Consider the following 57,266-nt stretch of genomic DNA (forward strand, 5'->3'; position numbering starts at 1 on the left):
TCTCAGGGCGAGGCCGCGTAGCCAGCCAGGCTGGACGGTGTCGGCCAATGTGGATCGCCACGCGACCGCGCGATCAGAGCGGCCGAACGATGATCTGCGCCAAAATCCAGTTGACTGAGACGGCCCCGTTACCGAAGTCCTGAGCCTAGGCAAGCATCTTAGCCCTGGCGGATCGATGTATCGAGAACTATCGCCAGCTCGCGATTCATGAGCCCCGCTCGCGGCCGCGCACCGTAAGCGTGGTCTGCGGACCGCGCTGCGTCAGGCGGCGATCTGCTTGGTTTCCGCCGTCCATTGCCACGGCATGAGCTCGCCGATGCGGCTATTGGGCCAGCCTTCAGCGATCTTGCGGGTGACGTCTGCGATGTAGGCGAAGGGCTCGACGCCGTTCATCTTGCAGGTCTCGATGATCGAGTAGATGGCGGCGGCCCGCTCGCCCCCGGCTTTTGATCCGGCGAAGAGCCAGTTGCGGCGCCCGATTGCGACGCCTCGCAGCGCGCGTTCGGCGATCAGGTTGTCGATCTCCAGATGGCCATGGTCGAGATAGCGGGTGAGCGCCGGCCATCGTCTGAGAGCGTAGGTGATCGCCACGGCAAGCGCGCTTTTCGCCGAGAGCTTGGCGCGGATCGCTTCCATGCGCGCCTTCAGCTCCTCGAGTTGAGGCCGCGACTGCCCCTGGCGCGCTGCATGTCGGATATCGGGCGGCTGGCCGCGTACAGTCTTTTCGACCATGAAGAGGCCGCCGATCCGCTCCAGGAGTTCGGTTGTGGCGGGCGTCGCCTGGGTCTGGTGCAGATCGAAGATCTTGCGGCGGGCATGCCCCCAGCATGCGACCTCGACGGCGCGGCCGCTGCGATAGAGCTCGTCGTAGCCGGCATAGGCGTCCGCCTGGAGATGGCCCCGGAAGTCCTTCAACAGGGTCTGTGGATGTTCGGCGCGCCGATCCGTCGTGAACGCGAACCAGACGGCGGGCATGGTCGGCCCGCCATGCGGACGATCGTCGATCGCATGAACCCAGAGCCGTGCCGTCTTCGTCTTGCCGCTGCCGGGATCGAGCATCGGCACCGGCGTGTCGTCGGTGTGGAGTTTTGTCGCGGCCAGAACCGTTTCCCTGATGCGCGCCACGATCGGATCGAGCAGGGCTGCGCCTTGGCCCGTCCAGCCGGCCAAGGTCGAGCGATCGATGTCGATGCCCTGCGCCGCCATGATCTCGGCCTGGCGATACAAGGGAAGATGGTGGTCGAACTTCGAGACGAGAACGTGCGCGATCATGCGGAAGCTTGCCTTGCCGCGTGCGATGGCCTTCTCCGGAGCCGGCGCCTGCACGATCGCCTCGCAGGCGCGGCAGGAGAACTTCGGCCGGACATGGCGCACCACCCTGAAGGCGACCGGCTCAATGTCGAGCACCTCGTCGGCATCCTGGCCGAGACGGCGCAGCGCCCCGCCGCAGGCCGGGCAGACGCAGTCACCGCTGCCGGGCAGGTGCACGATCTCCTCGCGCGGCAGATGCGACGGCAAGGCTCGATCCGGCGCCTTTCGCGCGGGCGCGATGGACGGGCTGCGCCGCGGCAGTTCCGCCTCCGCCGTCTCCAGTTCCTCCAGCGCCAGTTCGAGCTGGGCGATCTCGGTTGCCAGCTTTTCCGAGGACCGGCCAAAATGCATCCGCTTGAGCCGGGCGATCTGAACCTTGAGCTTCTCGATCAGCAGATCGCGGCCGAGCAGCGCGCTTTCCACGACGGCTCGGGCGACCCGCTCGCGGTCGAGTTCCTCACGCTGCGCGACGACGAGGCGGCGCAGGGATTCGACGTCATCAGGAAGCGATGCGGTGCTGCTCGACACCAGGGATGGATAGCACAAAACGCCTCTGAACGACAGTAAAAACGTTCTGATTCAATGCGTTACCTATCCAGCCAATCCTGGCCGCCAGCTCCTGATCGGAGCGCGCCAGTCAATGCCCTCCATTAGCATCGCCAACTGCGCCGCTGTCAGCGACACCGTCCCCGTCGCCGCAGCCGGCCACACGAAGCGTCCCTTCTCAAGCCGCTTTGCGAACAGGCAAAGGCCCTGACCATCCCACCACAAAAGCTTGACCAGGTCGCCGCGCTTTCCCCTGAAGGCGAACAGCGCGCCCGAATGAGGATCCTGCGCCAGCACCTCCTGGATCATCACCGCCAGGCCGTCGAAGCCGCGACGCATGTCCGTCGCGCCGCAGGCGAGATAGACCCGGCCGTTGACGGAGAGCGGGATCATCGCGCGCCGAGCGCGGCGAGCACTCGCTTCAACGCCTTCCCGTCGACGCCGCCATCAACCCGAACCCTGACGCCGGAGGGAAGCTCGATCTCGATCAGTGTCGGCGTTGGCTTCGACGCCGGCAACGACATCTCGCATCGTCCAGGCTCCCGACGCGCCACCGCCGATCCCTGTGGCGGAGCGTCGGTAATCTCGACCCGAGCAAACGTCGGCGCGGCTGGCCTTGGCGCGCCCAGGGAACCGTCCAGAGCCAAGCGGCGCCACGTGTAAATCTGGCCCGTGCCGATCGCGTGATGATCAGCCGTCCGCGACACCGATCCGCCCGCGCCGAACGCCTCCTCGAGGATCGCCAGCTTCTCGTCCGTCGACCACGACCGCCGGCTCGACATCCGCGCGATCACCTGCACGCGGCCGCTGTGACCACTCCTACGATCGGTCGTAGGACCCCTCGCATCTCCGTCGATCTCGTCGGCCATGCCCGTCTCCGTTCAGGAGACATCGAAACAGCGCGATCAGGACTCTTCGCGCAAGGCGGCCGTCAGACCGCGCTTACCGCGCACCCGCTCTCGCGCGGGATCGCTCGATCCAGCGAGATGCGCGCACGCGCCCGCCGCGTCACGTTTCATCGACTGCTCGCGAAATCCTCCTCCGTGTCGAGGCGCGCGAACCCATTGACGATCAGATCGTATTTCACCACTGAAACTGCCAGGTTCCGTGCCCAATCGACCACGTCATTCCAGGGATCGACCACCCTTCCCGTCGCAGAAAGAAAGGTAATGACCGTCGCGATCTCCGTCTGACCGCGGACGACAAGCACGCCACCCAAGCCCAATATTAGAATTCCGCCTACGCTATAACTCAGATTCATCAGAAAATTCATTGAGAACTTCAAAGCGAATATTCCCATACTAATATCAAATACGATATTTAAATCGTCGTCATTCTGATTATCTCTGCCATATTTGCTGACAGTCAAAATATCAGATCCAATTTTTCGCAATAAAACTATTCTACCAGCAACTCTTGGATTGATTGCCCTCTGAATCAATGGAACAATAACGATTTGCGGCGCGAGAATTGCTGCACTCACCAGCGCCATTCGCGGCTCCAGTATCAAAAGGTAGCTGAAGACGCTGATCAAGAACCCAATCTCCACGATCGGGATACTGATGCTGGACCCGACGAAAGCGCCAACATCGTCACTTTCCGCCATAATCATTGACAGACCGACGGCATCGTTACCGTCTTGTCGTGACTTGGCCGAGCGCGTTGCAAGGCGAGTGTCGATCGCAACGCGCAGGGCCCGGGTCGCACTTTCCCCAATCCAAGCTCGATAGAGATTCATGAGGAGCTTGAGCAGCCCAAAACTGAGTATGATCACGGCTTGTGCGGTCACAAGCAGGAGAATGTCCCTGACCGCCCCTCCTTTGACCGCCGTATCGATCACCCTTCTTTGAATTTCGATTGGCGCGGCATTCAAGAGGAATACAGCGACAGAAATGACGGAAACCCATAATTGATGCCATCCGCTGATGCGAAAGACAAAATGAAAGAGAGACTTCGGCAGCGGTTCCGAGCCAGACAAATTTAGAGAAGTAGATGAAGGCTGGCTGAACATATGATTATTATTCGAACGAGACTGTTCGTTTGCGCCCAACCGCGACCACGCTCCGGCATCGTGGCATAAACAGCAAACTCTTTGGTATTCGGAGTGAGAATGCCCCGACGTTCGGCTGGAGAGCCCGTCGTGCGCGACCGGTTGAGCCCAAGTCGATGAGATGGGCGCCCCAATGGGCACGCTGCCGCCTGCTGGGAGAAGTGGCCAATGGAATTGGGGTCACGGCAAGTGATCCAGCCTCCTTACCGGGCCAAGCCTTCATCCCGTAGGCCGATCGTCGCATGGATGGGCGAATGGTTGGACCCAGATCGTTCATCAGGATACGCTCCACGCCAGGCTGATCATCATCGTTAGCTCAGCAGCCGACAGTTCCGTTGACCTGGATCAACTCCGCAGCGCCGGTCTGATCCTAAGGGCTGCGGCCCCCTGCGTCTGACATTGCGCTGAAACGAGGGCGGACTCAGCGCGATCTGAGGCTCAGGAGATAGGAGATGATGTCGTCGATTTCGGAGCGGCTGAATTGGTAGCGCGGCATTTGACCGTGAGGCGTCTGGAGAAACACCCGGAGCGAGAGCTCGGTCTGCTGGCTCGTATCGGCTATCGCCCCGAAATCTGGAGGCGTGCGGGCCCGATCTCGGTCCTCCCCGGTGATGCGATGGCATGCAGCGCACCATGTCGAGGCCAGATTGCGGCCAGCGGCAGCATCGCCGATACTCTGCGCAGCCGTCACATCGATCCCGATCATGGTCACCACCAGACCGAGGAACGAGGCGATCCTGAGAGGCTTGTCCATTTCCATCCTCCTGCGCAGCAGCCTGGCTCGCACACGCCTGGCCTTACCGGAACTCTGGCCTCCACTTTCGCGAAATCCGCCGGATATAGGCGACAAGCCCGTCGGTTTCGCTTTCGGTGAGACGAAACTCCGGCATTCCCGGGTGACGCACCACGGTTCCGTCAATCAAGACGGGAGCGGGATTGCCGCCGGGGTAACGTTCGGCGATGAGCGGAAAGCGTGGCGACCTGGGGTTGGGACTTTGACCTGTGCGCCCGACAGCATGACATCCACTGCAGATACGCTGAGCGACTTTCTTGCCCAAGTCCGCACTCTGGGCATTCTCAGGGCGTTGCGCATCCGCCGGCATCGCGTTCACGGCACTCGCCATAATACCAAGGCATGCGCCAAAGAGGAGCAAAATCGCAGAATGAGAGGGCTGTCGCTTCATGGTTTCAGCCTATCGGCCCTATCGCAGCTCGCATTGACACAGATCACGCTCTCTATCCGGCTCTCGCGATCCCCGGGCCGGCCTTCGCCCAGGGCCCGGAACTAAAGCCAGACACGGTGAAAATCACCTCCGGCGGAGGGCAATCAGCCGTTCACCTCAAAAGATGGCGCTCGATCTCGCCGACAGGCAGATTCGTCAGGTCCTTGACGATTTCCGCCACGACAAGAGCCTGCACGGCCGGAAGCAGCTGGCGACGCAGTTCACCCAGCACCTTGGGCGGCGCAATCAGGATGATGCGCTTGACACGGTCGACGCCGCTCCGTCGAGACAGAAAGAGTGCAACCTCGCCAACAAACGAGACCTCGGCAGCTGCGTGGCGGCTATTTGCTTCAACCGCGCTGCGCCCCTCGCCGAGAGACTGATGGACCCGACCTGGACGATCCGTCCCAAGCTCGCGATCGGGGGCGGACGGCCGTTCCATCGTGTGAAGGACCTGCAGCCGCAATCGGTCGACATCGCCATCATTTCGCAGGATGAGCGCCTTGGCGCCGTCGCACACGACAAGCCAGCTATCGCGTTGAACAAGGGGGAGACTGCTGGACATGGCTTGCCTCCTCCAGGCGCGACTGAGGCGCTACTGAGTTTCTCGGCCACGAACGGACAGGGTCCTGCGCTCGACGCCAAGAATGCATCAGGAATCCTTTCGGCGCCACAGCCGTATGCTGTCTATGCCGCGAGCTTACCTGCCCGGCCCGCTTCTTCGACAGCCTCAGTTGCGGTCGCGGTGACGACGGCCATTTCCTTGCGCATGATCGTCGCCAGTTGGTCGAACTCGGTGGAGTAGTCGCTCGCGATGCCCTGGCTGAACTTCCGGTGCGCCTCGACCGCTTCGCCAATTTCCTGGCAGTGACTGAGGGCATTGCACAATTCGGCCTGCGCCTTCATGCGCCGCCCCATAAAGGAAAGCCATTCTGCCCCCACAGTCAGATTTGCCTCCAATATGGCCTGGGGTACGGAAAGGGCGGTCGCGAATTGCGCCTGCATCGTTTTGCCCATCCCCTCCGGGAAGCCAAACGACGGGAAACCCAGTTTGTCGGGGCTGCTGGCGCGGTTCGTTGAAGCTACCATGTCTCGCCTCCTCTGAAGGCAGCGCACCAAGCGCTGCCTGGGTATCGATCATCAAGAACAATCCGGCGAGGGTCGCCTTGATGCAGGTCAACCACCGAACGGATTGCGACTGATAGTTTGTGTTTCGCGCGTGCGCTGGTGACGGGAGTTCGAACATGAATGTCGAATCCACCCTCTTCACTGATCCGAACACCACTCCTCATTTGACCAATGCGCCGCCCCTCCCGCCGGAGGCTCCACCACAACAGGACAGGCTTGGTCCCGAAGAGCCGTTGGATCGTTTCCTGCACGCCGGCATCGGCCGGATGGCCGCAGGTTTCTCGCCTATGGGCCTCGCAGAGGCCTGGTTCGATTGGGCCGTTCACCTATCGGTTTCGCCCGCCCGAATGGCCGAGATCGCCATCACCGGACTGTCGGAGGCCAGTCGCTTGGCCGAGCTGAATGTCCAGATGTTGACCAAGGGGGGCGAATGCTCGCCTTGCGAGCATTCGTTGCCTCAGGACAAGCGGTTCCGTCACCCAAGCTGGCGACAATGGCCGTTCGCGCTCTTCGCGGAATCCCTGCTCGCCTGCGAGAGAACACTCGATGAGGCAAGCCGCCACATTCATGGTTCGACTGAGCACCACATGGCACTGTTGCGCTTCGTGGGCCGGCAGGCCCTCGATCTCGTTGCTCCCTCCAATTTTCCGATGACCAATCCAGAGGTCCTGGATGCGACGCTGAAGAGCGGCGGGAGCAATCTCGTACGCGGTGCAAGCTTCGCGCTCGAGGATCTGCAGCGGCTTCTCGCCAGACAGCCACCGGTTGGCGCAGAGGCCTTCGTTCCCGGTCACACGCTCGCGATCACTCCCGGGCGGGTCGTCCATCGGACGCCGCTGGCCGAGATCATCCAGTATGCCCCTGCGACCCCGGCGGTGCATGCGGAGCCCGTCGTGATCATCCCCGCCTGGATCATGAAGTACTACATTCTCGATCTGCGCCCACAGAATTCGCTCGTGAAACATCTCGTCGACGCGGGCTTCACGGTGTTCATGGTCTCATGGAAGAATCCGAGCGCGGCCGATCGCGACGTCGGCCTCGACGACTATCGGGTTCAGGGTGTGCTTCCTGCCTTCGCCACGGCGCTGGCCATCACTGGCGCCAGACGGGCCCATGCCGTCGGCTACTGTATCGGAGGCACATTGCTGGGTCTCGCGGCCGCCGCGATGGCGCGTGACTACGACGACCGAATTGAGACCCTGACATTCCTGGCTGCGCAGACCGATTTTCGCCAGGCTGGCGAGTTGAGCCTCTTCGTCGACGAGAGCCAGCTGGCGATCCTCGACGACATGATGTCGGAGCAAGGCATCCTCGAAGCCTCGCGCATGGCGAGTACATTTCATCTGCTGCGCTCCAACGACCTGATCTGGTCTCGGATGATCCGTCACTATCTTCTCGGCCAGCGAGAGCCCATGGGCGATGTCGCAGCCTGGTCCACCGATGCGACACGGATGCCGTCCCGCATGCACAGCGAGTATCTGCGCTCGCTTTACCTCAACAACGACCTGGCGGAAGGACGCCTCCTGGTTGACGGACACCCGGTGTCCTTACGCGATATCCGTCGCCCGATCTTCGCCGTCGGTACCGAATGGGACCATGTCGCGCCCTGGCGCTCTGTCTTCAAGCTGCACATGCTGACGGATGCTGAAGTGACCTTCGCCCTTACGAATGGCGGCCACAATCAGGGCATCGTGTCCCCGCCTAGCAGGGCAGATCGCCATGTCCGGATCGCGACGGCGAAGATGCATGAACGGCATCAGGGACCAGAGCATTGGCTTCAGGCGGCGGAATACCATGAGGGTTCTTGGTGGCCTCACTGGTTTGCTTGGCTCGCCCTCCACTCAAGCAGCCAGACGTCGCGACCGCAGAGCGTCGCCACGCCCGGGGACGAGGCACTGGGCCCCGCGCCGGGGCTCTATGTGCACGGTTAAGCCCGCTGATCGAACGCTTCCCGGCGCGTTCGTGGAAAGGACGCCACCTCGCGCAAGGGATCGAAATGCGGGCCACATAGGCGCAGCTCGCGAGAACCGAACGTGCAGGGCCGCATTCGCGATCAATGCACCGTCCCAGCTCCGGATCCGACTGACGGGAGATCGCCTCATGCCTTATGCAAGGCTCGAAGACCTTCCCGCTTCTGTTCGGGCGCATTTGCCTGCCCACGCTCAGGAAATCTACCGCGCCGCTTTCAACAGCGCCTGGGAAGGCTACGCAGACCGGAGCGCTGAGGAGCACGAGGAAATCGCTCACCGCATTGCCTGGGCGGCCGTGAAGCACAGCTACCGCAAGGAGGGCGAGCAATGGATCGTGCGCTGAGCCTCGCGAAAGAGGCGCCCACGCGGTCGGGACCAGCCAATGGAGTGCCCGCCTTCTGGTCGGGCGACAATGACGAGATCTTGCGAGTACTCGATGTGCGGCCGGAGGGGATGACCTCCGAGGAGGCGCGCGCGCGAATGGGCCGCTATGGCCCGAATCTGGCTGTCACTGGCGTGCGCCGCAGTCTCGTGGGCAAGCTAGGCAAGCGACTTTGTGAACCCCTTATCGCCATCCTGCTCATTGCAGCCACGATCTCGGGCGCCACGGGAGACTGGCAGAGCTTCCTCATTATCCTGATCATTGTCCTGTTTTCCATCGGGCTCGACATTGCCCAGGAACACAAGGCCGAGACCACCATTGAGGCGTTGAGGCGCTCGGTCGCGGTGACGGCGTCGGTACGTCGCGATGGCAGGCTTCAGGAACTCGCCGTCAAGGAAATCGTACCGGGCGACGTGCTCGAACTCCGTGCCGGCGAACTCGTGCCCGCGGATGGCGTCGTGCTTTCCGCGAATGGCGCACTCGCCAACGAAGCACTCCTGACCGGCGAACCCTATCCCGTGGAAAAGCATCCGGGACCTTCCTCAGGGGCTTCGCTCTCCGACGCCTTCAACGCCCTGTTCGGCGGAACCAGTATCGTCGGCGGGGAGGCAGTCATGCTCGTGGTCGCGACTGGCGGTGCCACCTGCTTCGGCGCGATATCCAGCTCCGTCCAGGCGAAGGAGCCCCCGACCGCGTTCGAGCGTGGCGTGCATGCGCTCGGCATGTTGATCCTGCGGCTCACCGGGTTCCTGGTCCTCTTCGTGCTCCTAACGCAGCTTGTTCATCACGGCCTGTCGCTCGAGAGCTTCCTGTTCGCCGTTGCACTTGCAGTAGGCCTCACCCCCGAACTGCTGCCGATGGTCATGACGGTCACCCTCGCGCGCGGAGCGGTGCGGATGGCCACGAGCCAGGTCGTGGTGAAACGGTTGTCCGCCATCCACGATCTCGGCGCAATGGACGTCCTGTGCACCGACAAGACCGGCACCTTGACCGAGGCGAAAATCGTGCACGTCGCCAGCTTTGGGGCAGACGGCATGGAAAGCACACGCGCGGCACAGTTGGTGCGCCTGAACAGCCGTTTTGCCAGCGGCATGCGCAGCAATCTCGATGACGCGATCCTGGCCGGAGCGCCGACAGGTTTCGATGGCGGCTGGGCGCATGTCGACGATCTGCCTTTCGATTTCGAGCGGCGGCGAGCATCGGTCCTCATTTCGCACGGCACCGCCTCTGAGTTGATCACCAAGGGCGCACCAGAAGCGATGCTCGCCCTGTGCACGCAGATCGAGGCATCCGACGGGATCGTGACGCCGCTTGATGAGACCGAGCGGGTCAAAATCGCGACGCTGCTGGACGAGAGGGGGCGACAGGGCTTCCGTCTGCTAGGGATCGCCAGACGCGACATGCCCGCCAGCTGCCATCATGCAGAACTCACCGATGAAGCCGGGCTCACCTTTGTCGGTTGCGCCGCCTTCCTCGATCCTCCCAAGGCATCCGCGACGGAGGCTGTAGCCCAGCTCATCAAGGCGGGCGTCCGCGTCAAGATCATCTCTGGCGATGCCGCACCGGTCGTCGAGCACCTCGTCGAGACACTGGGCCTGCCGACCCGCGGCCTCATGACGGGAGAGGAGATTTCCGGCCTGTCCGAGATTTCCCTGGCTTCCCGAGCCGAAGGAGCCGACCTCTTCGTTCGCGTCTCACCCGACCAGAAGAGTCGGATCGTGCGCGCCTTGCGTCGGCATGGTCATACCGTCGGCTTCATCGGTGACGGTATCAATGACGCGCCCGCCATCCATGCGGCCGATGTCGGTCTATCGGTTGAAGGCGGGACCGATGTCGCTCGCCAGGCAGCCGACATCATTCTGCTGGCGCCGGATCTCGGCGTGCTGGCCGGGGGACTGGCAGAGGGCCGGCGCACCTATGCCAACATCATGAAATATGTCCGTATGGGAACGAGTTCGAACTTCGGCAACATGCTGTCGATGGCGCTTGCGTCGCTGGTGCTGCCTTTCCTGCCGCTGGCACCGCTCCAGATCCTTCTGAACAACCTGATCTACGATCTATCCGAGATCGGAATCCCCTTCGACAGGGCCGACGAGGAAACACTCGCCGCGCCGCAGGTTTGGGACATGAAATCGGTCCTGCGTTTCACGCTCATCATGGGACCGCTCTCATCGCTGTTCGACATCGCAACATTTGCCATGCTGATTTGGGTCTTCGCTGCGGACATCGCGATGTTCAGGACAGCCTGGTTCGTTGAATCGATTGCGACGCAGATCCTGGTGATCTTCATCATCAGGACCTCACGACCACTCTGGCGAAGCAGTCCTCATCCTGTTCTCATAGCAACGTCGCTTGGCGCCCTCGCGATTGCGCTCGCCCTGTCTCTGAGCCCGCTTGGCAGCTATTTCGGATTTGTCGCGCTGCCTCTGCCCATCCTCGCCGCCGTTGCCGGGCTTACTCTCGTTTACCTTGCCGCAGCCGAAGGGCTGAAGTCCCTCGCCATGGAGAACCGCCGCGGCAAGCCTGGCCGGCGCCGGTCGCCCCTCTAATGCATTGCGTAGAATACCAGAAACCGACCTTTGCTTGAGCGATGCTCGCAGTTGAGAGGATCGACCGCGCCCTTCGTATCCGGACGTTCCAGCCCATGTGACAGGGTCAGGGAACCAGTACTGCGGCGCCCTGGAGCCGTCCCGCCCGAAGGTCGGCAAGAGCCACATTCGCCCCGTCGAGTGGATAGGCCGTTGTCGTCGTCCTCACATCGGCCTGCTGAGCGATGGCGAGAAACTCCGTCGCGTCCTGCCGCGTCAGATTGGCAACCGAAACCAGTTGCCGCTCTTCCCAAAGAATCTTGTAGGGAAACTGCGGAATGTCGCTCATGTGGATACCGGCGCAGACAACCCGGCCGCCCTTGCGCACCGATCGCAGCGCGCCCGGCACCAGATCGCCGATCGGAGCGAAGATGATCGCCGCATCCAGTTGCTCGGGTGGCGCCGAGCCGGAACTCCCTGCCCACCGCGCCCCCAGCGAAAGCGCAAGCGTCTGCGCCGCCTCGTCACCGTTGCGCGTGAAGGCATAGACGTCGCGCCCCTGCCAGCAGCATAGCTGCACCAGGATGTGGGCAGCAGCGCCGAAGCCATAGAAGCCGATCCTGCGTCCCTCCCCGGCAATCCGAAGCGAGCGCCAACCGATCAGCCCGGCGCACATCAGCGGTGCGGTGGCGACCGGATCGTCGAATCCATTGAGTGGAAAGGCGAATGCCGAATCCGCCACGACATGGGTCGCGAAGCCGCCATCGCGAGTGTGCCCGGTAAATGTCGGCGCGTCGCAGAGGTTTTCGCGCCCCGAAGCACAATAGGGACAATGGCCGCAGGTGTGCCCCAACCAGGGGATCCCGACCCGCGTTCCAACGGCTGGTGTTGTAACGCCCGCGCCGACCGTCTCCACGATACCGACGATCTCGTGCCCCGGAACGATCGGCAGCCTCTGAGGGGTGAGTTCGCCATCGACGATATGCAGGTCGGTACGGCAGACGGCGCAGGCTTCGATCCGCACCCCGATCTCGCCGGGACCTGGCAGCGGGTCTGGCCGCTCCTCGAGAAACAGGGGCTGGCCGATCCTATGCAGCACCATGGCTCTCATCCGCCCAGATCCCTGGCAGCTGTCACCGGGCTTTCGAGATCTCATTTGGCGAGATCTCCTCTGGCAGGACCACGACCCCTGACATCGGCTCGACCCAGGCGAGTTGATCTGACACCGATTTGACGCCGGCGACGTTTTCAGCAGCGACGTGCGCTGCGCGTCGCTCGCGTTCGTCGAAGATCGTCCCGGTCAGTTCGACAGCGCCCTTATCGACATGGACGCGGATGAGCCCGCCCCCACCCCAACTCTGCCCGGAAAGCTCCGCCTGGATGGCAGCTCGGATCTGCTCGTCGTCCGTCGCCTGCGTATCGCCTGGCGACAGCGCGCGGGCCATCGGGCGCAAGAGATCCGATCGAGCGACGATACCCACGATCTTGCCGTTGTCCACGACGGGAAGGCGCTTGATGCTGCGTCGACTCATCATCTCGACGACCTCGTCGAGCGTAGCCCCCTTGGATATGGTGACGGCTCCATTCGTCATGACCTCTTCGACCTTCCGGCCATGGGCATGGACGTATTCATCGGCCACCTTTCCGGGGCTGACGAGAAATTCGAGCCACCAGGATCGTTTGCGCTCGGTCCCGAGTTCACTCCGGCGCAGGAAATCGCCTTCGCTCACTATCCCGACCAGCGTCCCGTCGCCCTCGACGACGGGCAGGCCACTGATCCTGTGAGCCAACATGAGCCGGGCAGCCTCAGCGACCGATGTCGAGGGCCGGATGCTGATAACCGGCGTTGTCATCACCGCTTCGACGAACATGGGAATCTCCTGTCGAGCGCCGCTTCCAGGCTGTTGACCAGGCGCCCCGAGACCGTTGTCGCGCGCGACCGCGACCACGATCCAATCTATAAAATGATTGGCCATCGAAGTTCAGTATGAAACATGGCCTGCCGTCCCGCCTTGATCCGAATCAAGAGCCGTTCGGCGCAAAGCCCCCATGGCGCTGGGTGTGTTTCACCGCTGCGGGGAGAAAAGGCCCTTCGCCGTGTCCTTTCAAGGCGTCCCTGAGATCGACCGTCGCGGCATTTGGCGACACCTATTCTTCGCCTGCAAGTGCTCTTCGCAAACGCCGGATCATCACGCCGCGCGAACGCTCGTCTGCGGCCTTGTCCATAGCCTCGTCGATATCGAGCAGGAGGCGCGAGCGCTCGTTGTGCCAGTCAAGCCGACCAATTTGATCCGGAGAGATGCGCCGCGGGAGGCCGATCGCAACAGGTTCTGCGCCGTTAGCAGTCAGTTCGTAGGTATCATCGAGCAGGGGTGACAAAATCTGCTCGGGCCGGAGCGACCTGCTCAACCGCATCCGCATGGCAGCTATGGCCGGTTCCTCCCCATGAACCAGAAAAAGGTTCAGTCGGAGCGGCAAACGTTCGCGAACCCAGGCCTCCAGTTCCGAACCGTCGGCATGGCCGGAATACATGTCGAGCGAGCGGATGCGCGCCCGCACGTCGATATCCTCGCCCTGAATGCGAACGCGCCTCGCTCCATCCTGAAGGATCCGCCCGAGCGTGCCTTGTGCCTGAAACCCGACGAACAGGACGGTTGCGTCTTCGCGCCAGAGCCAGTTCTTCAGCCGGTGGCGAATCCGCCCAGCCTCGCACATGCCGCTGGCTGCAATGATGACATGAAACCCTTGCCGCAGGTCAAGAGCCTTGCTCTGCTCAACGGTCTCGGTGAACCGTACGTTGCCGCCCTGAAGTGCGGCAACAAGCTCGTCACCGTGCTCCAATTCGCTTGCGTGCTGTTGAAAGGCGCCGCTCGCCTTGGTGGCGAGAGGAGAGTCGACATAGATGGGAGTAGGCGGGATCTCGCCATCCTTCATCAGGCCGACCAGATCGACGAGAAGCTCCTGCGTCCGCTCGACCGCAAAGGACGGAACGAGAAGTACGCCATTGCGACGCGCGGCTGCTCTCACCTCATCTCGCAACAGCAGGCGTCGACCGCCCGAGTTCGTCTCGATGCGGTCGCGGTCGCCATAGGTTGACTCGCAGACGAGGTAATCGAAATCCCGCGGCGCCTCCGGATTGGGCTGCAACAGCTTGTTCTGGGGGCCGATGTCGCCTGAAAACAGGATGCGCATGCGGGTATCGCCCCCCAGCTCCTCGAGCTCGACCTCGACTGACGCGGAACCAAGCAGGTGGCCCGCATTCCAAAACCGCGCGCGCACTCCGGGCGCAACCAGCGCCCACTCGTGATACGTCACAGCCTTGAACTGTATGAGACTGCGCTCAGCATCCTCCGCGGTGTAAATGGGGTCTACCTCGCGATCACGGCCCCGACGCGCATTGCGCCGATTGAGCTGCCTGACCTCATTTTCCTGAATGTGACCGGAATCCCGCAGCATGATGGCGCAGAGGTCGATGCTCGCCGCGGTGGCAAGGATAGGCCCTGCGAAGCCACCCTTGACGAGCTTCGGGATGAGCCCGCTGTGGTCGATATGTGCATGAGTCAACAGAACAGCATCGATCGCTGACTCCCGGAATGGAAATGCGCGGTAGTTCAGTTCCTTTTCGGTCTTTGCCCCCTGGAACATACCGCAGTCGACCAGCACGCGCGCTCCCAGTGTCTCCAGCAGGAAACATGAGCCGGTCACGGACTGCGCAGCACCGAAGAAGCTGAGTCGTATGGGCATCGCTGCCGCTCCTGAACGAACCCCAAGTTGAAACACCTCGGTCGCGTGCTGCAATCTGCGGGCGCAGCCAGTCCAAGTGGCCCGCGGGACATCGCGACGCATCCCTGCGCCGGAGTTCCCGGCCTCAATGGGACATCATGCAACATGTCGGCGCGGCCTTGAGCAGATCGTTTGTCACACCGCCCAAAATCCATTCGCGCATGCGGCTATGCCCATATGCCCCGGAAACGATGAGATCGGCCCCTTCTTGCCGGGCGAGTTCGGTGATCTGGTCGACTGGATCGCCGAGACCGTCCTGCCGCAGCACGGGACGCGCCGAGACATGGTGCTCGGACAGGTAGTGGCAGACGTCCTCCACCCCCTGCTCGCCAGCGTCCGCGCCAACGGAAACGACTTTCACCGCCTCGGCCTGCCTGAGGAGCGGCAGGGCGTCCCAGATGGCGCGCCGGGCTTCCCTTGTGCCCTTCCAGGCGACCACAATCCGCTTGGCTGAAAGAAACTCGAACCGGGGTGGCACGAGAAGAACGGGGCGCCCAAGATCCATGATGAGTTCTTCAGGCCCAACCGCCATGCCGCTATCGCTCACGTCGCCGGGAGCACGTCGGCCCAGCACCACGAGGTCGGCGGCACGTGACTGCGCCAGGATGAAGCCACGAGGCTGGCAGACCGTCGAACGCCATTCGATCCTGCTCGTCGTCCCCGCGGCCCGGCGAAAAACCTTCTCGGCCTCGATAAGGTTCTCCGCTGCCGCCCTCTTGGCATTCTCGACCAGTATGGGGTCCATTGCGACCGCCCCGTCGCCATAGTACGGGAGGACAAAATCTTCAGCGGCGATGCCGATCAATCGGCTCGAAAACCGGTGGGCGAGCGATGCGGCGAGCCCAATGAGCCCTTCTGCGTCTGGGCCGGGATAAACCAGAGCCATGATGCTGACATAGCTAATGCTGCTGGGTTTCGCCCTTGCCGGTGACATGCGGCTATCTCCTGCAGATCGTATCTTGGCCTGGGGCAGGCTCCCGCGCCGATGAATTGGGGGGATCCATGCTAGCCAGCACTGCAGCGCAGTTGGAATGGATCGAGCCTACGAGGCGTCTCCTGGAATGCTCCAGCAGGCAAAGCCGGGGGCTGCCGCCTATCTCGCACTTGCTAGAAGTGAGACGATTGCGACCAAGGATGCGTCGGTTCCTTCGAAGCATATCCGTGCCTCTTGGATGCCATTGAGAGCGCAGTCTTGCAGATGCTGACGCCAGCCCAATTGATCTAACGCAAGAATATCCTGCGCCTGATGCGCAACCCGCATCAATTCTCGTCGGACAACCTCATTTCAGCGCTCGACCGACGTCGACGGCGCGGCCCGAACTCCCCGGAGAGGTCGCGGTCACTGCTCCTGAAAAACTCAGCTGGGCTAGAACGATCGAGCTCAGACCGCCACGTCGGCCTTGATCGCCGCGTGAGGCGCGTAGCTTTCGACGTCAAAATCGTCGATGCGGTACTCGTCTATCGTCGCCGCCCGTCGGGTGAGCCGCATCGTGGGAAATGGCCGGGGCTCACGCGAAACCTGCTCCCGGGCCTGCCCCAGGTGATTAAGGTAGAGATGGACGTCCCCACCCACCCAGATCAGTTCGCCAGGACGGAGGTCCGCCTGCTGGGCCAGCATGAGTTGCAGTGCAGCGGCGCCGACAAAGTTGAACGGAGCTCCGAGGAGCAGATCAACCGACCTCTGGAACAAGAGGCAATTCAGCCGCCCATCCGAGGTCACGTGGTACTGATACACCATGTGGCAAGGCGGAAGCGCCATCGCACCGAGTTCCGGCACGTTCCATCCATGGAAGAGCATTCGGCGGCTCGTTGGATTCGTCCGCAGCGCCTCGACCAGTGCCGCGATCTGATCATGCTCGCGGCCGTCGGCGCCCAGCCAGCGGCGCCATTGCTTGCCATAGACAGGGCCAAGTTCGCCCCAGCGAGCAGCAAAGGCGTCGTCCTCGACAACACGCTGCTCGAACGCGTCCTGCGAGATGGTCTCGCCTGTCTCACGGCGATAATGCGCAAGCGGCCAGTCGGTCCAGATTCGGACGTTCTCGCGAAGCAGAGGTTGGATATTGGTGCCCCCGGTCAAGAACCAGAGCATCTCCTTGACCGCGGTTTTCCAATAGACGCGTTTCGTCGTGAGGATAGGCGCACTGCCATCCGACAAATCGAATCGCACCATGGCGCCAAAAAGCGAGCGAGTGCCTACACCAGTACGGTCCAACCGCTCGTCTCCGCGCTCCAGGACGTCGGAAAGCAGGTCGAGATACTGGAATTCTGGATGCCTTCTGATCACTAGCCGCCTCCGCGAAGAGTCCGGGAGCTCTTGCCACTCCCAGGCTCGTTGGCCCTGAACATGTGTGTTAGCGGCACGATCCGTGCGTGCAACATATATACTGACAGGCTTCGAGGTCACCAGGCATCGGCAGGTTTGCCGCCGTGCAGCATACACAGGCAGCGGCCTCACTCGCCGGCCCCGTTCCAATGCACCGCCGCCTCCAAACGGTGGTGCGAACCTCCCCACTGGGCCTTCTCCGGCATCGCACATCCTGGAGACGGTATCGCATCGTCTGGAGCCATCGCATTGCAGTGCACACATGCGCTCACGGCAATGCGATAAGCCGCAAGGAAGCGCCTCAGACCAGCCGAAACAAAGCCATGATTGAGCCGCTCCCTGCCTCTGTTCAGGCTAGGGAGAACCAAAATGTCGATTCGCAGCGCAATGTGGCTCCTGCCGGTCGCCGTCCTGCTCTCCTTCCCTGCCGTGGCCGCCAACACCATGCCGTCCCCCGCTCCGAGCACCCGTGAAATCTCGATTACGGAAGCCCGCGAGATCGCTATCGATCACGGCATGGTCTGGATCGAGGATATCGAGCGCCATGGCGGTCGCTGGGAGCTCGGCGGGGTCGACAGTAACGGCGCCGAGATCGCGATCGATGTCAGCGTCAGTAACGGCAAGGTCCTCAGGATCATCCGGGATGAGCCAAATCTCGATATTCCGTCCCGGTGAGAGCCGGCGAAATTGCTTCGGATGGAGTGACGATGCTCTCTTTCCCCGCGCGCTCCGAGTCCCTATATTCGGTTTGCCACTCGCAAGAGCGGCTATGGCGATAAACGAACGTCGAAATAAGCCTTTCGGACCCGGGGGCGGTACCCGGCGCCTCCACCAGAGCCCGTGCGCGATTCGCGAGACGGGCTCCGGCGGGGGCGAAATAGGATCGACGAGGGTGTAAAGGTCGTTCTTTTGCTCGGCATGGTTCCGCCGTTATCGGGCCATTGCATAGTTGCCAACGACAACAATGCTCGGGTTGCTGTCGCCGCGTAAGCGGTGCTGGTTCCCAAACCAAAGCCCTTGCGCTTAGCCGCGTAAGGCGGGGCTCGGAGGCGCCTGGCAACAGAAGCCTCCACTTTTTTATGCGAGGGCCGGCGACTTTCTGCCTTGCTCGGAAGCGGACACGGATAGTCGATACGATGGTACAGGATATTCTTCGCTACGATCTCATGGTGCAGGACGCGCTGAAGGGTGTCGTACGGAAGATCCTGGCCGAGGCGAGCCGCGATGGCCTGCCGGGTGAGCACCATTTCTACATCACGTTCCGCACGACGGCCCCTGGCGTGCGCCTCTCGCAGCGACTGCGCGAAAAGCACCCGGACGAGATGACGGTCGTGCTCCAGCATCAGTTCTGGGACCTCAACGTCAGCGACCACGCCTTCGAGGTCGGTCTCTCGTTCTCCGGCGTGCCCGAAAGGCTGCTGGTGCCCTTCGATTCGATCACCACCTTCTTCGATCCCTCGGTCCAGTTCGGCCTGAAGTTCGAAACCCAGGAGGCTCCTGAAGAAGCCTCGGCGAGTGATCAGACCGCGGGAGCCGGAAAGGCACCACGCGGAGCCGGGTCCGAGCCCAGCGTAGCCGCCCCAACACCGCTTGCGCTCCCGGTAAAGCCACAATCCGCAAGTGCCACTGCGAAGAACAAGGCAGCCACCGACGACGAAGCGGACCCGGCGAAGGCCGACGCGGGCGCGGATGGTGACGAAGGCGGCGGCGCGCAGGTCGTCAGTCTCGATTCCTTCCGCAAGAAGACCTGATCAGAGCCTATGCCGGACACCCGCACAGAGACTGACTCCTTCGGCCCCATCGCCGTTCCTGCAGATCGCTACTGGGGTGCTCAGACCCAGCGCTCGCTCGAGAATTTCCGCATTGGCGGACCGAGCGAACGCATGCCGCTCCCGCTGATCCATGCTCTCGTGCTGGTCAAGAAGGCTGCCGCGCACGTCAATGCGCGGCTGGGGTTGATCGACCAGCGTGTCGCCGGCGCCATCGGCCAGGCGGCGGATGAAGCATTGGGCGGTCGCTTCGACGACCACTTCCCGCTTGTCGTCTGGCAGACCGGCTCCGGCACCCAGACCAACATGAACGTCAACGAGGTCCTCTCCAACCGCGCCAACGAGATCCTCGGCGCCGGCCTCGGCGCGAAGAGCCCGGTTCATCCCAACGATCAGGTCAACCGTGGCCAGTCGTCGAATGACAGCTTCCCGACCGCGATGCATATTGCCGCGGCGCTCGAGATTTCGCGCCTGCTGCTTCCGTCCCTGCGCAAGCTCGAACAGGCACTGCAGGACAAGGCACAGCGCTTCGCTTCGCTGATCAAGATCGGCCGGACGCATCTCCAGGACGCGACGCCCGTCACGCTCGGCCAGGAATTCTCGGGCTACGCCACGCAGATCCATCTTGGCATCGGGCGGATCGAGGCCTCGCTCGGCGGGCTGCATGCGCTGGCCCAAGGCGGCACGGCGGTCGGCACCGGCCTGAACACCCATCGCGACTTCGCCGCCTTCTTTGCCAAGGAAATGGCGGGGCTCACCGGCCTGCCCTTCCGCCCCGCCGCCAATGCGTTCGAGGCGTTGGCGAGCCATGGCGCGCTCACCGCCGCCCATGGCGCGCTCGCCGCGCTTGCCATGGATCTGTTCAAGATCGCCAATGACATCCGCCTGATGGGCTCGGGCCCACGCTCGGGTCTCGGCGAGATCAGCCTGCCCGAGAACGAGCCCGGTTCCTCGATCATGCCCGGCAAGGTCAATCCGACCCAGGCCGAAGCCTTGACCATGGTGGCCACACAGGTTCACGGCAACCAGGCGACAATCGGCTTCGCCGCGAGCCAGGGCCATTTCGAACTGAACGTCTTCAAGCCGGTGATCGCTGCCGCCTTCCTGCAATCGGTCAGGCTGCTCGCCGATGCCGCAGACAGCTTCCGCGTGCACTGCATTGAAGGGATCGTCGCCAATGAGGACCGGCTCGCCGAGTTGCTGTCCCGCTCGCTGATGCTGGTCACAGCACTTGCACCGGCCATCGGCTACGACAAGGCTGCCAACATCGCCAAGGCCGCCCATCACAATGGCACGACCCTGCGCGAGGAAGCCTTGAGGGCCGGTGTCGACGCCGAGTTGTTCGACAGCACGGTGCGGCCCGAGCGCATGCTCGGCCCGTCCTGAACAAGGCCGGGCGGAATGGCAGAGATCATCAATCTCCGGCGCGCCCGCAAACAGCGCCAGCGCGTAGCGGCCGAAGCCAAGGCCGACCAGAACCGTATCGACTTCGGACGGAGCAAAGCCGAGCGCAGCCTGACTGAAGCGCGGCGCGATAAGGCCATCCACGAACTCGACGGTCACAAGCTTGCGCTTTCACCCGATGACAAGGGCGAGACCCCGGGGTGAGCCGCGAGCGCAAACATTCTCTCGCCATTGCCGGGCACCGCACCAGCGTATCGCTCGAGGAGCCGTTCTGGGCGGCACTCAAGGAGATTGCCGGGCAGGAGCGCCGCACGCTTGCCGCACTCGTCGCCGATGTTGATTCCCGCCGCGGCGAGGCCAATCTCTCCTCCGCGCTGCGCCTGCACGTGCTGGCGCATTACCAGCGCCTGGCGGGACGCGGCTGACGGGCATCGCCTCGCCTGAGGAGCCAGATCCGCTCAGTTTCGAGGCTGATGGACACGCCGCTTCAAACCGGAAAATACTGGAATCACGGCGTGAAGCTCGTCGGTCAGTCCGGCTACGGAGTCCGCGAGAGCGGACGCGGCACGGGCTCTATCTGCAGGGGCGGTCCCAGCGATGGAGCCGGTGTCACCGGTCGCAAAATCTGCTCGGGAAAATTCTCGCGGGGTGCGCCAGGCAGGATCAGCGGGCCGCCAGGATGCTGAGGTTGAGCTGCACGCGTTGCCGCAGCGCGCGCCTCGATCTCCGCTCTGCGCCGCGCCTCGTCTGCTCGCCTGGCCTCTTCCACCCGGCGCTGCTCCTCGAGACGTTGCGCCTCCTGGGCGCGCCTGGCTTCTTCCAGGGCGCGCGCTTCCGCGGCACGGCGCTCGTCTTCGGCGCGCTTCTCCTCGGCAAGGCGGCGTTCTTCCTCCGCTTTCAGGAAGTCTGCAAGCTTGCGTTCGTTCTCACGCATCTCACGCTCGGCGCGCAGGCGGCGCGCATGCATTGCGCGCTCGCGTGCATCCGCCTCGAAGGCTTCGACCCGCTCCATCTCGCGGGCCAGCGCTCGCGCCGCCACGGCATTCGCGAAAGCTCCGACATCGGTCTCGCGCCGCAGTCCCGATAGCGGCCCGCGCCACGCCACGCCAAGTGCCGGCGCCGCCATCGGCCAGCCCTTGGGCAACGGGCCGAGTGGGCGCAGCCCCAGCCTCAGATCGGCGGTCAGCGCCCTGAGGTCGATCACTCCACTTGCCTCGGCCTGGAGATCCCCGCGCTCGATCGTCAACGGGGCGAGCCGCACGAGGCCACCGGCGAGCGTGAAGGGCAGCGTAATATCACCCAAAAGCCATGAGCCGCGGTCAAGAGCATCCGCCAGCCGGGTCTGCAAACGGCTGGTCTCGCTCTCGGATGCATCCTCTCCGGTCCCGGCAATGACGCGGGCATAGCCACCGGGATCGAACCGGGTGAGACTCGCGCCTGCGATGGTGAAACTACCGGCTCCCCCCAACCCCGCAACCAGCCGCGCGGGGCTCTCTCCGGAACCACCGCCCTCCACTTGACCTGACAGCTTCCCGGCAAGTGCGTTGCCGGTGAGCATCGCGAGATCGAGCTGCGCCAGCGCGATCCGGCCGGAAAGCTGCGCAAGCCCGCCTTCACGCCGTGCCGTAAGCCGCCCGGAGACCTTACCACCGGCATAGCTTCCCGAGAGCGCCTCGATCTGGATTTCGCCGGGGCTGGCATGCAGGGAGAAAGCCGCATCGTTCAGGGCGATATCATCACTGAAGAGCAGGGATTTGGCTTCGACCGACAGGCTGATCTCGCCAAGGCCCGAGGCCATGCCGAAACGGACCGCCGACCAGTTGCTGCCCGGAGATGCCGCCGCGGTTCCCAGGGACGAGCCGATCACGCTCCTCAGATCAACATATGGCAGCGCGAGCTTGCCGGAGATTGGCCCCTCTCTCGGCAAGGCCAGCGTCCCCCGTGCACTGCTTCCGCCAAGATTGGCGACAAGACCATCAAGCGCGATCTGGTCGCTGGCGAAGCGAACCATGCCATGCGCGTCCAGCACCGCATCGGGCAGGGCGCGCGCGAGCCCCTCCGGCAGGATCTGGCCGGGACGATCCGCTTGCACGGTCAGTCGCGGCACATCGGCGCCCGCCTCGCCGTCGACCACGATCGACAATCCAGGCCCCGCCAGCGAGCCACTGAGGCGCCCTTGCTGACGGTCGAGAACGAGCCTGCCAGGTCCACCCTGCATCGGTACCGGCAGGCCGAGAGCGGCGAAGAGCTGTCGACGATCGGCAAGATCAAAGCGCAGATTGGCTCCGGTCCATGTCCCGCTCCGGTCCAACCGCGCATTCAGGGCCAGCGTTCCGGCTTGCGCGCCGCCTTCCAGCAGCAGGGCCGTGTCGCCGGCCACCGTGCGCGTCAGGCGGTAGCTTGAATCCAGCCGTGAGAGCCCGTCCCCGGCGCGCCCGAGCGCTTGACGGAGCGCCTCCGGCAGAAGCGGCCCGGCAAGGGCTGCAAGCGCCTCGAAGCGTGGCGCACGAATGCGACCGGAGATTTCGCCCCCTTCCGGCAGCAGCGCACCGGCGCCGTTGACTGAAACTCCGCCGAACCCGTCGACGGCAAGCCGGCTGAGCCGCCAGTTGCTGCCCTCGCGTGCGAGAGCAAGCTGGGCGGAACCGGGCGGCGCATTGCGAAAACGGGCTCCGCTCAGCGACAGGTCGAGCGCCAGGTCGCGCGTCCCGATCAACCCGGCGAAACTCCCGCCCGCTGGCAGGGTATTGAGATCGAGCCCCTGCACCGCGAGCTTTGCCGCCAGCCGATCCGCGGCAATCTCTCCGGATCCGTCCAGCCTGACGCCGGAAGCCCCGGCGATGGTCAGGTGCTCGAAGCGCAGCTGTTCCGAGCTCCAATCGCCAACCGCTTCCGCATCGATCTGCCTCAGATCTGCAATCAGGTCGGAGAGGGCTGGATCGAGCCCGGCCCGCGCCAGCGCCAGCCCGACGCGGCGCGCGTCATCCGCCTTGAGGTTGAGCTTGCCACGAAATCCTGTGGCGTCGACTGCGCCCGTTGCACCGACCAGGGCGCCTGCGACGCGCAGCGAGGCCGATGCATTGGCCAACCCGACCTCGTTCAGCCGCCCACGCAGGGCGACAGCCGAAAAATCCTCGCCGCGCCACGCGAATTGATCGAGATCGAGGCTGAGATCGAGCGCGCCGGGAAGCCCGCGCAGGGCCCGCGCAAAGCCAACGCGTTCGCCAAGTGCCGTGGCCAGCGCGTCGCCATCCACGCGCCGCGCCCGCAAGGCAACCGAGCCTGTGCCTTGCATGGGCAGGAACTGCCCCTCGCCCTCCAGCCGGGCAACGCCGCCGGCAAGATCGACCGTAAGCCCGCTCAACTCGAACAGGTGACTGCCGCCGCTCACCCGCCCCGAAAGGCTGACGGCTCCACCCGGCGCAGCCGTGAACAGACCGTCCAGTCCTGGTGTGACGCCGCCCTTCTCGGTCGGCAACAGGAAGGCGCCGTCAAAGCTGAGCTGGCCCTCCTCCCCCGTCACGGTGGCCTTGGCGCGCAGGCGACCATCCGGCTCGATCGTTCCTGTCGCGAGGCGCAACGAGGAGCCGCCGACCTCGCCCTCCATGCGCCATGGGCCGGCAAGGCTGACCGCGGTGAGTTCCGCAGCGATCGGCGACACTGTGACGGGGTCCTTGCCCGCCTCCCGCCAGATTAGCGCCGAGCGGCGCACGCTGAAATGGTCGAGGCTGGTCTGCACAGGCAGGCCCGCACCAATCGGATGCGGCAGCAGCACCGCGCCTGCATCATTGGCAACAAGCGAGAGCGTCGCGCCTTCGACATCAGCGTCGGAGAAACGGAACTCACCACGCGCAAGCGCGGTCAATGCAAGCTCGACGGTGAGATGCTCGATCGTCGCGTGGCTCGCCTGTCCACCTTGATCGCCGATGCGGACATCGGCCAGGGTCAGCCGCGGCGACGGCAGCAATCTCAGGCCGATGCCGCCGGCAACGCGCGTCTCCGCGCCGAGCGTAGCGCTGAGGCGCTCCTCGATCTGCGGTCGATACAGTCGCCAATCGACAAAGCCCGGTCCGATCAACGCGGCCAGCAATGCCAGCACCAGGAGACCGGCCAGAACGGTCAGGGTCTCACGCACCTTTTAGCATCATCCCTCTTGTCGGCGGTTATGCGATCTTGCCGCCAACTCGCGGCGAGATCACGACATTCCAGTTCCCGATACCGCCGCGCAAGCTGTCTGGATGTCACAAGACCAGGATTTTGCCTGGATTGAGGATGTTCTGCGGGTCGAGCGAGCGCTTGAGCAGGCGCATCACATCCAGTGTCGCCGGGCCGTGCTCGATCTCGAGATACTTGATCTTCTTCTGACCAACGCCATGCTCGCCTGTGCAGGTGCCGCCCATGGCGAGGGCGCGCTTCACCAGCCGGTCGATGAAACCGCGGCAGCGCTCCATCTCGTCCTCATCGGCGAGGTCGACGAGTGGCTGGGTATGGAAATTGCCGTCTCCGACATGGCCGGCGATCGGGGCGATCAGACCGCTGGCCTCGATGTCACGCTTGGTTTCCTCGACGCATTCGGCAAGCTGGGAGATCGGCACGCAGACATCGGTCGCGACCGATTCAACGCCCGGCCGCAAGGCGCGAGCAGCCCAATAAGCGTCGTGGCGAGCCTGCCAAAGCTTCGACCGGTCCTCGGCCTTGGTCGCCCAGTCGAACGGTCCACCGCCGAAATCGGCGGCAATCTCGCCGAAGCGCTCCGCCTGCTCCTTCACGCCGGCCTCCGTGCCGTGGAACTCGACGAAGAGCATCGTCGTCTCCGGCAAGCCGAGCTTGGAATGCAGGTTCACGCCACGGATCATCACATCATCGAGCAGTTCGATGCGCGCGACCGGCAGACCGGACTGGATCGTCACGATGGTCGCGTCGCAGGCTGCCTTCACCGAAGGAAACGGGCAGACGCCGGCCGAAATCGCCTCCGGGATGCCGTGCAGCTTGAGCGTGACCTCGGTGATAATCCCGAGCGTGCCCTCCGAGCCGACGAGCAGGCGGGTCAGATCATAGCCGGCGGAGGTCTTCCGCGCGCGGCTGGACGTCTTCACGACCGAGCCGTCGGCCATCACCGCGGTCAGAGAAAGGACATTGTCCTTCATCGTGCCGTAGCGCACCGCATTCGTGCCCGAGGCGCGTGTCGCCGCCATGCCGCCGATGGACGCATCCGCGCCGGGGTCGATCGGGAAAAACAGCCCCTGGTCGCGCAGATGCTCGTTGAGTTCCTTGCGGGTCACGCCGGCTTCGACGACGCAATCGAGATCCTCGGCATGAACGGCAATGATGCGCTTCATCTGGCTGAGATCGACGCAGACGCCACCGAACGGCGCGTTGACATGGCCTTCGAGCGAGGTGCCCGTGCCGAATGCGATCACGGGGACGCCGTGGCTCGCACAGAGCTTGACGATCTCCGACACCTCTTCGGTGCTCTGCGGATAGACGACCGCATCCGGCGGCTGGTTCGGAATCCAGGTCAGCGTGTGGCCGTGCTGCTCCCGTACCGCCAGGCTCGTCACCAGCCTGTTGCCGAATCGGGCGGCGAGCGCCCGCGTCACCGCCTCGATCGCAGCCGGCGACGGCGGCAGGGTTGCGGCAGAGGCGGCATAAGAAGCAGTTGCAAAAAGGCTCATTGTCTTTTTCCGGGCTTGGCGCTTAACTTGGAACTGGTCGGCTTCGGAAGCGGTTGAATCTGACGAGGCAGACCGTAGCGATAGCAGGCGGGTTTGTCCTGCGTGTCGCCGTCGGCGGCAAGATCGCCGGGCGCATGGGAGGCGGTGCATCAGGCAGGGCATAGCTCGTCCGGCGGCGTCTTCAAGACGATGGTAGCGTGTCAGTGGAGTTCCGTTCCGCCGCACGCAACAACTCTGCGGGAGGCGGCCATGAAAGACGAGATCCGCGCTCCGGCGCTGTTCTTCTCCCCCTTCGTATCGTCCGCAATGCGGGTCGAAACGCCCTGGATCGACTATAACGGCCATCTCAACATGGCCTATTATCACGTGCTGTTCGATCGGGCCGTCGACGAGGTCTTCTCGCTCGTCGGCCTGAACCAGGACTATGTCGACACGCGCAACGCGTCCTATTTCGCGGCCGAATGCCATATCCTCTACAAGCGCGAATTGACCGAGGACGACCTCGTGCGGGTCACCGCACAACTGATCGCCTTCGACGAAAAGCGCCTGCACTACTATCTCGAAATGCGGCATGCGAGCGAAGGCTGGCTCGCGGCGACGAGTGAAAACCTCTCGCTGCATGTCGACATGGCGACCCGCAAGGTTTCGCCGTTTCCGCCCGATATCCTGGCCAATCTCGCCCTGATGAAAGCGGCGCATTGTCGCATGCCGCTGCCGGCCACGATCGGGCGCATCATCGGCATGCCGAAGAAGACGACGATCACGGTCGAGGATCAGCACGACGAGCGCGAGCTCGAAACGCGCCACTGAGAGCGGCAGAGCCGGCGCAGGCTGCCTGCCCCTGTCACTGGGCCCGACGCAGCCCCATCTTGGGCGATCAGCGACGGCCGAAAGGGGCGGAGATGGTCAAGGCAACCTGGAACGGCGCCGTTCTGGCAAAATCCGACAACACGGTCGTGGTCGAAGGCAACCACTACTTTCCACGCAGCGCGATCCGCTCTGAATTCTTCAAACCAAGCGAGACGACGTCGATCTGTCCGTGGAAGGGCACGGCCAACTACCATTCGATCGTCGTCGCAGGCGCTGAGAACAGGGACGCCGCCTGGTATTATGCCGAGCCCAAGGCCGCTGCCGCCGAGATCAAGGACCGCGTCGCCTTCTGGAAGGGTGTGGAGATTTCCTGATCAGTCGTTGTGATCGGGGATCTTCAGGACATGCCCGCAGGCCTTGCAATGCACGGCGTCCGGCTCGTGCCGCTGCAGTGCGCATTGCGGGCAGGGAAAGGTGACCTTGTTGGGCCGGAAGATCGCTTGCGCCAGACGCACGAACAGCGAGATCCCGACGATCATCACCACGATCGAGGTCAGCTTGCCGGCGGTGCCGGGCAAGGTGATGTCGCCGAAGCCCGTCGTCGTCACGGTCGCGACCGTGAAATAGAAAGCGTCGACATAACCCGCGAAGCCCGCCGTCTCGCGAAAGAAGAAGGTGTAGATGAAGCCCGTCACCACGAACAGGAAGGTCACGATATTGACCACCGCCCGTGCTGCGCTTTCCCACTCGGGGTAGCCCGCAGCGCGCAGCCGTTCCCAGATCAGCCCACGCTGTGACAGCGACCAGAGCCGCAGGATGCGCAGGAAGCCGAAATTCTCCAGCCATTGCGGCGCGAGCAGTGTTGCCAGGATGAAGAGATCGAGCAGCATGCTCGGCCGGCGCAGCAAGCGCGGAATCTTCGAGGAGGCCAGCATTCGCGCGCCGATCTCGATGACCATGATCACGGCGACGGAGTAATCGAGCCAATAGAAGAGCGGCCGTTCGCGGATCAGCGGTGTCGCGATGAAGAAGGCGATGATCAGCAGGTCGACGACCGCTGTCGCAAGCTGAAAGCGCATCGCCCCGGGAGAGCGGCCATGGTAGAGCTGGCGCAGGCCGTCCCGCAGTCTTTCGACCTGCCCTTCCCTGCGAACAGACGTCGTATCCTCGGCCATTCCATGGCGTTACAGGCCAAAGGATGGCGCGTCCAGCACCCGCTGCTCAGGCGGCCCGCCGCGTTGCCACGGCATGGATGGCGTAGCCGCGAAGGAGCCGGGTCGTGCGGCTCTCGACGCCCTCGATCCGCGACAATTCGGCGATTGCCTCGGGCAGATCATGCCTTGGCGTGACGTGAAACAATGTCAGCCAGCGATTCAGCATGGCCCTGAACGACGCAGGCAAGCCGGTCTGGTCGCCGAAATCGACGATATGCAGTGAACCGGTGGCCGTCAGCGTCCGCAGCGCCTGAGCGATCACGCCCCGCCAGGGGGGAATCATCGAGAGCGCATAGGAGATGACGATGCGATCAAATCCATCGCGCCCGAACAGGGCCGCCGCGTCGAAGCAGGTCGCGTCTGCCTGTGCCAGATGGATGCGCTCCGAGAGCCCCGATCGTGCCACGCTTCTCTCCGCCGTCGCGAGCATCTCGGCCGAGACGTCGAGACCGTAGCACTGCGTGCCCGGATAGGTCCGGGCGAGCTTGATCAGGTTGCGCCCTGTGCCGCAGCCGATTTCCAGGATCGCGCTGCCCGGCGCAGGATCGAGCTCGGCGATGAGCCGGTCCCGGCCAAGCAGATAGAATTTGCGGCTGGCGTCATAGATATGGCGCTGGTGGCGATACATCCGGTCCATCAGGCCGGCGGCCTCGGTCGTGGCGCGGCCAGCGCTCATGCCACCGCCCCCTGCAGCACATGGAGATGGAAGGCGCCATAGATCGACGAGCGATCGCGCGCTCCAAGCTCGCGGCTGCGTGCTTCCTCATAGCGCCATTGCGCGAGAATCGAGGCCGGCACCCGGCCCGGCAGCAGCCGCTCATCGGCAGCCGTCCGGAAGATTACGCGGGCGCCGGGTCGCGCCGTGCGCGTGATCTGCGTCCAGAGCGCCGTGAGATCCGCATCATTCATCCAGTCCTGAGCATCGAGCAGCACATAGGCATCGCAGCTCTTCGCAGGCTGGCTCTCGAGAAAGGCCGTGATCGCGCTCTGGTGATAGGCGACGTGGCCCGCCCGCTCTCGAACGGCCGCGAAATTCCGGCTTTCAAGATAGGGCGGCAAGGATGCGTTCTCGTCCGTCGCATAGCCCCGTCCAAAGGCCTGCCGGGCAAAATAGTTCGACTTCAGGTCGAAGCCGCAGGCCAGCCTTTCAAGCCGGCGCCGGAGCACGCCGCGTATCCCGGCGTCGCCGTCAGCCGCGAGGGCCTTGTACTGGGCCGGCGGGATGCCCAGCCCATAGAGCGAGGCCGGCTGGCGCACCAGCCAACGCACCAGGGGCTTGTCGAAGACGGGAGCGATATGCCTGTCGAACAGGGCGCGCTGCTCGGCCATGTCGCGAGCCTGCAGCATCACGCGCGGATCGCAGCCGAGCGTACGGCCAAGGAGATGTCCAGCCCCGATGAAACGGCCGAGCAGGCCGTACCGGTAGAAATTGCGGGCAAAGACCTGGATGCGCCGGCGCCCGCTCAGGCTGCGGCCTTCCCAGTAGCTGCGAGAGACGGCATCGAGGCGTGGCGCGATCTCGGCGTCATAGAGCGCGATATTCGCCTGCGATTGCGCCTCGCCGAAAAAGCGCAGGAACTGCTCATGGCCTGCCAGGCTGTCGAGTGCGGCGAGCTTGAGCTTGCCGAGCGCGATATGGGCGCCATTCAGATCGACAGCGCTGATCTTCGCCGGGTTGGCGGTGAGATAGGACAGGATGTTGCAGGAGCCGGACGCGATTGCCACGACATGATCATCGGGGCGCAGGTCCAGTGCCTCCATGTCGACGACCGGGTCTTCCCAGATCTGCGGATAGACGAGCCCGGAAAAGGCCAGGGTGAACAGGCGCTCCAACATCCCCGCCCGCGACAGCGGCTTGCTGCGATGCACCGCCGTGGTCAGGCCCATTGTGGTTTCCCGCCGAACCGTACGCGCCGTCTGCATTCTTCGTTCCTCGCGCGGTCCGTTGTGATGGCGAGCCGACTAGAGGAGTCGCGTGACGGTTGGGTGACGCGCCTTGCGGATCAGCTATCCGTGAGGGCGGGCTGACGTGGAGCGCAATCATCCCCATATTCCGCCCGAAACCTTTGAACGGGAGAATGACGATGGGACTGTCCGGACTGTTCGGCGGCAAGGTCAGGGAAGCCGGTGAGTTCGAATTCCAGTTGACCGACGAGGAGTGGCGCCGCCGCCTGACCCCGGAGCAGTACCACGTGCTGCGCGGGCATGGCACCGAGCGCGCCGGCTCCTGCGCCTTGAATTTCGAGAAGCGCGCCGGGCGGTTCACCTGCGCCGGTTGCGGCAACCCCTTGTTCCAGTCCGGCAAGAAATTCGAGAGCGGCACGGGCTGGCCGAGCTTCGACCAGCCACTGGAGGGTGCGGTCGGTATCAGCGAGGACAATAGCTACATGATGCAGCGCACCGAGGTGCATTGCGCCCGCTGCGGCGGCCATCTCGGCCATGTCTTCCCTGACGGCCCGCCACCGACCGGACTGCGCTACTGCATCAATGGCGTGGCGATGGATTTCGCTCCGGCCGAGGCCTGAGCCAGTCGGCCGGCCGCGCTCCCCTTCGGGAGGGCGGCCGCGCAAACGCGTGAGTGCTATTCCACCGCCGGGACGGCCCGATGCGCCAGCGCGGCAGCATCCACGGACGCCGGCAGATCGCCGAAATGGCCCGACCAGCGCCCCTCGAGCCGCGTCGCGATGAAGGCGTCTGCGACCATGTGAGGTGCGTGGCGCAGCAGCAACGAGGCCTGCAGCGCCAGCGCCAGCCGCTCGACCAGCCGCCGCGCCTGTCCTTCGCTTCGCACCAAAGTGGGTATCTCCGACTCCAGCGCGCTCAAATGCGCATCAAAGCGATTGTCGGCGCCGGCCGCGCGTCGCATCTCCTCGATCAGCGCCACGAGAGAGCCCGGCTCTCGCTCCAGCGAGCGCAGCACATCGAGACAAATGACGTTGCCCGAGCCCTCCCAGACGCTGTTGAGCGGCGCCTCCCGATAGAGCCGGGCCATGGGGTTTTCCTCGATAAAGCCGTTGCCGCCATGGCATTCCAGCGCCTCGACCACCACCGCCGGCGCGCGCTTCGAGACCCAGTATTTCGCAATCGGCGCGCCGATCCGCGCCAGCAACCGGTCGCTCTCGCTCGTTTCCTGACGGTCGAGCGCCGCAAACAGCCGAAAGGCGAGCCAGGCTGCAGCCTCGGCCTCGATCGCAAGATCGGCCAGCACGTTCTGCATGATCGGCTGATCGATCAGCCCGCGCTGGAAGGCGCGCCGATGGGCCGCGTGATGCGCCGCCAGCGAAACGGCGAGCCGCATCTGCCCGGCCGACGCCGCCGCAATGTCCAGCCGGGAGCCCTGGTTCATCGCCAGGCCGGTGCGCAGGCCCCGGCCTGGCTCGCCGATCATCTGGCCGATCGCACCGCGGAATTCGACCTCGGACGAGGCATTCGAGCGATTGCCGCATTTGTCCTTGAGCCGCTGGATCGCCACGCCGTTGCGCGAGCCGTCCGGCAGCCAGCCCGGCACGACGAAGCAGGAAATGCCCTCGGCGGTTCGGGCCAAGGTCAGGAACAGGTCGGAATGCGGCACCGAGAAGAACCACTTGTGCCCGGTCAGGGACCATGTCCCGTCGCCATTGTCCTCGGCGATGGTCTGGGTCTGGCGCAGGTCAGAGCCTCCCTGCTTCTCGGTCATTGCCGTGCCGACGGTCGCCCCTGTCTTGGCGGAGGCGGTCGTCTGGCGGCGGTCATAGCGGTTGGAGCTGACCAGGGCGCCCCACTTGCTCCAGAGGTCGGGTTCCTGCCTCAGGACCGGGATCGCGGCATAGGTCATGCTGATCGGGCAGCAGATGCCGCTTTCGCCCTGACTCCAGAGATAGGAGAGCGCAGCACGCGCCACCTGTGCGCCCGGGCCCGGCCTGTTCCATGCGAGCGAATGGGTCTCCTGCTCGATCGCAAGCCCCATCAATTCGTGCCAGGCCGGATGGAACTCGATCTGGTCGATGCGGTTGCCGAACCGGTCATGCGTCCTGAGTTCGGGCGGGAACCTGTTCGCCAGTCGCGCCAGGTCCTGCACCTGCGCCGAGCCGACAATGCGCCCTGCCGCGTGCAGGCGCTCCGAGGCCCAGCCTGCATCGAAGGCGGTGGCCGCCGCCTGCAACACGGGATCAGCCGCGAAGGCGTCGTAATCGCACAGTATGGGAACCTGGTTCGTCACTTCATGGGTGGAATGGCGGGAGGCGATATCCACATTCATCGCGGCGCGTCCTGACGATCGGGCGAGCATTCAACGCCCAACAGCCTTATCCAGCAATCTGCGGCGCGACAGCCTATATTGCCTCTGGAACGAATCACGATCAAAGCGACCTGAAGCCTTGTCCGATCACACCACGTCCGCCCCTCTGCCCCGCCCCGGCGGCCTCGCCGCCCGCGCCGCCGCACAGCCGGCGGCAGGCTATCTGGCAGGCCTCAACCCGGAGCAGCGGCAAGCGGTCGAGGCCACGGATGGCCCTGTTCTGGTCCTGGCAGGCGCCGGCACCGGCAAGACCCGTGTGCTGACCACGCGCATCGCCCATCTGATCGCCACCAACCGCGCCTATCCGTCCCAGATCCTCTCGGTGACCTTCACCAACAAGGCAGCGCGCGAGATGAAGGAGCGCATCGCAAGCCTCGTCGGCCCCGTGGCCGAAGGCATGCCCTGGCTCGGCACCTTCCACTCGATCTCGGCCAAGATCCTGCGCCGCCATGCCGAGCTCCTCGATCTGCGCTCGGACTTCACCATTCTCGATACCGACGACCAGATTCGCCTTATGAAGCAGGTCATCACGGCCGCCGGGATCGACGAGAAGCGCTGGCCCGGCCGCATGCTGGCGGGCTTCATCGACAGCTGGAAGAACCGCGGGCTTGCCCCCAAGGACGTGCCGCCGGGTGAAGCCGGCGTCTTCGCCGGAGGCAAGGGCGGCGCCCTTTATGCCGCCTATCAGGAGCGGCTGAAGACGCTGAACGCAGTCGATTTCGGCGATCTGCTGCTGCACTGCCTGACGCTGTTCCGGGAGCATGCCGATGTGCTCGCGACCTATCATGAGCGCTTCCGCTACATCCTGGTCGACGAATATCAGGACACCAACACCGCCCAGTATCTCTGGCTGCGCCTGCTGGCGCAGGGCCGGCGCAACATCGCCTGCGTCGGCGACGACGACCAGTCGATCTATGGCTGGCGCGGCGCCGAGGTCGACAACATCCTGCGCTTCGAGCACGATTTTCCCGGCGCGGTCGTGGTCAGGCTGGAACGGAACTACCGCTCGACCGGGCATATCCTCGCCACCGCCTCAAAACTGATTGCCCGCAACGAAGGCCGGCTCGGCAAGACATTGCGCACCGAGGACGAAGCCGGGGAGAAGGTCACGATCACCGGCGCCTGGGACAGCCAGGAGGAAGCCCGCCTGATCAGCGACGAGATCGAGGCGATGCAGAGCAAGGGCGAAAACCTTGCCGAGGTCGCCATCCTCGTCCGCATCTCCGCCCAGATGCGCGAGATCGAGGAGCGCTTCGTCCATGTCGGCGTGCCCTATCGCGTCATCGGCGGCCCACGCTTCTATGAGCGGGCCGAAATCCGCGACGCCATGGCCTATCTGCGCTGCGTGGTGAGCCAGACCGATGATCTCGCCTTCGAGCGCATCGTCAATGTGCCGAAGCGCGGGCTGGGCGACGCGACGGTCCAGCTTCTGCACAACCACGCCCGGGCAACCGGCCTGTCGCTGCTGCAATCGGCCCGTGCCGTGGTCGAGACCGAGGAACTGAAGCCGAAGGCCCGCACCGCGCTGCGCGAACTGGTCGAGGCCTTTGCCCGCTGGTCGACCAAGGCCGAACACATGAAGCAGGGCGAGCTTGCCGAGCAGGTGCTGGAGGAATCCGGCTATACCGAGATGTGGCAGAAGGATCGCTCGGCCGATGCCGCCGGCCGCCTCGAGAACCTCAAGGAACTGGTGCGCTCTCTGGACGAGTTCCCAGACCTGCCGGCCTTCCTTGAGCACGTCTCGCTGGTGATGGATGCCGATGGTGGCGAGGCCGGGGCGCGCGTCAGCATCATGACACTGCACGCGGCCAAGGGGCTCGAATTCGATACTGTCTTCCTGCCCGGCTGGGAGGAAGGCCTGTTCCCGAACCAGCGCGCGCTCGACGAAAGCGGCCGCGCCGGGCTGGAAGAAGAGCGCCGCCTCGCCCATGTCGGCCTGACCCGGGCCCGCAAGCGCCTGAAGCTCCTCTTCGCCTCGAACCGTCGGATTCACGGCCTCTGGCAATCGAGCCTGCCGAGCCGCTTCATCGACGAGTTGCCGGAGGAGCATGTCGAGGTCGTGCAGGCGCCGTCTACCTATAGCCAGGGCGGCTACGGCGCCTCGCGCTTCGACCGCATGGAAAGCTTCGGCTCCTCATACCAGACACCAGGCTGGCAGCGCGCTCAGGAGAATCGTGCGCGGAACGGCGGCGGCTCAGGCTTCTCGGACAACAGCGGCCGCGGTTTCGGCCAGGGTGGCTCGGGCTCGGGCCGCCAGCGCGGCCCGGTGCTGATCGAGGGCGAGTTGACGGCGAAATCGACCGGCAGCTCCGCTTTCGATGCCGGCGCCCGTGTCTTCCATATCAAGTTCGGCCCGGGCTCCGTCGCGAGCGTCGACGGTAACAAGCTGACCGTCGATTTCGACAAGGCGGGCCGGAAGATGGTGCTGGACTCGTTCGTGCAGAAGGCGGGCTGAGCAAGCGCAGCCGTCATGTCCGGCGCGCCGATGCAGAGCATCGCCGAAGCGGTTATGCAGGCCCGGATTGCCCCAGGCCGGTTCCGCAGGAATGCCGGCTCCAAGCCAGCAGGATCAGCACGATGCCCGACGTCGCGGTCAATCTGACCGACACCGCCAATCCCGATCTCCACGCGGTGATCTCGCAGGGCCTGCGGGACTACAATGTCGAGATGGGCGGCGTCAGCGACCACAGGCCACTGACGATCACCATCAAGGACAGCAGGAGTGATGAACTGATTGGCGGCCTGCTCGGTCGCACCTCGCTCGGCCTGCTGTTCATCGACCTGTTCTATGTGCCCAAGACCCAGCGCGGGTCGGGCCTCGGCACCCGCATTCTGCAGATGGCAGAGGCCGAGGGTTTTCGCCGAGGTTGCCGCAAGGCGGTGCTCTACACACTCAGCTTCCAGGCGCCGGACTTCTACAAGCGCTTTGGCTGGAGCGTCTTCGGTGAGATCGCGCTCGAACCGCCCGGAGCGACCCGCTATTTCATGACCAAGGACCTCGCCGCCCCTGCCGACGGCGCATGACATCCGCCCCTGCCCCTGCTATCCCGCCCGCATGCGTGAAGGTCTTCTCCCAGCCACGGTCGCGACCGTGCTCGAACTCTCAACCAGCGGCGACAAGGCGCGCGCGCTGACGGAACTGCTCGGCGAGATCTTCGATCCGACCGAGACGGCTATTTCCTCCTTTGAGATCGAGGACGGCGTCACCACGCTCTCGCTCAGCGCGCCGTGGAAGGTCGAGATTTATTTCGCGACCCATCCCGATGAAGACGCGGTGCGTGACATGCTGCGCCCGATCGTCGGCGACAGCATCGATTCAACCCCCTTCACCACCGTCAACCAGAAGGATTGGGTCGCCACCAGCCTCGACGGGCTCAAGCCCGTGCGGGCCGGGCGCGTGCTCGTCCATGGCGCGCATGACCGCGGCACGGTGCGGGTGAATGATGTCGCGATCGAGATCGAGGCGGCGCTCGCCTTCGGCACCGGCCATCACGGCACCACCGCCGGCTGCCTGCTGGCGCTTGATGCCGAACTCAAGAAGCGCCGCCCGCTGCGCGGCCTGGATGTCGGCACCGGCACCGGGATTCTGGGGCTCGCACTGGCGATGCAAACGAAGCGCCGCGTCGTCGCCGGCGATATCGATGCCGTCGCAGTCGAAGTCGCAGCGCGCAATGCTCGCGTCAACCACGCGCCAGGGGCGCTCGATCTCTATGTCGCGCCCGGCCTGCTCCACGCCAAGGCAAACCGGCCCGACCATTTCGATCTGGTCTTCGCCAATATTCTGGCCGGCCCGCTGAAGCGTCTCGCCCCGTCGCTCGCGCGCGTGCTGGCGCGGGACGGAACCCTGATCCTCTCCGGGCTTCTGGCGATGGATGTCGCCGGGATCGTCTCGACCTACCGGCACCAGGGCCTGTTCCTGGCGCGCCAGTCCCTGCGCGAGGGTTGGGCCACCCTCGTCATGAAAAGGGGCGGCGCGGCCCCAAGACCGCGCCGCCCCTACTAGGCCAGCCACCCAAAGAGGGTGTTGTCGCTCCGAGCTCAGGCTCAGAAGGCGATGTGGCCGTACTTCTGTTCCGCCTCGGCCTGCAGGGCGCGAGCGTCATGCCAGACGGCGGCGGTGAACTTGGCCGTATCGACGACCCATTCGAAGACGTGCTTGACGATGGCGATCATGGTCTTGGTCCTTTTTGGAGCGCGGGCGGCCTCTTCGGGCGCGGCGCTAAAGATCAGCGGTTGAACGGAAGCGCGGCGTCGTTCTTCAGCGCCGTTTGCGGAAAGCCGCCGAGCACGATCTCCGCCTCGTTGACGAGGTAGGAGCGCGCGCGCAGCTCACGGATGGCGGAGCGGCGACGGCTTTCGATCATTGCGACATAGAGGCGCTGCCAGAAGCTCAGACCCGCCGTGTTCATGGCTTTGGCGGCAGGCAGGGCTTCGGTCGCATTCAATACATAGGTCACAGGTCCATCTCCTCATTCCAAACGAAGGACAGTCCCGGTCGCTTCCTCGTTCTCTTATGCAACCAAAGTGGTACTTCTTCGCACTTGCGAGAAGATGATTTCGCAGATGCGAGATATGCGCATGACGCATGCGTACCCCAAATTTTCATTAACATTTGACGCCCACCGCATAGCGAAGAGGCAAAACGCCCAAAACGTCGGCTATGAGGGCCTGCCGACAAAGCAGGCAAGGATGTCGCATTTGCGCTGGCCTTCCGCCGGTTCTGACGCGACGATGGCGGGTATCGCCATGTTTGGACCCGCCATGACCGAATCGCCCGCGCACAATTTGCCGACCTGCCGCTTCCAGTCCTTTTCCGAACCGAGCAATCCGGCCGAAGTCGCGCCCCGCGTCGCGGCCCTGCGCAAGGCGCTCGCTGCACAAGGCCTGGACGGGTTCATCGTGCCGCGCGCGGACGAGCATCAGGGTGAATATGTTCCGGCCCATATGGCGCGGCTCGCCTGGCTCACCGGCTTCACCGGCTCGGCCGGCAATGCCGTCGTGCTGACCGACAAGGCAGTCCTGATCGTCGACGGCCGTTACACGATCCAATCGGCCGAGCAGACCGACACGCAGGTCGTTGCGCCAGTGAAGATGGAAGAGACCCCGCTCGAACGCTGGATCGAAACGAACCTGCCTGCAGGGGCGAGGCTGGGCTACGATCCCTGGCTGCACACCGTCGATGGCGTCGCGAAGCTCGAGAAGGCGGTCGCGGCTGCCGGCGGCACACTGACCGCCGTTTCGCGGAACCCGATCGACGCCCTCTGGAGCGATCGCCCGGCCCCTCCAGCCGCGGCGGTCAAGGCCCATCGCGGTGACTATGCCGGTGAGACCACCGCCAGCAAACTTGCACGCATCCAGGAAGCGCTGACCAAGGCCAAGGTGGACGCATTGGTCATTTCCGACCCGCATGCCCTCGCCTGGACCTTCAATATCCGCGGCGGTGACGTCGAGCACACGCCCCTGCCGCTGGGCTATGGCATCGTCCCGCGCGAGGGGCGCCCGACCGTCTTCCTTGCACCCGAGAAGATCACGAACGAGGCGGGCGACGCCATCGGTGCGGTCGGTGAGATCGCCCCGCCGGCGGCACTCGAAAGGCAACTCGAGGCGCTAGGCAAGGCCAGGGCCAAGGTCCGGCTCGATCAGGCGACGGCCGCCTCCGCACTCGCCACCCTGATCCGCGATGCCGGTGGCACGCCCGATGCCGGCGCCGACCCGATCGCATTGATGAAGGCAAGGAAGAACGAAGCCGAGCTCAACGGGACCCGCGCCGCGCATCTGCGCGATGGCGCAGCCGTGGTGCGCTATCTGTCATGGCTCGCGCGCGAGGCGCCGAAGGGCAAACTCACCGAGATCGACGCGGTCGCCGCACTGGAATCCGAACGCCTGAAAACCGGCCTGCTCAAGGACGTCTCCTTCACCACCATCGCCGGCGCCGGCCCCAACGCCGCCCTGCCCCATTATCGCGTCACGGAATCCAGCAATCGCCGGCTCGAACCCGGCATCTTCCTGGTCGATTCCGGAGCGCAGTACGAGGACGGCACCACCGATATCACCCGCACCATTGCAGTCGGTACCCCGACCGCCGAGATGCGCGATCGCTATACACGCGTGCTCAAGGGCCATCTGGCGATCTCGCGCGTGGTCTTCGTCAAGGGAACGTCGGGCGCGCAGCTCGACGCACTGGCCCGCCTGCCGCTCTGGCAGGCCGGTCTCGATTTCGATCACGGCACCGGCCACGGCGTCGGCAGCTATCTCTCGGTGCATGAAGGGCCGCAGCGGCTCTCCAAGCTCGGCACGACGCCGTTGGAGCCGGGCATGATCCTCTCCAACGAACCCGGCTACTACAAGCAGGGCGAGTACGGCATCCGCATCGAGAACCTGATCGTAGTCGAGGAGCGGAAGATCCCCGGCGGCGACCGCACGATCTATGGTTTCGAGACCATCACCTGGTGCCCCTATGAACGGGCGCTGATCGAGCGCTCGCTGCTCGATGCCGGTGAGATCGCCTGGATCGACGCCTATCACGCGCAAGTCTGGGCCAAGCTCAGCCCGCGATTGGAGGGCGAAGCGAGGGCCTGGCTGGAAGCCGCCTGCAGGCCGCTATAGACGCCGACCACTGCAGTGACACCGCCGCCATCGCTGGGCTCGTCCCGACCATGACGGCGGCTTCAGGTCATGTCCTTAGATCACCATCCTCAGCCCGACCACGGCCAGCACCCCAACGGCAACGACAGCCAGCAGCGGCAGCCGCGTTGCAGCGAGTGCGGCGAGGAGTGCGGCTCCGGTCTCCGGCCAGCCGGTCGCCAGCGCACTCGGCGCGATGACCGCCACCAGCACGGCCGGCGGAATGGCGTCGAAGGCTGCCTGCGCGCGTGGCGACAGATCGAGCCGCCCCGCCAGCGCCAGTCCGGCGATCCGCGTCAGATAGGTGACGGCCGCCATGCCCAGGATGGCGATGAGATTCAGCGTGTCGAGTGTCACGACTTCACGCCCTCCGCAACCACGTCTGGCTCCGTCCCCGCAGCCAGCCAGGCGGCCAGCAGACCGCTCAGCGCCCCCGCCGCGACATGCCAGGGTGGCCCGACGAACTTGTAGGTCAGCGCCGATGCGATACCGGCAGCCGCCACCGTCCAGAACGTCACCCTGCCCTTCCAGAACGAAGCGACCAGCGCGATGAACAGCGCGGTGAAGGCAAAGTCGGCTCCGAGCCTGCGCGGGTCGCCCATTGCCGCGCCGACCGTTGCGCCCACAGTCGTCGTCGTCAGCCAGCATGAGACGAAGGGCACGATCATGCCGAACCAGTAGGCCGGCGTGAGCTGCCGCAGCCGGGCTCGCTTCTCCGCCAGCGCCCAGTTCTCGTCAGCCATGTAGTACAGGCCCGTCAGCTTCTGGGCCGTGCTGAAACGCCCAAGCTTTGGTGCAATCGACGCGCTCATCAGCACGTGGCGGGCATTGATCAGCAGGGTCGAGAAAATGATGGCGAAGACAGGCGCCGGGCTCGCCCAGAGTTCGACCGCAGCGAACTGGGCCCCGCCGGCAAAGACCAGCGCCCCCATGACGAAGACCTCCAGCGGCGAGAGGCCCTTGCCGGCCGCGAGCGCGCCAAAGAGCAGGCCGATCGGGACCGCAGCCAGGGCGGCCGGCCAGATATCGCTGAAGCCCAGACGGGCATCGTCGAGGATGGACATGCAAACAGCCCTTCAGGCCAGATGGGCAGCGCGGAAGGCGCCCGGAGTGACGCCGAGCCGCGCCTTGAAGGCGCGGGTCAGATGCGCCTGGTCGCAAAAGCCGGTCGCCGCCGCAACGTCGCCAGGCATCTCGCCGCGACGCAGGCGATCCCGCGCGCGGCGGACACGGATGTCGACGAGATAGGCATGCGGCGTCAGGCCGGTCTCGCGGCGGAAGGCACGGATCAGATGATGTCGTGGCAACCCGCAACGCCGCGCCATTTCAGCCAGTGAAAGGTCTTCGTCATAGCGCTGCTCGAGCAGCGCACGGGCCTCGGCGATCGGCCCGCGCTCGCGCCCGAGCGGACGCACCGAAAGATCGGCATGGCGCGCCAGGCAAAATGCGTAGGCGCGCAAGAGCCCTTCTTCACCCGCCAGGGCATCGCCGCTTTCCTCCAGCAGACGGTGCGCGGCAGAAAACAGCGCCGCAGCCTCCGGGTCGTGAACGCAGGGTTCGGCGAAGAACGGCGTGCCAAGCACCTCGAATCCGGTCAGCGAGGCCGCAACCTCCTGCATCAGTTCGACGGTCGGATAGGTCATCCGGTAGCGATAGCCGCCGGCATGCGGCAGGCCGTCATGGACATCGAGCGGATGGTTGAAAACCATGTCGCCGGCATGGGCATAAAGCCGCTGGCCCCGTGCATGCCAGATCTCGCAGCCCGCTTCGATCGTGCCGATCGCATAGGTCTCGTGCGCGTGCGGGGCATAGGAATGCGTCTGGAACTTCGCCGACAGGCATTCCAGCCCCGCGAAACGTGAGGCCGTGAAGATGCGGGCATGCTCCCCCGCCAGCAGCGGAGTGTCCAGCAGCGCTTCGCCTTGGCTGATCAATTCCATGCCGCCAGGATACAGCGAATACCGGCCCTGATGTCTTGAAGAAAAGTGATGGCGACGATCACGCGGACCGTCGCCATCCGATCTCAGCCGGCCATGGCCGACGCCGCGCCGCTGGCAGCCGGTGGCTCGCGGCCCAGACCGAGGACGAGGGCAGCACCGAGCAGCGTCGCGGTGGCGAGATAGCCGACGGCGCCCAACGCGCCGAGATGGTCGACCAGCAATCCGCCGAAGATCGCCCCGCCCGCAATAGCGACCTGGAAGGCAGCGACGAGAAGGCCGCCCGCGGCTTCAGCCTGATCGGCAGCGACGCGCACCGTCCAGGTCTGGATGCCGACCGGCAGGAAGCCGAAGGCGAAGCCCCAGAGCGCAATTGCGAACCCCGACACGAGGGTCGAAGCCCCGAAGAGGAGCAGCGTGAGCGCCGCCAGGCCAATCGCGAGCGAGCCCAGCACGACGGCGGCCTTGACGCTGCGTGCGACCACGGCACCGCCAGCGAAATTGCCGAAGAAACCGCCGACGCCATAGGCCAGCAGAACCAGCGAGATCGCCTCGACCTTCAGAAGCGGTACCTGCTCCAGGAAGGGACGGACATAGGTGAATCCGGCGAAGTGCCCGGAGATGATCACCAGCACCGCGAACAGGACGAGCCGGATGCTCGGCCGCCCCAGCAGCTCGAAGAGAGTGCCGATGCTTGGCGCCGCCAGCGGCGGCAGCTTCGGCAACGTCAACACCTGGGCGAGCAGCGTCACCGCCCCGATGCCGGCCGAAATGACAAAGACGGCGCGCCAGCCGATCGCCTCGCCGAGATAGGCGCCGATCGGCGCGGCGCTGACCGTCGCGACCGAGACGCCGGTGAAGATGATCGACATCGCCCGCGGCAGCAGCCTTGCCGGGACGAGCCGCATCGCGGTCGCCGCCGCCATCGACCAGAAGCCGCCGAGGCCGATGCCGAGCAGCAGGCGCGCGAACAGAAGCGTCGTCAGCCCCGTGGCGACCGCAGCCAGCAGGCTCGACACCACCAGCAGCGACGTCAGCGCCCACATCACGATGCGCCTGTCGATACTTCTCGTCATGATCGCAGTCGCGACACCGGCGACCGCGCCGATGACGGCGGTCGCCGTTACGGCCTGCCCAGCTGCCCCGTCGCTGATGCCCAGGTCGGCAGCGATCGGCGTCAGCAGGCTTGCCGGCAGGAACTCGGCCGTGACCAGCCCGAACACGCCCATGGTGAGCGAGAAGATCGCCGGCCACGCCGCTTCGGTGCGTTCCTCGATCTCGGCAGGGATGAATTGCGGGTCCGCGGTAGCGGAAAGGGAATCGGACATGGCGGTCTCCAGGACGTCGGACCAGACAAGTAGAGATGACGCTCTGGAGCTTCCATGTTAGGAAATCCGGAATGCTTGACTATTCGTCCAGGAATCCATGACCGATCCGCTGACAGAAATGCTCCGTGGCCTGCGGCTGGAGGGCGTCGACTATGCTCGTTTCCAGATGACCGCCCCTTGGGGCCTGCTCTTTCCGGCGCAGCAGGCGGCGCGCTTCCACTTCGCCGCCGAGCGCGGCTGCTGGCTACGAACGCCGGAGAACGAGTGGATCCGCCTCGAGCAGGGAGATGCAGTACTGCTGCCGCGCGGTGCCGAGCACGCCTTGGCGAGCGCGCCCGGCGCCTGCACCAAGCCGCTCGGACAATGCCAGCTCCAGACCGTCTGCGGCGACATCGCCGAGGCGCGCGGTGGTGGCGACGGTGAACAGACCATGTTCTTCAGCGGCAGCATGAGCTTCAACGTCGATGGCCAGCACCCGCTGTTGCGGATGATGCCGGAACTGATGCGGCTGCACGAGCTCGCGGCCAACGAACCGGGCATCCCGCCCCTGCTCACGACCATGGCCTGCGAGCTCGCGCTGGACCGGGTCGGTGCCGGCAGCATCCTCACCCGCCTGGCCGACGTCGTCGCCGCTGCGCTGATCCGCTCCTGGGTCGAACGGGGTTGCGGTGATTCGACCGGCTGGGTCGCCGCGGCGCGCGATCCCGATATCGGGCGGGTCCTGGCCGCGATCCATCTCCATCCCAGCGAGGACTGGACCGTCGAGGCGCTTGCCGGAGTCATGCACGCGTCGCGCTCCGCGTTCGCCGAGCGCTTCGCCAGCGTCGTTGGCGAGACGCCGGCCCGTTATGTCGTGCAGGTCAGGATGCATCAGGCCCGGCAATGGCTCGTCCGCGACCGGATGAAAATCGCCATTGTCGCGCGCCGGCTCGGCTATGAATCGGAGGCCGCCTTCAGCCGCGCCTTCAAGCGCGTCATCGGTGCGCCGCCAAGCCACTTCCGAGCGGCGGAAACGGACGGGTTGGCGGCCTTCGACGGCGGTCCGCGGCCGGGCTCGGCGCCGCCGCAGCAGTTCGGCGGCACGTAACGCAAGCCTCTGTGAGTTTGGGTTAGGGCCTGGCGCACACCGGGCCTCGCCGTCACTCTAGATCGCCCCGATGAAATGGGTACGGAATCGGCAAGACGGCCGGAACTATGTGCCGAGGAAGCGGTTTTCCCTTCGACCGCCGAGTGCCCGCTGGGCGGCGCTGTGATCCGAATGGACACCATTATCATGACAACCAGATGTCTCGCTTTCGCCGGCGCAATGGCTCTCACGATCTTCGCCTTACCTCTGACAGCGAGCGCTCAGGGCGTGCCGCGTGGTGCTGCCCAAGGCGCCGATATCGGCAACAGAGCGGCCGGAGCGGTCGGCGGCGTTGCAGGAGCGGTCGTTGGCGGAGTCGCCGGAGGCGTGGTTGGCGGTGTAAAGGGCGTCGTCGGCATTCCGCAGAACACCGGTACCCCAAACAGTCATCGCCACCAACATCGCCGCTGATCGCCTTAGCTCGTGTCCCGCTTAGACAGTCTCGTCACGGCGGGAGCGCCGCGACGAAACAAGCCGATGGCAAGCAGCTTCAGGTGCGCACGAGGGTAAACCAGCCGGCCTCGTCGATCACCTTGACCCCGTGCTTCGCGGCGTCCTTGAGCTTCGAACCAGCTCCGGGTCCGGCGACCAGCAGGTCGGTCTTCGACGAGACCGAACCCGCGACCTTGGCGCCCAGCCGCTCGGCCATGGCCTTGGCCTCGTCACGGGTCATCTGCTCCAGCGCGCCGGTAAAGACGACGATCTTGCCGGCGACCGGACTCGTCGAAGCGACCGCCTCCAGCGGCTGCGGCGTCACCTGCGCCAGCAGCCGGTCGAGCGTTTCCTGATTGTGGGCCTCGGCGAAGAACTCGACCAGTGCCTCGACGACGGTCGGGCCGATGCCGTCGATGGCATCGAGCGCCTGCCGCTCGGGGGATTGCGGGTCAGCAGCGGTCGCTGCTTCGCGCAGGGCCTCGAACGATCCGTAATGCCGCGCCAGCAACCGTGCCGTGGTTTCACCGACATGGCGGATGCCAAGTCCGAAGACGAAGCGGTTGAGCGGTGGCGCGCGCCGGTCCTCGATCGCATCAAAGAGCTTCTTCACGCTTTGCGCGCCGAAGCCTTCCTTGTCCTTCAGCTTCTTGAGATTGGCAGCGTCGCGGGCCGCCAGCGTATAGATGTCGGCGGGTTCCCGTACCGACAGGTCGGGATCGGCATGGAAGAACTCGATCTGCTTGTCGCCGAGCCCGTCGATGTCGAGCGCGTCGCGGGAGACGAAATGCTTCAGCCGCTCGACAGCTTGCGCCGAGCAGATGAGCCCCCCGGTACAGCGGCGCACTGCATCTTCCTTGCCCGTGCGCGGGTTGATTTCGCGCGTCGCATGGCTGCCGCAGACCGGACACAGCGTCGGGAAGACATAGGGCTGCGAATCCCCCGGCCGTTTGCCGAGATCAACGGATTCGACGCGCGGGATCACGTCGCCGGCCCGCTTCACCGTCACCGTGTCGCCGACTCGGATATCGGCGCCGTCGCGGATCGGCTGGCCCTTGGAATCGAAGCCCCGGATGTAATCCTCGTTATGCAGGGTCGCGTTGGTGACGACGACACCACCGACAGTAACCGGGCGCAGCCGCGCAACCGGGCTGAGCGCGCCGGTGCGCCCGACCTGGATGTCGATCGCCTCGAGAAGGGTGGTCGCCAGTTCCGCCGGGAATTTATGCGCGATCGCCCAACGCGGCGCACGCGCGACGAAGCCGAGCCGGGTCTGGAGCGCGAGATCGTCGACCTTGTAGACCACGCCGTCGATATCGTAACCCAGCGTCGCGCGCTGGGCCTCGATCGCGCGGTAATGCGCCAGGAGCTCGCTGACACGCTCGCAGCGGCGCATCAGCGGGTTGGTCTTGAAGCCCCAGCGTCGGAAGGCTTCGACCACGCCGAACTGGGTCGCGGCTGGCAGTTCCGACATCTCGCCCCAGGCATAGGCAAAGAAACGAAGCGGCCGCGCGGCGGTTATCGAGACGTCGAGCTGGCGCAGCGATCCGGCTGCAGCATTGCGCGGATTGGCGAATTCGCGCTCGCCCTTCTCGCGCTGGCGATCATTGATGGCCGCAAAATCGGCATGGCCGAGATAGACCTCGCCGCGGACTTCCGCGACCTCCGGCACATCGTCCCCGACGAGCTTGTGCGGCATCTCCGAGATGGTGCGGGCATTGAGCGTGACATCCTCACCCTCCTCTCCGTCGCCACGCGTGGCCGCGGAAACGAGTTCGCCCTTCTCGTATCGCAGCGACAGCGACAGCCCGTCGATCTTGGGTTCGGCCGTGATGGCGAGCCCGGCATCATCCTTGCGCCCGAGGAAGCTGCGGATACGCATCGCGAAATCCGCGACGTCCTCATCCGAGAACGCATTGGCGAGCGAGAGCATCGGCACGCGGTGGCGGATCTTGGCGAATTTCGAGGACGGCCTGGCGCCAACCTTGTCGCTGAGCGCCTCATTGCCCTTCAGTTCCGCGAACACCTCTTCCAGCGCAACCAGCCGCCGACGCTTCGCGTCATAGGCGGAATCGTCGAGGATGGGCGCATCCTCCTGGAAATAGGCGCGGTCGGCCTCGGCGATCTCGGCGGCCAGCAGCTTATGCTCGGCGCGCGCCTGGCGGGGCGTCAGGTCTTCGACGGGTACGGGTTCGGCTTCGCTCATGACCGTTGTCTTAGGCGAGTTGCTGGAGTCGAGAAAGACCATCGCCTGCGCGCGTCTCACCATCGTGTTCGCACGGGCTTGCGACAAGTTCCGTCATCAGGCGTATAATGGTGGCGCTGGAATTGGATGCTCGACGCCTTCGGCGACTTGACCCAAGGATCGCGTCAGGACCGCCATTGCGCACCGGGCCAGAACCGGGAGGACTGCCAATGGCCAATCTCGACAGCATGATCTCCAATGCTGACCGCAAGACGAATGCGCCTGCCAAGCCCGTCATTGAGCCGCGCGTGCGCACCATCACCACGGCCGATCTGCGCGACGCGCTCTGGCGCGGTTACGAGGACTTCATGGCCCAGCCGAGCCATCTCGTCTTCATCGCATTCATCTATCCGATCGCGGGCGTCGTCATCGCTCAGCTCACCGTGAGCTACAACATCTTCCCATTGCTGTTCCCTCTGCTGTCCGGCTTTGCCCTGCTCGGCCCCTTCGCGGCCATCGGCCTCTACGAGATCAGCCGACGCCGGGAACGCGGCATGAACTCCTCATGGGCGCACGCCTTCGCGATCCTGAAATCCCGCTCGATCGGGACGATCCTTGCACTCGGAGCCTTACTGACCGGGCTCTTCATCACCTGGCTGCTCTCCGCCTGGCTGATCTATCGCTGGCTTCTTGGCGGCATGCCGGTGACCTCGATCGGCGACTTCCTCGGCGACGTACTGACGACACCGAACGGCTGGACCATGATCATCGTCGGTAACGCGCTCGGCGCGCTCTTCGCGATTGCCGCCTTTTCAATGACCGTGATCTCCTTCCCGCTGGTGCTCGACAAGCATGTCGATGTGGCAACGGCGATCCGCACCTCGGTTGCCGCGGTCGAAGCCAACCCGCGCGTCATGATGATCTGGGGCCTCATGGTCACCGGCCTGCTTATCCTCGGCTGCCTGCCGGTGCTGGTCGGTCTCGTCCTGGTCATGCCGATCCTCGGCCACGCCACCTGGCATCTCTACCGCAAGGTCGTGGAGAAATAGCCCGTCTTCCGCAACCGGGCCGGTTCGGCCCGGTTGCGCCGGGCTCCTCAGAAAATCTCCCGCAGCTTTGAACCTGTCTCGCGTCTCGCGCGACCAAAGGTCATGAGGCTGCATCCCGCGGCCTCGCACAAAGCCAAGGGAGAGATTTCATGACCGCCCGCACGATCCTCACCGGCCTTGCCACCGCCTTCATTCTCGGCGCCGGCGCCCTCATCGGCGGCTCGCTGGCCACCGCCACCTCCGCGCAAGCCGCGCCTGGCTGGCACGGCCCTGGCCATCATGGCCATTTCGGCCGCGGTTTTCGTCATCCCCGCCCCTGGGGCTGGGGCCGCCCAGGCTGGGGATACCGCCCGGTCTACGCCAGCGCCTATTATGGCGGCTGCTACAAGGTGTTCCGTCGCGGTTTCGTTCCGGGCGTCGGCCCGGTGGTTCGCCCGGTCACCATCTGCCGCTGAACGCAGATGAATTCGCCTGAAGAGGGTGTCGGAGCGATCCGGCTCCCTCCCAACGCTGCCCGGCGGCGACATCGCTCCGCAGCCCAGCCCACACGCCCCTCGGGGTTCCATCGCGCCTGCAGCCGCCAACACCGTTTGGGAACCTTTGCGCGCCGCACCGGTTCAGTTCTCGTCACAACAGAATAGTGACGCTGAATCACGCGGGCGCCAGCAGCCCGATCAAAGCCGGGGGCTTCACATGAACAACATCATTTACATCGTCGGCCTCGTGGTCGTTGTCCTCGCTATCCTGTCCTTCCTGGGCTTGCGCTGACCCCAGGCCCGAGGAGCGCCAATCGCGGCAAGTTGGCGAACATTACGGACGTCAGCGACGCTCGCCGCCGGGGAGCACCCTCAGCGCTTGATCGCCGCCGGCTCACCACAATCCCGACTTGCTTTGTACCGGGACGCGACCACGTCCTGGCGTCAGCCGCATCCCATGGCGTCGCATCTCCGTTCGCGAGCGCTGCTCCCGTACGGTCTCGGCCGCGTGAATGACACAGAGTTCCCTGCCCACCGCTCACGATGGACGGGTCACCGAAACGCGAAACGCCCCCTCCCAGCCTGGGAGGGGGCGTTTCTGAATGATCTCGAGCCCTGTTGCCAGGGCTGGCGAACGACGTCCCTGATCAGCGATCGTCCCGACGCGGCTTCTTGCTCTTGAACGGCTTGCCGGCAGGCTTGCCGCGCTCACCGCCTGCAAATCCGGCGTCCGGCTTGCCATGGCCGAAGCTCTTACCGCCATGGCTGGGCTTGGCGGAAAAGGGCTTGGCGCCGGCAAAGGGCTTTCCCTTGGCGAAGGGCTTGTCCGAGGGACCTGACTTCTTGTCGAAGGGCCGCTCGCTGGGGCGCAGCACAGCGTTCTCGTCATAGACGGGCTCGCGATCGCGCCGAACGGGATCATAAGGCTTGCCGCCATGCGCCTTGGCGCCGAAGGGCTTGCCCTTGCCTTCGTAAGGTTTCTTCTTGCCGGGGAATGGCGCGCTGGCCCGTTCATCATCGGCCCGCGGCGCGCGGGAATGGGATGCCTTTTCCGCGAAGGGTTTGGCCGGGCGCCGCTCGGCTTCGCCGGTCACGGGCTCGATCACGATCTTGTCCCGGTCGGTCGCGCTCGCCAGCGACGCGAAGCGTTCCGCGACATCGGCATCGATCTCGACCTTGGTTTCCGTGTCGAAGATGCGGATGGCGCCGACCTCGTCACGGGTGATCTTGCCGCGACGGCAGAGCATCGGCAGCAACTGCCTGGGATCGGCGCCGTCACGGCGGCCGATATTCAGCCGGAACCAGACCGTATCGCCACGCGGCCCGGCCTTGTGCGGCCTCTCCCCCTGCTCGCGGTCACGCTCGCGCGGACGGGCGTAATCCTCGGTGCTGCGCACCGGCCTGCGCTCGTCGCGCCCGAAACCGGGATCGCCGACCTCTTCCGCCGCCGGCAGGCGCGAACGATAGACCCTGACCAGGGCGGCCGCGATCTCCTGCGCCGAGCGACCGGCAAGCAGGGCTTCGACCATGCCGGCATCATCCTCGCTGGCCTCGCCGGTAAGCAGCGGATCCTGCAGCAGCCGCTCCTGATCGAGCGCGCGGATTTCCTCCTGCGTCGGAGCACCGGCCCAGACGGCTTCGACCTTGGCCTCGGAGAGCAGCATGTCGGCCTTGCGGCGCCGGGAGGGCGGCACCAGCAGGACGCTGGTCCCCTTCTTGCCCGCGCGGCCCGTCCGGCCGCTGCGGTGCTGCATGACCTCGGGATCGTTCGGCAGCTCGGCGTGGATGACCAATGTCAGGCCCGGCAGGTCGATGCCGCGCGCAGCCACGTCGGTCGCGACGCAGACGCGGGCACGCCCGTCGCGCAGGGCCTGCAGCGCCGAGTTGCGCTCGCTCTGGCTGAGCTCGCCTGAGAGCGCCACGGCCGAAAAGCCGCGCTCCAGCAGGATCGCCTCGAGGTGGCGGACCGCATTGCGGGTGTTGCAGAAGACCAGCGCGCAGGGCGAATCGTGGAAGCGCAGCAGGTTGACGACAGCGAGCTCGGCTTCCTTCGGGAAAACACGGATCGCGCGATACTCGATGTCGGCATGCCCGGTTGCCGAACCGGCCACCTCGATGCGCAGAGCATCACGTTGATAGCTCCTCGCCAGCGCGATGATCGCCTTGGGCAAGGTCGCGGAGAAGAGCAGGCTGCGGCGTTCCGCTGGGGTCGTCTTCAGAATGAATTCGAGATCGTCGCGGAAACCGAGATCGAGCATCTCGTCGGCTTCGTCGAGGACGACGGCTCGGAGCGCCGAGACATCGAGCCTGTGCCGCTCGATATGATCACGCAGGCGGCCGGGCGTGCCGACGACGATATGTGCACCCTCGTCCAGCAAGGCGGCCTCGCGGCGCGGATCCATGCCGCCGACACAGGAGATCACCCGGGCGCCGGCATGCTTGTAGAGCCAGGCGAGCTCGCGCTGGACCTGCAATGCCAGTTCGCGGGTCGGCGCGATGATCAGCGCCAGGGGCTGCCCGGCACGGCCCAGGACCTCGGCGCCCTCCAGCAGGGTCTCGCCGATGGCGAGCCCATAGGCGACGGTCTTGCCGGAGCCCGTCTGTGACGAGACCAGAAGGTCGCGTCCGGCCGCCGCCTCTTCCAGAACGGCGTTCTGGACGGGGGTCGGATCATTGTAGTTGCGTTCGGCGAGCGCACGCGCGAGCGGCGGGCTCGTGGGAAGGAATGCCATCGTTAATCGGCCTTGAGTTCATGCGCGCGGCGTGATGCGGCGCGGGAGATCGTGAGGCAGGCATCGCGGCGCGTGAAACGCAGCCATAACACCATAAGCCAGTCTGTGCCGCTCTTAGAGCAGAATTCGCAGAAAGGGAATGCAGATCGCTGTGGTCAGGCGCGCGCCGCCGCGCCATGCAGGCCAGCAGCCTCAAGGAGACGGGCGGCGGCAGCCCTCGCCTCCTCGGTGATGCTGGCACCGGCAAGCATGCGAGCGATCTCCTCGCGCCGTGTCCGGTCCTCGAGCGGCGTCACGCGCGTCACGGTGCGAGAGGCCGCGTCATTGTCCAGCGCCGATTTGGCAATCAGGAAATGACGCCCGGCCTTGGCCGCGACCTGCGGCGCATGCGTCACCGAGATGACCTGCACCTGTCGCGCCAGACGCGCCAGGCGCTCTCCGATCGCATCCGCGACCGCGCCCCCGACTCCGCTATCGATTTCGTCGAAGACAAGGGTCGGCGCCGACCCGCGCTCGGCAAGCACGACCTTCAGGGCAAGCATGAAGCGCGAGAGCTCGCCCCCGGACGCAACCTTCATCATCGGGCCGGGCCGCGTGCCGGGATTGGTTTCGACCCAGAATTCGACGCGGTCGAACCCTTCCGGACCACGCGCATCCTCGTCGCGATCGATATGGGTAATAAATCGCGCACGCTCGAGCTTCAGCGGCGGCAGTTCTGCCTTGACCGCAGTGTCGAGACGCAGCGCGGCCTCGCCGCGGGCAGCGGAGAGCGCCCGCGCCCTGGCGAGATAATCGGCTTCCGCCCGAGCGAGCTCCGCTTCGAGCCGGGCCAAGGAGCTCTCGCTCTCATCGAGATCGGCAAGGTCGGCACTCATCCGGGCCGCAAGATCGGCAAGTGCCTCGACGGGAACGTCGAACTTTCGGCCCGCTGCCCGCAAGGCGAACAGCCGTTCCTCGACCCGCTCCTGCTCGCGCGGATCGTACTCCGCCGCACGCATGGCCGCCGCGAGCGCTTCGCCCGCTTCTTCCAGCGCCACGATCGCGGTGTTGAGCGCCGCCATCGAGGGATCGACGAGTTCTGGTGCCTGCGCAGCCCGCCGCTCCAGCCGGCGGAGCACCGCCGCAAGAGAGGGGACAGGGGAAGCCTGGCCACCGACGGCCTCATAGGCATCGGAAAGATCCCGCGCCACCTTTTCCGCCTGCATCATGCCCTGGCGCCGGCTGGCCAGTGCATCTTCCTCGCCCGGTTCCGGCGCAAGCTTGCCAAGTTCGGCCACCGCGTGGCGCAGGAAATCGGCCTCCTTGCGTGCGGCCTCGACACGGATGCGCTGCGTCTGCAGCACCTGTCGCGCGCGCTTCAGCACATCGCTGGCCGTCGCCGTGATCTCGGCCTGTCCTTCGAGGCCGGCAAAACCGTCAAGTATGGCGCGGTGCTGGGCCGCATCGGTCAGGGCCCGGTCATCATGCTGACCATGGATCTCGACAATGGCGCTGCCGATCAGTCGCAGGATCTGGACGCTGACCGGCTGGTCATTGACGAAGGCGCGTGTCCGGCCATCCGCATATTGCACGCGTCGCAGGATCAGATCACCGTCTGTGTCGATCTCCTGGGCCTGCGCCAGCTTGCGAGCCGGATGGGCGAGCGGCAGGTCGAAGACGGCACTGACCTGACCTTGCGTCTCGCCATGGCGCACGAGCCCGCCGTCGCCGCGCCCACCGAGCGCCAGCGCAAAGCCGTCGAGCAGGATCGACTTGCCTGCACCGGTCTCACCGGTCAGCACGCTCAGCCCGGCGCCAAACGCCAGATCGAGCCGGTCGATCAGGACGATGTCGCGGATCGAAAGCTGCGCCAGCATGACGCTCAGCGCGTGTTTGAAGGGAGTGGCATGCGGTCCGTCACCCGGCCGTGCACCTGCCCGGCCTCAGCGGACGAGGCCGACGACCGAACGGGTGAAGCCGTTGAACAACCGGCTGATATAGGAGCCGCGATCCTCGCGGGGCTCGAGGCCCCCACTCTGAAGCAAGGTATAGGCGTCCTTGTACCAGGGGCTGTCGGGGAAGTTATGCCCGAGCACGGCAGCGGCAGTCTGCGCCTCATTGGTGATGCCCATCGCCATATAGGCCTCGGTCAGGCGCATCAGCGCCTCCTCGACATGGCGCGTGGTCTGGTACTTGGTGATGACGTCGCGGAAGCGGTTCACGGCACCGGTATAGTTGCGCTTCTCGAGATAGTAGCGCCCGACATTCATCTCCTTGCCCGCGAGCTGATCGCGCGCAACCAGCATCTTCTCGCGGGTGTCGATCACATATTCGGACTTCGGATAGCGATCGAGCAGCTCCTGCATCGCGGCAAGCGCGCGCTCGGTGCGCTCCTGGTCGCGCGTCGCGTCCGGGATCTGGTTATAATAGGACATCGCCATGATGTACTGCGCATAGGCAGCATCAGGGCTGGCTGGGTTCTGCGCCAGAAAGCGCTTGGACGCCGTGATCGCGTCTTCGTACTTGGCTGCCTGGAAGTTCGTATAGGCAACCATGATCAAGCCCTTTTTCGCGTAGGGCGAGAACGGCGCTTGCTTGTCGATCTCTTCGAACTTCTTGACCGCGCCTTCGCTGTCGCCGTTCTGAGAGCGAGCCAGCCCTTCGTTATAGAGCTTGTCGGCCGGCACATCCGCGATGATTTCCGGCTTGTAGACCTCAGGCTTGTCGAACGGATTGAGCGACGACATCGTGTCGCAGCCGCCGAGCAGCAAGGCGGCGCCGAGCGTCAGGGCAACGCCCATCCGCATCGGTCGGGCGCTTTGGGAAGTCGGGTTATTCAGCCGCATGACGCTCACGTCGTCCGTCCTCTTTCGCTCGTCACCGCAAGATGGCGAAGGATGCCTTTACCTCAGACGCAGCGCTCACGCTACCGGGGAAAGGCAGGTTACGAACATGCGGGGCCCATGCTGCATTCGATAAAAAGCAGGCGAATGCAAGGCGCGCGCGAAACTGTTCGACTGCTCAGTGCAGATCGGGCGCGAAGGCCGCGGGGGCCGCAACGGCCATCTGCACGGCACGGTGCGCATAGACCGGCTCGGCCTCGACGATCGCGTAATTCGCGCGATCCGCGAACAAGGCTTCCAGAACGGTCACATTCATGCGGTGACCGCCGCAATAGGAGCGAAACTCGCCGAGAATCGGATAGCCGGCCAGCGCAAGATCGCCCACTGCGTCCAGCACCTTGTGGCGCACGAACTCGTCGGCGTAGCGCAGGCCTTCGGGGTTGACCACCTTGTCGTCGCCGATCGCGACAGTGTTGTCGAGCGAGGCGCCAAGCGCGAAACCCGCCTTCCAGAGCTGTTCGACTTCGCGCATGAAACCGAAGGTGCGGGCACGCGAAATCTCGCGGGCATAGGCGACCGGCTCGAGGTCGAAGATCTTGCGCTGACGGCCGATCGCCGGGGTGTCGAAATCGATCTCGACATCAAGGCGGAAGCCGCTGTCGAACGGCGCGAGCTCGGCAAAGCCGCGCCCCTTCTCGACGCGGACCGGCTGCAGGACCTTGAGATAACGGCGGTTCGCACCGAGCGTGACGATGCCGACATCTTCGATCGCCGTGACGAATTCCGCCGCGCTGCCGTCCATGATCGGCATTTCGGGGCCGTCGATCTCGATCAGGACATTGTCGAGCCCAAGGCCGGCGCAGGCCGACATCAGGTGCTCGATGGTCGCGACGGAGGCGGCACCGCGATCGCCGATCACGGTGCAGAGCTCAGCGGCGCTCACCTTGTTGTAGCGGGCATGGATCAGGTGCGAGGGGCCGCCCTCGGACTCCTTGCGGAGGAAGACGATGCCGGAGTTCGCGTTGGACGGCTTGAGGCAGATTCCGGCGGGGGCTCCGGAATGAACACCGATTCCCTTCAAGGACACGGGAGCGCGGAGTGTGGTCTGCCGATCAAAATTCATTCCGGTATCCAATCTCGAACGCTAACGATCTCGGCTGCACAACGCTACGGGCTGCCTGACGGTCGTCTGCGGTCCTTCAGTTGGGCGGCGCCTGGCGGTTGCCGGTGCCGTCATCCCCCTTTGGGGCAAGCGCAACATACGCCTTAGGTGGATGCCGACAAAATCACGCTTTCTTTCGCTCTGTAACAAGCGAACTCAATCAGAGAAAAATAACCATCCCATTGAAGTATATGGTTTTTCAAACGTAAACAGAGCCCGGAGCGAGGGTTCGCTCCGGGCTCTGTTACAACTGTCGCAGGCGCTGTAGCGCTCAGTTCGCCTGGCGGCGCAGGAACGCGGGAATCTCCAGCTGATCCTCTTCGCTGCTGCGATTCGGCGCAGCACGGCCCAGCTGGTCGAGCTGGCCTTGCGCCGGGCGCGAGGCCGGCACAGCCGGCCGGCGCATGTATTCGGCATGGGCAGCGCTCGGCGCCGGAGCGGCAGGCTGCATCGGCGGCGGCGCGTGGCGCACCGGCGCCTGCGGCTGGGCCTCGTCCTCATCCTTGCGACCGAAACCAACCGAGGCGAGACGCTGCATCAGCGACATGCGCTTCTGGTCGGCCTGGGCCGGAGGCTGCGGAACAGACTGCGCACCGCGGCTCGCCGCGATCTGGTTCTGCGCCGGCATCGGCAGGTCCTCGATCCGCGGCATCCGCGTCGGGCGGACGACCGCACGCTCCGGGGCCGGGGCGATGAAGCTGTCCTCGTGACGCATCATCGGCTCTTCATGCATCATCGGCTGGCTCACCGGAGCGGCCGCGATCACCGGACGCGGCTGCACCGGTTCGATGCGGATGTCTTCCGCAACGCTCGGCTGCACCGGAGCCGACTGGCGCACGGTCTCGACATTCACAGGCGCACGCATCTCCAGCATAGGCTCGGCATGAACCGGAGCCGCGGCGCGCGGTGCGGCTGCGGTGTTGCGCAGACGCGCTTCGGCCTTCAGACGCTCGGCAACCTGGGCGATACGGGCTTCGGTATCATCCATTTCAGCCTGGGTGCTGATCGGCTTGTCGATACCGGTGGCCACGACGGAGACGCGCACGACGCCCTCGAGCGATTCGTCGAATGTCGCACCGACGATGATATTGGCCTCGGAATCAACCTCTTCGCGGATGCGGGTGGCAGCTTCGTCGACCTCATAGAGCTTCATGTCGCGCCCGCCGGTGATCGAGATCAGCAGGCCACGCGCGCCCTTCATCGAGACATCGTCGAGCAGCGGATTGTTGATCGCAGCCTGGGCCGCGGTCAGCGCACGCTTCTCGCCCTGCGCCTCGCCGGTGCCCATCATCGCCTTGCCCATGCCGCGCATCACGGCGCGAACGTCGGCGAAGTCGAGATTGATCAGGCCGGGGCGGACCATCAGGTCGGTGATGCAGGCGACGCCGGAATAGAGCACCTGGTCGGCCATGCCGAAGGCATCGGCGAAGCCGGTGGTCTCGTTGGCGACGCGGAACAGGTTCTGGTTCGGGATGACGATCAGCGTATCGACCGCCTCGTTCAGCTCCGAGATGCCAGCCTCCGCCATGCGCATGCGGCGATGGCCCTCGAACTGGAACGGCTTCGTGACGACGCCGACAGTCAGTATACCCATGTCGCGGGCGACGCGGGCGATCGCAGGGGCCGCACCGGTGCCGGTGCCGCCGCCCATGCCGGCGGTGATGAAGACCATGTGCGCGCCGGCAAGGTGATCACGGATCTCGTCGATCACCTCTTCCGCCGCCGCACGCCCGACTTCCGGCTGCGAGCCGGCGCCGAGGCCTTCGGTGACCTGCAGGCCCATCTGCACGATGCGCGAAGCACGCGAGAGCGCCAGAGCCTGCGCATCGGTATTGGCAACGACGAAATCGACCCCATCGAGGCCGGCTTCGATCATGTTGTTGACCGCGTTGCCGCCGGCTCCGCCGACACCGAACACGGTGATCCGGGGCTTTAGCTCCCGGATGTCAGGGGCTTGCAGATTCATCGCCATGGTTGCCTCTTTCGATTTCTTGTCCGGCGCCTGGCGGGAGCCGTCCCGATTGCTACGATTTTACTCTTGGGTCGGAACGGCGCCGCGCCGCCCGGCCCGATACCCTTAGAAACTGTCTTTCAGCCAACGCCCGACACGCGAGAAATACCCGTCCGTCCCCGTCGCGAAGTAAGCGCCGCTCGCGCGAGGCTCGAAATGTTCGACATGAGCGACCTGCGGGTAGACCAGCAGGCCGACCGCGGTCGCAAAAGCTGGTCCCTTGCCAGCCTCCGGCAAGCCCTTGATCCCGAGCGGCCGGCCGGTGCGGACCTGGCCGCCGAGCAGCCGGCGCGCCGTCTCCGGCAAACCGGTCAACTGGCAGGCACCGCCCGTCAGCACGACGCGGCGGCCGGCCTGGGCCGAAAAGCCGGCAGCGTTGAGCCGGTCACGCACGAGCTCGAGGATTTCCTCGACCCGCGGCTTGATGATGCGGATCAGATGCGATTTCGCCAGATGGTTCGGGGTGTCGCGCTCGTCATCGTCGACCTGCGGCACCGAGATCATGTCGCGTTCGTCCGAAGCGCTGGAGATCGCCGATCCGTGCAGCGTCTTCAGCCGCTCGGCGGCCGAGACACGGGTCGACAACCCACGCGCCACGTCCATGGTGATGTGATTGCCACCGACCGCAATGGCGTCGGCATGGACCAGATGGCCGCCCGAGAAAACACCGAGGCTGGTGGTGCCGCCGCCCAGGTCGACGACGACGACGCCCATTTCGGCCTCGTCGTCGACGAGAACCGAGAGACCGGAAGCATAGGGAGACGCGACGACCGCCTCGACCTCGAGATGGCAACGCTCGACCGCCAGCATGACGTTGCGGGCAGCAGCCGCCTCGCTGGCGACGACATGCATGTCGACGGAGAGCTTGCCGCCGACGAGGCCGCGCGGATCAAGCACGCCCGGCACGCCGTCGAGCGCATATCCGGTCGGCAATGCGTGCATCACCGCCTTGCCGGGCTTGATCGCATGCGTCGCGGCGACCGCGAGAAC

The 57,266-nt window shown here is 65.0% G+C and carries 51 protein-coding genes and 1 other RNA gene (1 of these 52 running past the window's edge); 20 read left to right on the forward strand and 32 right to left on the reverse strand.

The features are described from left to right. Window positions 1–261 precede the first annotated feature (261 nt). From tnpC to AC1DIO_RS02040, 8 genes are all read right to left on the reverse strand, one after another. Entirely contained in the window at window positions 262–1,839 is a 1,578-nt protein-coding gene (gene tnpC / locus AC1DIO_RS02005; protein ID WP_441509183.1) for an IS66 family transposase, read from the reverse strand. A 63-nt stretch (window positions 1,840–1,902) separates the two neighbouring features. After that, window positions 1,903–2,250, reverse strand: a complete 348-nt coding sequence (gene tnpB, locus AC1DIO_RS02010) for an IS66 family insertion sequence element accessory protein TnpB (protein ID WP_441509182.1) — start codon at window positions 2,248–2,250, stop codon at window positions 1,903–1,905. Next, complete coding sequence (gene tnpA / locus AC1DIO_RS02015) at window positions 2,247–2,726, reverse strand: IS66-like element accessory protein TnpA (protein WP_441509181.1); 480 nt, start codon at window positions 2,724–2,726, stop codon at window positions 2,247–2,249. Before tnpA ends, tnpB begins: the two co-directional genes overlap by 4 nt. Window positions 2,727–2,872: 146 nt before the next feature. After that, on the reverse strand, window positions 2,873–3,868 hold the full coding sequence (locus AC1DIO_RS02020) for an ABC transporter ATP-binding protein (protein WP_441505365.1): 996 nt from the start codon (window positions 3,866–3,868) through the stop codon (window positions 2,873–2,875). 460 nt (window positions 3,869–4,328) lie between these two features. Then, the gene (locus tag AC1DIO_RS02025) at window positions 4,329–4,661 is read right to left on the reverse strand and encodes a c-type cytochrome (protein ID WP_441505364.1); all 333 of its coding nucleotides are present in this window, start codon (window positions 4,659–4,661) and stop codon (window positions 4,329–4,331) included. A gap of 43 nt (window positions 4,662–4,704) precedes the next feature. After that, on the reverse strand, window positions 4,705–5,091 hold the full coding sequence (locus AC1DIO_RS02030; protein WP_476831767.1) for a c-type cytochrome: 387 nt from the start codon (window positions 5,089–5,091) through the stop codon (window positions 4,705–4,707). Window positions 5,092–5,242: 151 nt separating this feature from the next. Next, window positions 5,243–5,695 carry a baeRF12 domain-containing protein gene (locus tag AC1DIO_RS02035; RefSeq protein ID WP_441505363.1) on the reverse strand — a complete coding sequence of 151 codons (453 nt, stop codon included), beginning with the start codon at window positions 5,693–5,695 and terminating at the stop codon, window positions 5,243–5,245. Between the two features lie 122 nt (window positions 5,696–5,817). Continuing rightward, window positions 5,818–6,219, reverse strand: a complete 402-nt coding sequence (locus tag AC1DIO_RS02040) for a hypothetical protein (RefSeq protein WP_441505362.1) — start codon at window positions 6,217–6,219, stop codon at window positions 5,818–5,820. Between the two features lie 155 nt (window positions 6,220–6,374). Between AC1DIO_RS02040 and AC1DIO_RS02045 the strand changes: the two genes are divergently transcribed. The 3 genes from AC1DIO_RS02045 to mgtA all read left to right on the forward strand — a co-directional run bounded on the left by AC1DIO_RS02045 (window position 6,375) and on the right by mgtA (window position 11,159). Beyond that, window positions 6,375–8,189, forward strand: coding sequence for a PHA/PHB synthase family protein (locus tag AC1DIO_RS02045; RefSeq protein ID WP_441505361.1), 1,815 nt, complete (start codon window positions 6,375–6,377; stop codon window positions 8,187–8,189). 169 nt (window positions 8,190–8,358) lie between these two features. Further along, entirely contained in the window at window positions 8,359–8,571 is a 213-nt protein-coding gene (locus tag AC1DIO_RS02050; protein WP_441505360.1) for a ChaB family protein, read from the forward strand. Continuing rightward, window positions 8,556–11,159, forward strand: coding sequence for a magnesium-translocating P-type ATPase (gene mgtA / locus AC1DIO_RS02055; protein WP_441505359.1), 2,604 nt, complete (start codon window positions 8,556–8,558; stop codon window positions 11,157–11,159). The genes AC1DIO_RS02050 and mgtA overlap by 16 nt, the downstream gene beginning before the upstream one ends. Before the next feature lie 106 nt (window positions 11,160–11,265). Here the strand turns inward: mgtA and AC1DIO_RS02060 are convergent, their stop codons facing one another. The 5 genes from AC1DIO_RS02060 to thyA form a co-directional block, all read right to left on the reverse strand. Further along, a complete protein-coding gene (locus AC1DIO_RS02060) occupies window positions 11,266–12,249 on the reverse strand; it encodes a zinc-dependent alcohol dehydrogenase family protein (RefSeq protein ID WP_441505358.1) in 984 nt (327 codons plus the stop codon). Between the two features lie 22 nt (window positions 12,250–12,271). Next, window positions 12,272–13,009, reverse strand: coding sequence for a CBS domain-containing protein (locus tag AC1DIO_RS02065; protein WP_476775141.1), 738 nt, complete (start codon window positions 13,007–13,009; stop codon window positions 12,272–12,274). Between the two features lie 277 nt (window positions 13,010–13,286). After that, window positions 13,287–14,882 carry an MBL fold metallo-hydrolase RNA specificity domain-containing protein gene (locus AC1DIO_RS02070; RefSeq protein WP_441505356.1) on the reverse strand — a complete coding sequence of 532 codons (1,596 nt, stop codon included), beginning with the start codon at window positions 14,880–14,882 and terminating at the stop codon, window positions 13,287–13,289. A 124-nt stretch (window positions 14,883–15,006) separates the two neighbouring features. Beyond that, window positions 15,007–15,855 (reverse strand): universal stress protein, encoded by an 849-nt coding sequence (locus AC1DIO_RS02075; protein WP_441505355.1) that lies wholly within the window; start codon window positions 15,853–15,855, stop codon window positions 15,007–15,009. 447 nt (window positions 15,856–16,302) lie between these two features. After that, window positions 16,303–17,202, reverse strand: coding sequence for a thymidylate synthase (thyA, locus tag AC1DIO_RS02080; RefSeq protein WP_441505375.1), 900 nt, complete (start codon window positions 17,200–17,202; stop codon window positions 16,303–16,305). A 411-nt stretch (window positions 17,203–17,613) separates the two neighbouring features. On the opposite strand from thyA, the gene AC1DIO_RS02085 reads away from it, so the two are divergent. From AC1DIO_RS02085 to AC1DIO_RS02110, 6 genes are all read left to right on the forward strand, one after another. Then, on the forward strand, window positions 17,614–17,919 hold the full coding sequence (locus AC1DIO_RS02085) for a PepSY domain-containing protein (protein WP_441505354.1): 306 nt from the start codon (window positions 17,614–17,616) through the stop codon (window positions 17,917–17,919). A 36-nt stretch (window positions 17,920–17,955) separates the two neighbouring features. Next, window positions 17,956–18,318, forward strand: a transfer-messenger RNA (tmRNA) gene (gene ssrA, locus AC1DIO_RS02090). 62 nt (window positions 18,319–18,380) lie between these two features. After that, window positions 18,381–18,995 carry an SspB family protein gene (locus AC1DIO_RS02095; protein ID WP_441505353.1) on the forward strand — a complete coding sequence of 205 codons (615 nt, stop codon included), beginning with the start codon at window positions 18,381–18,383 and terminating at the stop codon, window positions 18,993–18,995. A 9-nt stretch (window positions 18,996–19,004) separates the two neighbouring features. Then, entirely contained in the window at window positions 19,005–20,399 is a 1,395-nt protein-coding gene (gene fumC, locus AC1DIO_RS02100) for a class II fumarate hydratase (protein WP_441476769.1), read from the forward strand. A 15-nt stretch (window positions 20,400–20,414) separates the two neighbouring features. Continuing rightward, entirely contained in the window at window positions 20,415–20,621 is a 207-nt protein-coding gene (locus AC1DIO_RS02105) for a DUF4169 family protein (protein ID WP_441505352.1), read from the forward strand. After that, window positions 20,618–20,842: a ribbon-helix-helix domain-containing protein gene (locus AC1DIO_RS02110; RefSeq protein WP_069879848.1), complete on the forward strand. Its 225-nt coding sequence runs from the start codon at window positions 20,618–20,620 to the stop codon at window positions 20,840–20,842. Before AC1DIO_RS02105 ends, AC1DIO_RS02110 begins: the two co-directional genes overlap by 4 nt. Window positions 20,843–20,955: 113 nt before the next feature. Here the strand turns inward: AC1DIO_RS02110 and AC1DIO_RS02115 are convergent, their stop codons facing one another. Together AC1DIO_RS02115 and AC1DIO_RS02120 are read right to left on the reverse strand one after the other, a co-directional pair. Continuing rightward, entirely contained in the window at window positions 20,956–24,552 is a 3,597-nt protein-coding gene (locus AC1DIO_RS02115) for an AsmA family protein (protein WP_441505351.1), read from the reverse strand. A 106-nt stretch (window positions 24,553–24,658) separates the two neighbouring features. Continuing rightward, a complete protein-coding gene (locus AC1DIO_RS02120; RefSeq protein ID WP_441505350.1) occupies window positions 24,659–26,092 on the reverse strand; it encodes an FAD-binding oxidoreductase in 1,434 nt (477 codons plus the stop codon). 249 nt (window positions 26,093–26,341) lie between these two features. On the opposite strand from AC1DIO_RS02120, the gene AC1DIO_RS02125 reads away from it, so the two are divergent. Further along, window positions 26,342–26,902, forward strand: a complete 561-nt coding sequence (locus AC1DIO_RS02125) for a thioesterase family protein (protein WP_441489286.1) — start codon at window positions 26,342–26,344, stop codon at window positions 26,900–26,902. Between the two features lie 92 nt (window positions 26,903–26,994). Next, window positions 26,995–27,276: a DUF427 domain-containing protein gene (locus tag AC1DIO_RS02130; RefSeq protein WP_441505349.1), complete on the forward strand. Its 282-nt coding sequence runs from the start codon at window positions 26,995–26,997 to the stop codon at window positions 27,274–27,276. On the opposite strand, the gene AC1DIO_RS02135 is transcribed toward AC1DIO_RS02130, so the two are convergent. From AC1DIO_RS02135 to AC1DIO_RS02145, 3 genes are read right to left on the reverse strand one after another with little or no spacing between them, the layout of a single operon-like run. After that, complete coding sequence (locus tag AC1DIO_RS02135) at window positions 27,277–28,077, reverse strand: potassium channel family protein (protein WP_441489288.1); 801 nt, start codon at window positions 28,075–28,077, stop codon at window positions 27,277–27,279. Between the two features lie 46 nt (window positions 28,078–28,123). Then, window positions 28,124–28,792 (reverse strand): class I SAM-dependent methyltransferase, encoded by a 669-nt coding sequence (locus AC1DIO_RS02140; protein WP_441505348.1) that lies wholly within the window; start codon window positions 28,790–28,792, stop codon window positions 28,124–28,126. Beyond that, complete coding sequence (locus AC1DIO_RS02145; RefSeq protein WP_441489290.1) at window positions 28,789–30,039, reverse strand: BtaA family protein; 1,251 nt, start codon at window positions 30,037–30,039, stop codon at window positions 28,789–28,791. The genes AC1DIO_RS02140 and AC1DIO_RS02145 overlap by 4 nt, the downstream gene beginning before the upstream one ends. Window positions 30,040–30,200: 161 nt before the next feature. On the opposite strand from AC1DIO_RS02145, the gene msrB reads away from it, so the two are divergent. Beyond that, entirely contained in the window at window positions 30,201–30,641 is a 441-nt protein-coding gene (gene msrB / locus AC1DIO_RS02150; protein ID WP_441489291.1) for a peptide-methionine (R)-S-oxide reductase MsrB, read from the forward strand. A gap of 56 nt (window positions 30,642–30,697) precedes the next feature. Here msrB and AC1DIO_RS02155 read toward each other — a convergent pair whose 3' ends face one another. Then, window positions 30,698–32,353, reverse strand: a complete 1,656-nt coding sequence (locus AC1DIO_RS02155; protein WP_441505347.1) for an acyl-CoA dehydrogenase family protein — start codon at window positions 32,351–32,353, stop codon at window positions 30,698–30,700. A gap of 118 nt (window positions 32,354–32,471) precedes the next feature. On the opposite strand from AC1DIO_RS02155, the gene AC1DIO_RS02160 reads away from it, so the two are divergent. From AC1DIO_RS02160 to AC1DIO_RS02170, 3 genes are all read left to right on the forward strand, one after another. Further along, entirely contained in the window at window positions 32,472–34,847 is a 2,376-nt protein-coding gene (locus AC1DIO_RS02160; RefSeq protein ID WP_441505346.1) for an ATP-dependent helicase, read from the forward strand. 122 nt (window positions 34,848–34,969) lie between these two features. Then, window positions 34,970–35,416: a GNAT family N-acetyltransferase gene (locus AC1DIO_RS02165; RefSeq protein WP_441505345.1), complete on the forward strand. Its 447-nt coding sequence runs from the start codon at window positions 34,970–34,972 to the stop codon at window positions 35,414–35,416. A gap of 31 nt (window positions 35,417–35,447) precedes the next feature. After that, window positions 35,448–36,395 carry a 50S ribosomal protein L11 methyltransferase gene (locus tag AC1DIO_RS02170; RefSeq protein ID WP_441505344.1) on the forward strand — a complete coding sequence of 316 codons (948 nt, stop codon included), beginning with the start codon at window positions 35,448–35,450 and terminating at the stop codon, window positions 36,393–36,395. 41 nt (window positions 36,396–36,436) lie between these two features. On the opposite strand, the gene AC1DIO_RS02175 is transcribed toward AC1DIO_RS02170, so the two are convergent. Then, window positions 36,437–36,565 carry a hypothetical protein gene (locus AC1DIO_RS02175; RefSeq protein WP_441476779.1) on the reverse strand — a complete coding sequence of 43 codons (129 nt, stop codon included), beginning with the start codon at window positions 36,563–36,565 and terminating at the stop codon, window positions 36,437–36,439. A 53-nt stretch (window positions 36,566–36,618) separates the two neighbouring features. Then, window positions 36,619–36,849, reverse strand: coding sequence for a hypothetical protein (locus AC1DIO_RS02180; protein WP_441489296.1), 231 nt, complete (start codon window positions 36,847–36,849; stop codon window positions 36,619–36,621). A 304-nt stretch (window positions 36,850–37,153) separates the two neighbouring features. Between AC1DIO_RS02180 and AC1DIO_RS02185 the strand changes: the two genes are divergently transcribed. Then, the gene (locus AC1DIO_RS02185) at window positions 37,154–38,998 is read left to right on the forward strand and encodes an aminopeptidase P family protein (RefSeq protein ID WP_441505343.1); all 1,845 of its coding nucleotides are present in this window, start codon (window positions 37,154–37,156) and stop codon (window positions 38,996–38,998) included. Between the two features lie 75 nt (window positions 38,999–39,073). Here AC1DIO_RS02185 and AC1DIO_RS02190 read toward each other — a convergent pair whose 3' ends face one another. The 4 genes from AC1DIO_RS02190 to AC1DIO_RS02205 form a co-directional block, all read right to left on the reverse strand. Then, entirely contained in the window at window positions 39,074–39,373 is a 300-nt protein-coding gene (locus tag AC1DIO_RS02190; RefSeq protein ID WP_441489298.1) for an AzlD family protein, read from the reverse strand. Further along, a complete protein-coding gene (locus AC1DIO_RS02195) occupies window positions 39,370–40,080 on the reverse strand; it encodes an AzlC family ABC transporter permease (RefSeq protein WP_069879834.1) in 711 nt (236 codons plus the stop codon). Before AC1DIO_RS02195 ends, AC1DIO_RS02190 begins: the two co-directional genes overlap by 4 nt. A 12-nt stretch (window positions 40,081–40,092) precedes the next feature. Next, window positions 40,093–40,956, reverse strand: a complete 864-nt coding sequence (locus AC1DIO_RS02200) for an AraC family ligand binding domain-containing protein (RefSeq protein WP_441489300.1) — start codon at window positions 40,954–40,956, stop codon at window positions 40,093–40,095. An 83-nt stretch (window positions 40,957–41,039) separates the two neighbouring features. Further along, the gene (locus tag AC1DIO_RS02205) at window positions 41,040–42,281 is read right to left on the reverse strand and encodes an MFS transporter (protein ID WP_441489301.1); all 1,242 of its coding nucleotides are present in this window, start codon (window positions 42,279–42,281) and stop codon (window positions 41,040–41,042) included. Between the two features lie 97 nt (window positions 42,282–42,378). On the opposite strand from AC1DIO_RS02205, the gene AC1DIO_RS02210 reads away from it, so the two are divergent. Further along, window positions 42,379–43,368: an AraC family transcriptional regulator gene (locus AC1DIO_RS02210; protein ID WP_441505342.1), complete on the forward strand. Its 990-nt coding sequence runs from the start codon at window positions 42,379–42,381 to the stop codon at window positions 43,366–43,368. Between the two features lie 186 nt (window positions 43,369–43,554). Then, window positions 43,555–43,818 (forward strand): hypothetical protein, encoded by a 264-nt coding sequence (locus AC1DIO_RS02215; RefSeq protein WP_441489303.1) that lies wholly within the window; start codon window positions 43,555–43,557, stop codon window positions 43,816–43,818. 79 nt (window positions 43,819–43,897) lie between these two features. Here AC1DIO_RS02215 and ligA read toward each other — a convergent pair whose 3' ends face one another. Further along, the gene (gene ligA, locus AC1DIO_RS02220; protein WP_441505341.1) at window positions 43,898–46,045 is read right to left on the reverse strand and encodes an NAD-dependent DNA ligase LigA; all 2,148 of its coding nucleotides are present in this window, start codon (window positions 46,043–46,045) and stop codon (window positions 43,898–43,900) included. A 227-nt stretch (window positions 46,046–46,272) separates the two neighbouring features. Here ligA and AC1DIO_RS02225 point away from each other — a divergent pair, with 227 nt between their 5' ends. Both AC1DIO_RS02225 and AC1DIO_RS02230 read left to right on the forward strand, forming a co-directional pair. Beyond that, window positions 46,273–47,073, forward strand: a complete 801-nt coding sequence (locus tag AC1DIO_RS02225; protein WP_441505374.1) for a DUF2189 domain-containing protein — start codon at window positions 46,273–46,275, stop codon at window positions 47,071–47,073. A gap of 149 nt (window positions 47,074–47,222) precedes the next feature. After that, entirely contained in the window at window positions 47,223–47,528 is a 306-nt protein-coding gene (locus AC1DIO_RS02230; protein WP_441505340.1) for a hypothetical protein, read from the forward strand. A 668-nt stretch (window positions 47,529–48,196) separates the two neighbouring features. On the opposite strand, the gene AC1DIO_RS02235 is transcribed toward AC1DIO_RS02230, so the two are convergent. The 6 genes from AC1DIO_RS02235 to ftsA all read right to left on the reverse strand — a co-directional run. Then, the gene (locus AC1DIO_RS02235) at window positions 48,197–50,281 is read right to left on the reverse strand and encodes a DEAD/DEAH box helicase (RefSeq protein ID WP_441505339.1); all 2,085 of its coding nucleotides are present in this window, start codon (window positions 50,279–50,281) and stop codon (window positions 48,197–48,199) included. 155 nt (window positions 50,282–50,436) lie between these two features. Then, window positions 50,437–52,137 carry a DNA repair protein RecN gene (gene recN / locus AC1DIO_RS02240; protein ID WP_441505338.1) on the reverse strand — a complete coding sequence of 567 codons (1,701 nt, stop codon included), beginning with the start codon at window positions 52,135–52,137 and terminating at the stop codon, window positions 50,437–50,439. A gap of 66 nt (window positions 52,138–52,203) precedes the next feature. After that, window positions 52,204–53,106, reverse strand: coding sequence for an outer membrane protein assembly factor BamD (locus AC1DIO_RS02245; protein WP_441505373.1), 903 nt, complete (start codon window positions 53,104–53,106; stop codon window positions 52,204–52,206). A 175-nt stretch (window positions 53,107–53,281) separates the two neighbouring features. Next, the gene (lpxC, locus tag AC1DIO_RS02250) at window positions 53,282–54,226 is read right to left on the reverse strand and encodes a UDP-3-O-acyl-N-acetylglucosamine deacetylase (RefSeq protein ID WP_441489309.1); all 945 of its coding nucleotides are present in this window, start codon (window positions 54,224–54,226) and stop codon (window positions 53,282–53,284) included. A 310-nt stretch (window positions 54,227–54,536) separates the two neighbouring features. After that, window positions 54,537–56,237 carry a cell division protein FtsZ gene (gene ftsZ, locus AC1DIO_RS02255; RefSeq protein WP_441489310.1) on the reverse strand — a complete coding sequence of 567 codons (1,701 nt, stop codon included), beginning with the start codon at window positions 56,235–56,237 and terminating at the stop codon, window positions 54,537–54,539. 105 nt (window positions 56,238–56,342) lie between these two features. Continuing rightward, window positions 56,343–57,266, reverse strand: partial view of a cell division protein FtsA gene (ftsA, locus tag AC1DIO_RS02260; protein WP_069879824.1) — the 3' portion only. It continues 369 nt past the right edge of the window; 924 of the gene's 1,293 nt are visible here — the last part of the coding sequence; its start codon lies beyond the right edge, outside the window; it ends in the stop codon at window positions 56,343–56,345.

The sequence above is a fragment of the Allobosea sp. 05T439 genome (assembly GCF_056396005.1).

Bases quoted from the DNA above. Each gene is read 5' to 3' on its own strand.
- tnpA (WP_441509181.1), bottom strand. From the start codon at position 2,726: ATGGCCGACGAGATCGACGGAGATGCGAGGGGTCCTACGACCGATCGT.
- AC1DIO_RS02040 (WP_441505362.1), bottom strand. From the start codon at position 6,219: ATGGTAGCTTCAACGAACCGCGCCAGCAGCCCCGACAAACTGGGTTTC.
- AC1DIO_RS02130 (WP_441505349.1), top strand. From the start codon at position 26,995: ATGGTCAAGGCAACCTGGAACGGCGCCGTTCTGGCAAAATCCGACAAC.
- AC1DIO_RS02070 (WP_441505356.1), bottom strand. From the start codon at position 14,882: ATGCCCATACGACTCAGCTTCTTCGGTGCTGCGCAGTCCGTGACCGGC.
- AC1DIO_RS02120 (WP_441505350.1), bottom strand. From the start codon at position 26,092: ATGAGCCTTTTTGCAACTGCTTCTTATGCCGCCTCTGCCGCAACCCTG.
- AC1DIO_RS02145 (WP_441489290.1), bottom strand. From the start codon at position 30,039: ATGCAGACGGCGCGTACGGTTCGGCGGGAAACCACAATGGGCCTGACC.
- AC1DIO_RS02185 (WP_441505343.1), top strand. From the start codon at position 37,154: ATGACCGAATCGCCCGCGCACAATTTGCCGACCTGCCGCTTCCAGTCC.
- AC1DIO_RS02050 (WP_441505360.1), top strand. From the start codon at position 8,359: ATGCCTTATGCAAGGCTCGAAGACCTTCCCGCTTCTGTTCGGGCGCAT.
- AC1DIO_RS02075 (WP_441505355.1), bottom strand. From the start codon at position 15,855: ATGTCACCGGCAAGGGCGAAACCCAGCAGCATTAGCTATGTCAGCATC.
- AC1DIO_RS02210 (WP_441505342.1), top strand. From the start codon at position 42,379: ATGACCGATCCGCTGACAGAAATGCTCCGTGGCCTGCGGCTGGAGGGC.
- AC1DIO_RS02205 (WP_441489301.1), bottom strand. From the start codon at position 42,281: ATGTCCGATTCCCTTTCCGCTACCGCGGACCCGCAATTCATCCCTGCC.
- recN (WP_441505338.1), bottom strand. From the start codon at position 52,137: ATGCTGGCGCAGCTTTCGATCCGCGACATCGTCCTGATCGACCGGCTC.
- lpxC (WP_441489309.1), bottom strand. From the start codon at position 54,226: ATGAATTTTGATCGGCAGACCACACTCCGCGCTCCCGTGTCCTTGAAG.
- AC1DIO_RS02095 (WP_441505353.1), top strand. From the start codon at position 18,381: ATGGTACAGGATATTCTTCGCTACGATCTCATGGTGCAGGACGCGCTG.
- AC1DIO_RS02200 (WP_441489300.1), bottom strand. From the start codon at position 40,956: ATGGAATTGATCAGCCAAGGCGAAGCGCTGCTGGACACTCCGCTGCTG.
- AC1DIO_RS02135 (WP_441489288.1), bottom strand. From the start codon at position 28,077: ATGGCCGAGGATACGACGTCTGTTCGCAGGGAAGGGCAGGTCGAAAGA.
- AC1DIO_RS02030 (WP_476831767.1), bottom strand. From the start codon at position 5,091: ATGAAGCGACAGCCCTCTCATTCTGCGATTTTGCTCCTCTTTGGCGCA.
- ftsZ (WP_441489310.1), bottom strand. From the start codon at position 56,237: ATGGCGATGAATCTGCAAGCCCCTGACATCCGGGAGCTAAAGCCCCGG.
- AC1DIO_RS02155 (WP_441505347.1), bottom strand. From the start codon at position 32,353: ATGAATGTGGATATCGCCTCCCGCCATTCCACCCATGAAGTGACGAAC.
- mgtA (WP_441505359.1), top strand. From the start codon at position 8,556: ATGGATCGTGCGCTGAGCCTCGCGAAAGAGGCGCCCACGCGGTCGGGA.
- AC1DIO_RS02235 (WP_441505339.1), bottom strand. From the start codon at position 50,281: ATGGCATTCCTTCCCACGAGCCCGCCGCTCGCGCGTGCGCTCGCCGAA.
- msrB (WP_441489291.1), top strand. From the start codon at position 30,201: ATGGGACTGTCCGGACTGTTCGGCGGCAAGGTCAGGGAAGCCGGTGAG.
- AC1DIO_RS02025 (WP_441505364.1), bottom strand. From the start codon at position 4,661: ATGGACAAGCCTCTCAGGATCGCCTCGTTCCTCGGTCTGGTGGTGACC.
- AC1DIO_RS02170 (WP_441505344.1), top strand. From the start codon at position 35,448: ATGCGTGAAGGTCTTCTCCCAGCCACGGTCGCGACCGTGCTCGAACTC.
- AC1DIO_RS02245 (WP_441505373.1), bottom strand. From the start codon at position 53,106: ATGCGGCTGAATAACCCGACTTCCCAAAGCGCCCGACCGATGCGGATG.
- fumC (WP_441476769.1), top strand. From the start codon at position 19,005: ATGCCGGACACCCGCACAGAGACTGACTCCTTCGGCCCCATCGCCGTT.
- AC1DIO_RS02105 (WP_441505352.1), top strand. From the start codon at position 20,415: ATGGCAGAGATCATCAATCTCCGGCGCGCCCGCAAACAGCGCCAGCGC.
- tnpB (WP_441509182.1), bottom strand. From the start codon at position 2,250: ATGATCCCGCTCTCCGTCAACGGCCGGGTCTATCTCGCCTGCGGCGCG.
- AC1DIO_RS02165 (WP_441505345.1), top strand. From the start codon at position 34,970: ATGCCCGACGTCGCGGTCAATCTGACCGACACCGCCAATCCCGATCTC.
- AC1DIO_RS02060 (WP_441505358.1), bottom strand. From the start codon at position 12,249: ATGAGAGCCATGGTGCTGCATAGGATCGGCCAGCCCCTGTTTCTCGAG.
- AC1DIO_RS02125 (WP_441489286.1), top strand. From the start codon at position 26,342: ATGAAAGACGAGATCCGCGCTCCGGCGCTGTTCTTCTCCCCCTTCGTA.
- AC1DIO_RS02045 (WP_441505361.1), top strand. From the start codon at position 6,375: ATGAATGTCGAATCCACCCTCTTCACTGATCCGAACACCACTCCTCAT.
- AC1DIO_RS02065 (WP_476775141.1), bottom strand. From the start codon at position 13,009: ATGTTCGTCGAAGCGGTGATGACAACGCCGGTTATCAGCATCCGGCCC.
- AC1DIO_RS02215 (WP_441489303.1), top strand. From the start codon at position 43,555: ATGACAACCAGATGTCTCGCTTTCGCCGGCGCAATGGCTCTCACGATC.
- ligA (WP_441505341.1), bottom strand. From the start codon at position 46,045: ATGAGCGAAGCCGAACCCGTACCCGTCGAAGACCTGACGCCCCGCCAG.
- AC1DIO_RS02140 (WP_441505348.1), bottom strand. From the start codon at position 28,792: ATGAGCGCTGGCCGCGCCACGACCGAGGCCGCCGGCCTGATGGACCGG.
- AC1DIO_RS02020 (WP_441505365.1), bottom strand. From the start codon at position 3,868: ATGTTCAGCCAGCCTTCATCTACTTCTCTAAATTTGTCTGGCTCGGAA.
- AC1DIO_RS02035 (WP_441505363.1), bottom strand. From the start codon at position 5,695: ATGTCCAGCAGTCTCCCCCTTGTTCAACGCGATAGCTGGCTTGTCGTG.
- AC1DIO_RS02175 (WP_441476779.1), bottom strand. From the start codon at position 36,565: ATGATCGCCATCGTCAAGCACGTCTTCGAATGGGTCGTCGATACGGCC.
- AC1DIO_RS02230 (WP_441505340.1), top strand. From the start codon at position 47,223: ATGACCGCCCGCACGATCCTCACCGGCCTTGCCACCGCCTTCATTCTC.
- AC1DIO_RS02085 (WP_441505354.1), top strand. From the start codon at position 17,614: ATGTCGATTCGCAGCGCAATGTGGCTCCTGCCGGTCGCCGTCCTGCTC.
- AC1DIO_RS02195 (WP_069879834.1), bottom strand. From the start codon at position 40,080: ATGTCCATCCTCGACGATGCCCGTCTGGGCTTCAGCGATATCTGGCCG.
- AC1DIO_RS02225 (WP_441505374.1), top strand. From the start codon at position 46,273: ATGATCTCCAATGCTGACCGCAAGACGAATGCGCCTGCCAAGCCCGTC.